Below are 54,277 nucleotides of genomic sequence, written 5' to 3'. Positions count from 1 at the left end.
GGTCGCCGCTGGCCGCCCCCGGCGTCGCGATCCGCCCCGGTGACGCGATCGTCGAGGTGGGCGGCCGGCCCGTCGACCCGGTCGCCGGCCCCGGACCGCTGCTCGTGGACACCGCGGGCAAGGCCGTCGAGCTGACCGTCTCGCCGTCCGGCGGCGGCGACCCGCGGCACGCCGTGGTGATCCCCGTGGACGACGAGGAGCCGCTGCGCTACCACGCCTGGGTCGCCGACCGGCGGGCCTACGTCCACGCGGCGTCCGACGGGCGCCTCGGCTACCTCCACGTGCCCGACATGCAGGCGCCCGGCTGGGCGCAGATCCACCGCGACCTGCGCGTCGAGGTCGCCCGCGAGGGCCTGGTCGTCGACGTCAGGGAGAACCGCGGCGGGCACACCTCGCAGCTCGTCGTGGAGAAGCTGGCCCGCCGCATCGTCGGCTGGGACATGCCCCGCGGCTCGCGGCCCTTCAGCTACCCCGTGGACGCGCCGCGCGGCCCCGTCGTCGCCGTCGCCAACGAGTTCTCCGGCTCCGACGGGGACATCGTCAACGCCGCGATCAGGGCGCTCGGCATCGGCCCCGTCGTCGGCACCCGCACCTGGGGCGGCGTCGTCGGCATCGACAGCCGCTACCGCCTGGTCGACGGGACGCTGGTGACCCAGCCCAAGTTCGCGTTCTGGCTGGAGGGCGCGGAGTGGGGCGTGGAGAACCACGGCGTCGACCCGGACGTGGAGGTCGTCACCACGCCCGACGACCACGCGGCGGGCCGCGACCCGCAGTTGGACGAGGCGGTGCGCATGGCGCTGGCCGCGCTCGCCGAGAATCCGGCGAAGACGGCGCCCACCGTGCCGGGACCCCGGTGACCTGCCCGCGTCCGCGGGCCACGGCGGCCGATAGCATGCCGAAGGTACTGATCTTTCCCCTCGTGCCCATGCTCAGCTAGGAGGCGGCCCATGGCGGGCGAAGCGCACACCGACTGCCTGTTCTGCAAGATCGTCGCGGGTGAGGTGCCGGCGACCGTCGTCCGGGAGACCGAGACGACCGTGGCCTTCCGCGACATCAACCCGCAGGCGCCCACCCACGTCCTGGTCATCCCCAAGGCGCACTACCCGGACGCCGCCTCGCTCGCCGCCGCCGAGCCGAAGGTCGCCGCCGACGTGCTGCGCGAGGCCGGCGAGGTCGCCGCCGAGGAGAAGGCGGACAGCTACCGCATCGTCTTCAACACCGGCGCGGGCGCGGGCCAGACCGTCTTCCACGCGCACGCGCACGTCCTGGGCGGCCGCGGCCTCCAGTGGCCGCCCGGATAGCGGGGACCGCCCTCCTTGTCCGTACGAGAACTGGTGGTGCTCGGCACCGCCAGCCAGGTCCCCACCCGGCACCGCAACCACAACGGCTACGTCCTGCTCTGGGACGGCCAGGGCATCATGTTCGACCCCGGCGAAGGCACGCAGCGCCAGATGCTGCGCGCCGGGGTCGCCGCCCACGACCTGCACCGGATCTGCGTCACGCACTTCCACGGCGACCACTCCCTGGGCCTGGCCGGAGTGATCCAGCGCATCAACCTCGACCGGGTCCCGCACCCGGTGACCGCCCACTACCCGGCGTCGGGCCGGCACTTCTTCGACCGGCTGCGGTACGCGACGGCCTACCGCGAGACCGTCCGCCTGACCGAGGCGCCGGTCGCCGCGGACGGCCCGCTCGCCACCACCCCCGCGTACACCCTGGGCGCGGCGAAGCTCTCCCACCCCGTCGAGTCCTACGGCTACCGCCTCACCGAGCCCGACGGGCGGCGGATGCTGCCGGAACTGCTCGCCGCGCACGGCATCGCCGGACCCGATGTCGGCCGGCTGCTGCAGGAGGGCGGCCTGGGCGGCGTGACCCTCGACCAGGTCAGCGAGGTGCGGCGCGGGCAGCGGTTCGCCTTCGTGATGGACACCCGGCTCTGCGACGGCGTGCACGCGCTCGCCGAGGGCTGCGACATGCTCGTCATCGAGTCGACCTTCCTCGACGAGGACGAACACCTCGCCACCGACCACGGCCACCTGACCGCCGGCCAGGCCGCCCGCGTCGCCGTCGAGGCCGGCGTGCGCCACCTCGTGCTGACCCACTTCAGCCAGCGCTACCCCGACCCGGCCGCCTACGAACGCCAGGCCCGCGCCGCCGGATACGACGGCGAACTCACCGTCGCCCGCGACCTGGCCCGCGTCCCCCTGCCCAAGCGCATCTGACCCCCCACCCCCGAACGACCCGAGCGAGACCGCACCATGCCGATCCCCAAGGCCGAACTCCACCTCCACATCGAAGGCACCCTCGAACCCGAGCTCGCCTTCGCCCTCGCCGCGCGCAACGGCGTCGACCTGCCCTACGCCGACACCGAGGAGCTCCGCAGGGCCTACGAGTTCGACGACCTGCAGACGTTCCTGAACCTCTACTACCGCCTCATGGCCGTGCTGCGCACCGAGGCCGACTTCGAGGACCTCGCCGACGCCTACCTCGCCCGCGCCGCCGCGCAGGGCGTGCGGCACGCGGAGATCTTCTTCGACCCGCAGGCGCACACCGCGCGCGGCATCCCGATCGCCACCGTCATCGAGGGCCTGGGCCGCGCCCTGGACCGCAGCGAGGAGCGGCACGGCGTCTCCACCCGGCTCATCATGTGCTTCCTGCGCGACCAGTCCGCCGACTCCGCCCTGGAGACGCTGACCGCCGCCGAGCCGCACCTGCACCGCATCATCGGCATCGGCCTGGACTCCGCCGAGGTCGGCCACCCGCCCGCCAAGTTCCGGAAGGTGTACGAGGCGGCCGCCGCCCGCGGCCTGCGCCGGGTCGCCCACGCCGGCGAGGAGGGGCCGCCCGCGTACATCACCGAGGCCCTCGACCTCCTGGGCGTCGAGCGCATCGACCACGGGCTGCGCTGCATGGAGGACCCGCACCTGGTGGAGCGCCTGGTCCGGGACCGCGTGCCGCTCACGCTCTGCCCGCTCTCCAACGTCCGGCTGCGCGCCGTCGACGTCCTCTCCGAGCACCCGCTGCCGCGGATGCTGGACGCCGGTCTGATGTGCACGGTCAACTCCGACGACCCGGCCTACTTCGGCGGGTACGCCGACGACAACTTCCGCGCGGTCCGGGAGGCGCTCGGCCTGGACGAGGAGCGGCTGCGCACCCTCGCGCGGAACTCCTTCGAGGCGGCCTTCCTCGACCGGGACGCGGCGGACGAGGCGCTGCGGGCGAAGTACCTGGCCGAGGTCGAGAGTTATTCGTTCGACTGACCACCGGAGCCCGGTTAGGGTCCCCGGCATGGACTCCATCGCGCAGATCTACGGCTGACACGGCCCCGTCGGGCCCCCGCCCCGCCCGCACCGGGCCGGGGCGGCGGGCCGCCGTGTCCTGATCACCCAGCCGCAGCTCTCCGCATCCGGAGGAAACCCCATGCCCCGACGGCTCTCCCGTCGCCCTGCCCACATCGCCATGGTCGGCGTCCCGATGGTCAGCCACGTGCTGCCCGGTCTGGAGGTCATCCGTGAGCTGGTGGCGCGCGGCCACCGCGTCACCTACGCCAACGACCCCGCCACCGCGGGCCTGATCGAACCCACCGGCGCCACGCTCGTCCCGTACGAGTCGACGCTCCCGCACCGCGACAACATCTGGCCCGAGGACCCGGTCGCGGCCGGCGGTCTCTTCCTCGACGACGCGATGGCGGTGCTCCCGCAGCTCCACGCGGCGTACGACGACGACCCCGCCGACCTGTACCTGTACGACATCGGCGCGTACGTGGCCCGCGCGCTCGCCGAGGCGCAGGGCCGCCCGCTCGTCCAGCTCTCGCCGACCTACGTGGCCTGGGGCAGTTACCAGGAGGACGTGGGCCGCCACCTCGCGCAACTGCCCGGCGCCGACGCCCTGGAGGCCCGCTTCGCGCGCTGGCTCGCCGGGTGCGGGGCCACCACGCTCGACGTGGCCGAGTTCTCCGGGCGGCCGCCGCGGGCCGTCGCCACCGTCACCCGGTCCATGCAGCCGCACGCCGACACCGTCGACGCCGACCGGATCGACTTCGTGGGGCCCTGCCTCGGCGACCGCGCCCGGCGCCAAAGCTGGCGGCGGCCCGCGGGCGCGGAGAAGGTCCTGCTGGTCTCGCTCGGCTCGTCGTACACCGTGCAGCCGGAGTTCTACCGAAGGTGCGTGGCCGCCTTCGGCGACCTGCCCGGCTGGCACGTCGTGCTGCAGATCGGCAGGCACGTCGACCCCGCCGAGCTGGGCGACGACCTGCCCGACAGCATCGAAGTGTGCTCCTGGGCACCGCAGTTGGCGATCCTGGAGCAGGCCGACGCGTTCGTCACGCACGCGGGCATGGGCAGCAGCGGCGAGGGGCTGCACGCCGGTGTCCCGATGATCGCGGTGCCCCAGGGCGCCGAGCAGCCGCTGAACGCCGACCGGCTGGTGGAACTCGGCGTGGCCCGGCGCGTCGACACCCCGGACGCGACGGCGGACGTGCTGCGCGCGGCGCTGCTCTCCCTCGTGGCGGACCCCGAAGTCGCCGGGCGCTCGGCCCGGTTGAAGGAGCTGGCCCGCTCCGAGGGCGGCGCCCGCCGGGCGGCGGACCTGATCGAGGCGGAGCTCTAGGGCGTGTTTCGAAAGTGGCGTCGTCCGCCCGCAGGGCAGACGGGACTTTCGAAACACGCCCTAGGGGGCCGCGACGGGCGGTTCCCGCGCCGTGCCGGGCCGATATCGCCGGGCCTCCGCGGGGATCGTCCGTTACGTTGCCTGCATGGTCGTACCCGTACAGCCCACTGTCGACCCGCTGAAGGCGGCCCGCAGAGCCGGTGATCCGGACTGCGACGTCTACCTCACCGGCACGGTCTTCCTGGACATCGTCTTCACCGGTCTCGACTCCGCGCCGGTGCGCGGCACCGAGTCCTGGGCCCGCGGCATGGGGTCGAGCCCCGGCGGGGTCGCCAACATGGCGACCGCCCTGGCCCGGCTCGGCCTGCACACGTCGCTGGCCGCTGCCTTCGGCGACGACCACTACGGGGAGTACTGCTGGGACGCCCTCGAACAGGGCGAGGGGATCGACCTGACCCCGTCACGCACCGTGCCCGGCTGGCACTCGCCGGTGACGGTCTCCATGGCCTACGAGGGCGAGCGGACCATGGTCAGCCACGGCCACGAGCCGCCGCCGGACGCCGCCGCGCCGGACGGCGGCGCCCCGGCCTGCCCGCCGCGCGCGCGGGCCGCCGTCGCCTCCCTGACGCCCGGCACGCGCGCGCCGTGGATCGCGCAGGCCGCGCGCAGCGGCACCCGGATCTTCGCCGACGTCGGCTGGGACGACACCGGGCGCTGGGACCTGGCCGGCCTCGCCGACCTGGAGCACTGCGAGGCGTTCCTGCCGAACGCGGAGGAGGCGATGCGCTACACCCGCACGTCCTGCCCGCGGGCCGCGGCGCGGGCGCTCACCGAGCACGTGCCGCTGGCCGTGGTGACGCTGGGCGCCGAGGGGGCGTACGCGGTGGACGGGCGGACCGGCGAGACCGCCGAGGTCCCCGCCATCGAGGTGGCGGCCCTGGACCCGACCGGGGCCGGGGACGTCTTCGTCGCGGGCTTCGTCACCGGCACCCTGGCGGACTGGCCGCTCGCCGACCGGCTCGCCTTCGCGGGCCTGACGGCGGCGCTCTCCGTCCAGGAGTTCGGCGGGTCCCTGTCGGCGCCCGGGTGGGCGGAGGTCGGGGCGTGGTGGCGCCGCGTCCGCGAGTTCGACGACCAGGACCCCCTGGCGCTGCGCCGGTACGCGTTCCTGCAGGAGCTGCTGCCCGCGGCGAGCCGCCCGTGGCCGCTGCGCCGCGCGGTGCCCACGATCGGCTTCCGCTCGGCCTAGTGCCCCCCGCCGCCCCGTCCTCGCGGGACCCGTGAGGAAAAGCCCTACGGCTGTGTCAGTGCCGCGTCGTACTCTTGGCAGTGCAAGGCTGTCGAGCGGCCACAAGCCCCGCACGAGGAGGATGAGCAGGCTTCATAGCCGGCCCATGACTCAGACACCCACCACTCCCACCGACGCGCAGGACCAGGCCCGAGCCCACTTCGCCGTCCCGGCGAATCATCCGATGGTGACGGTTCTCGGCTCCGGCGACGCTCTGCTGCGGGTGATCGAGAAGGCCTTCCCGGCGGCCGACATCCACGTCCGGGGCAATGAGATCAACGCCGTGGGCGATGCCCACGAAGTCGCCCTGATCCAGCGCTTGTTCGATCAGATGATGCTGGTGCTCCGCACCGGTCAGCCGATGACGGAGGACGCAGTGGAACGCTCGATCGCCATGCTGAGGGCGGACGAGAACGGCAGCGGCGCGGAGGAGACCCCCGCCGAGGTCCTCACGCAGAACATCCTCTCGTCCCGCGGCCGCACCATCCGCCCCAAGACGCTGAACCAGAAGCGGTACGTCGACGCGATCGACAAGCACACCATCGTCTTCGGGATCGGCCCCGCAGGCACCGGCAAGACCTACCTGGCCATGGCCAAGGCCGTGCAGGCCCTGCAGTCCAAGCAGGTCAACCGCATCATCCTGACCCGCCCCGCGGTCGAGGCCGGCGAGCGCCTCGGCTTCCTGCCCGGCACGCTGTACGAGAAGATCGACCCCTACCTGCGCCCGCTGTACGACGCGCTGCACGACATGCTCGACCCCGACTCCATCCCGCGCCTGATGGCCGCGGGCACCATCGAGGTCGCCCCGCTGGCGTACATGCGCGGCCGCACGCTGAACGACGCGTTCATCATCCTCGACGAGGCGCAGAACACCAGCGCCGAGCAGATGAAGATGTTCCTGACCCGCCTCGGCTTCGACTCGAAGATCGTCATCACCGGTGACATCACCCAGGTCGACCTGCCGGGCGGCACCAAGAGCGGCCTGCGCGAGGTGCAGCGGATCCTCGACGGCGTGGAGGACATCCACTTCTCGCGGCTCACGTCCCAGGACGTGGTCCGGCACAAGCTGGTCGGCCGTATCGTCGACGCGTACGAGCAGCACGACAGCCGCGACGGGAAGTAGACGAGCACCACCATGTCGATCGACGTCAACAACGAATCCGGAACCGAGGTCGACGAGCAGGCGATCCTCGACATCGCCCGCTACGCACTCGCGCGGATGCGCATCCACCCGCTCTCCGAGCTCTCGGTGATCGTCGTGGACGCCGACGCCATGGAGCAGCTGCACATCCAGTGGATGGACCTGCCGGGGCCCACGGACGTCATGTCCTTCCCCATGGACGAGCTGCGGCCGCCCATGAAGGACGACGACGAGCCCCCGCAGGGCCTCCTCGGCGACATCGTGCTCTGCCCCGAGGTCGCCACCCGGCAGGGCAAGGACGCCCCGACGCAGCACTCCATGGACGAGGAGCTGCAGCTCCTGACCGTCCACGGCGTGCTGCACCTGCTGGGGTACGACCACGAGGAGCCCGACGAGAAGGCCGAGATGTTCGGCCTGCAGGCCGCGATCGTCGACGGCTGGCGTGCCGAGAAGGGCCTGACCGGCCCGTCCCCGGCGCCGACGGTCTCGTAGCGCCATGAGTCCTCAGTTGATCGCCGGCGCGGTCGCCCTCGTCGTCGTGGCCTGGCTCGCGGCGTGCGCCGAGGCCGGCATCGCCCGGGTCTCCAGCTTCCGCGCCGACGAGGCGGTCCGCTCCGGCCGGCGCGGCAGCGCCAAGCTCGCGCAGGTCGCCGCCGACCCGACCCGCTATCTCAATGTGGCGCTGCTGGTCCGGGTGGCGTGCGAGATGGCCGCGGCGGCCCTCGTGACGTACGCCTGTCTGCAGGAGTTCGACGAGACCTGGCACGCCCTGGCGGTCGCCATCGGCGTGATGGTCCTCGTCAGCTATGTGGCCGTGGGCGTCTCCCCGCGCACCATCGGCCGCCAGCACCCGCTGAACACGGCGACGGCCGCGGCCTATGTGCTGCTGCCGCTGGCCCGTGTGATGGGCCCGATCCCGCCCCTGCTCATCCTCATCGGCAACGCGCTCACGCCCGGCAAGGGCTTCCGGCGCGGCCCCTTCGCCTCCGAGGCGGAGCTGCGCGCGATGGTCGACCTCGCCGAGAAGGAGTCCTTGATCGAGGACGACGAGCGGCGCATGGTCCACTCCGTCTTCGAGCTCGGCGACACCCTGGTGCGCGAAGTCATGGTGCCCCGCACCGACCTGATCGCCATCGAGCGCTTCAAGACGATCCGCCAGGCCCTCACCCTCGCGCTGCGCTCCGGCTTCTCGCGCATCCCGGTGACCGGGGAGAGCGAGGACGACGTGGTGGGGATGGTGTACCTGAAGGACCTGGCGCGCAAGACGCACATCAACCGCGACAGCGAGTCGGAGCTGGTGTCGACGGCGATGCGCCCGGCGACGTTCGTGCCCGACACGAAGAACGCGGGCGACCTGCTGCGCGAGATGCAGCAGGAGCGCAATCACGTCGCCGTCGTGATCGACGAGTACGGCGGCACGGCGGGCATCGTCACCATCGAGGACATCCTGGAGGAGATCGTCGGTGAGATCACCGACGAGTACGACCGGGAGCTGCCGCCCGTCGAGGAGCTCGCCGACGGCTGCTACCGCGTGACGGCGCGTCTGGACATCGGCGACCTCGGGGAGCTCTTCGGCTTCGACGAGTTCGACGACGAGGACGTCGAGACGGTCGGCGGGCTGCTGGCCAAGCAGCTGGGCCGGGTGCCGATCGCGGGGGCGAGCGCGGTCGTGCCGCTGCCGGACGGCCGGGAGCTGAAGCTCACCGCGGAGTCCGCCGCGGGCCGCCGCAACCGCATCATGACCGTCCTCGTCGAGCCCGTCACGCGTCAGGGCGAGGCGGCGGGGGAGCGGGGATGACCCCGGAGGGCCTGCGCGCGTTCTGCCTGTCGTTCAACGACGCGGTGGAGGAGTTCCCCTTCACGCCGGAGACGTCGGTCTTCAAGGTGGCCGGGAAGATGTTCGCGCTCGCGGCCCTCGACCGGCGTCCGCTCACGGTCAATCTGAAGTGCGAGCCGGACATCGCGGACCGGCTGCGGGCCGCCCACCCGGAGATCGTGCCGGGCTATCACATGAACAAGCGGCACTGGAACACGGTCTCGCTGGACGGCGCGCTGCCCGACCGGCAGATCAAGGAGCTCGTCGAGGACTCCTACGACCTGGTGGTGGCGGGGCTGCCCCGGGCGGAGCGGCTGCGGCTCGACCGTCCCTGAGGGGCGTGCGCCGCCCCGAGGGGCGTGCGCGGGCCGGGGTGCGTCGGGCAGCGTGTCCCAACAGCCCCTCGCCATCGGGCGGTCGGGGCGGCAGAATGGGAGGACGGGCGGACCTCGAACGCTCCCACTCCGGGCTGCCGGTCAAGGAACTCGGAGTGGAAACGTCGTGCGATGGCGTCCGCCGCAGCTGGCCCTGGCCTTGTCGGCCGGGGCCAGTCCCTTTTACACGTGGAGCACCCACCTGTCGATGATCTGCTGGATCACGTAGACGAGGCCGGCCGTCTGGGCCGAAACCGCGACCCAGTCGGTCCACGTGCGGATGGTGCGACGCCCGTCCGGCTTCTCGGCCATCGGGCTGTTCTCCTTCCTGGTTCCACGCGAGTCGTGGATACCGCGGCGAGCCACGAACGGGTGGCGCCAGGAAGAGGGAACTGACGGGAGGACGGCACTCGATCGAGTGGGTTCGTGCCGTCCTGGATCCGATCTCAACCTCCTTGCGGCGACGGTCAGTTGAGCAGGCTACCCTCTGCCATATCGTAGCCCGGACGTCGCGACATGGGTAGTGCTGTCGGATACCTCGCCGAAGTAAGGCTGCGAAGTGCGATATAGCTGTTCGTGAGCTGTCGGCCCGGCCGGCCCCGCGTGGTTGCCTGCCGCTTCGGGGCCGACCGGGTGCCCCGGCAGTGGCGTGAACTGTCGTCCCGGAAGGTCTCGATGAGTAAGCTGCTAGTCTGCTATGTTGCACCTCGCACGGTCCGGTTGGGGGTGGAGCCATCATGAGCGCGCCAAGTGCGGCACTTCAGCGGCTCCGGCTGCGCACCGAGCTCCGCAAGGCGCGCACCGCCGCCGAGCTCACCCAGCGGCAGGTCGCCGCGACCATGGAGTGGAGCCCCTCCAAGCTGATCCGCATCGAGGCCGGCGAGGTCGGCATCTCGGTCAACGACCTGCGGCCCCTCCTGGAGGCGTACGGGATCAGGGACCGCCGCCGCATCGAGTCGCTGCTCGATCTCGCGCGCGGCAGCAGGAAGATGCCGTACACCGAGTACCGGGACCTGTACAGCAAGGAGTTCCTGAACTTCCTCGCGCTGGAGGCGTCGACGTCGATCGTCCGCGCCTTCAACTCGCTCCAGGTCCCGGGCCCCTTGCAGACCGAGGAGTACGGGCGCGCCATCATCCGCTCCTACGACAAGGGCGCGGCCGACGACGTGATCGAACGGGCCGTCGAGGTCCGGCTCTCCCGCCAGGAGACCCTGACCTCGGGCGAGCGCGAGGTCTTCTACATCCTCGACGAGTCCGTGGTGCGGCGTCAGGTCGGCGGCCCGGGTGTCATGAAGGCCCAGTTGGAGCGCCTTGCGGAGATCGCCGCCCTGCCGAAGGTGAGCATCCAGATCCTGCCGTTCAGCGTCGGCGCGCACCCGGGCATCCAGGGCCCCTTCACGCTCTTCGAGTTCGAATCGGACGAGATGCCGGACTCGCTGTATCTGGAGAATCCGCGCGGCGACTCCTACAGCACCAACGCGCCGGAGGAGAGCGGGCTCTACCTGGAGCGATTCTGGGAGTTGGAGGATCTCGCCATCAAGGAGCGGAACGTGGAGCTGTTCCGGACGCTGGCGGCCCGGGTGGGCGAAGGCGTGGACAACCTGGACCGCCTCCTGCCGGCCGCCGACGCGGCCTGAGCTGCTCCACCGGTACCTGATGCAGGGTCAAATCGCCCTGTGTCAGGGGACCTTGGCGCGAAACCGCTCGTTCATATCGCGATGTCGCGCCATTATCCTGGAAGAGGTGCTACGTGCCTCTTTCCCAGCCATGTCGGCTGGCCTTCCGCACCCGGGTGGAGGAGAAGCGTGGGCAGCACATGGGCATGGCGCAAGAGCAGCGCGAGCGGGAAGCCGGAAGATGACTGCGTGGAGATCGCCTGGACCGGCACGACGGTCCTGATCCGCGACACCGCTCGCCGGCGGGGCCCCGTCGTCGTGGTCGGCCCCGACGCCTGGACCGCCTTCCTCTCCTCGGTCACCGGCCCCTCCGTGCACGTGGACGGCGACGTGACGCCGGTCCGCCCCTGATCGGGGGCGGACCGGAGCGGGACCGGCGGGCGCGGGCGCTACGCGCGTCGGCGTCCGCCGAGTCCCACCGCGACCGCGGCCGCCGCCGCGAGCACCACGGCCGCGTCGACCAGGAGGACCGTCCGCGTGCCCGCGAGCAGGTCGGTGCCGGTGGTGGCGAGGACACCGAGCAGCGGGATGCCGATGGTGATGCCCACCTGCTGGGTCGAGGTGACCAGGCCCGTCGCCAGCCCCTGCTCCTCGTCGGGGACGCCCGAGGTGACCGTCACGCCGTACGAGATGATCGCGCCCAGGTGGCACATGCTGGCCAGCGACACCCCGGCCGCCGCCAGCCACAGCGACCAGCCGCCGTCGCCGATGCCGAGCAGCGCGGCCACGAACAGGCCCTGGCCGAGCAGTGATCCGACCAGCGTGCGGCGGGCGCCGAAGCGGCCGATCACCCGTGACGCGTACATCCCCGCGGCCACCGAGAGGACGCCCTGCGCGCCGAAGACCAGGCCGGTCTCGAAGGCGGACAGGCGCAGCACCTCCTGGAGGTAGAGGGTCAGCACGAAGACGACCGTCGACATCATCGAGAAGGTGACCAGGCCGCCGAGGTTGCCCCACGCCACCGTGCGGCGGCGCAGCATGGGCAGCGAGACGAGCGGCGCCGCGGTGCGCGACTCGACGTAGCCGAACGCGGCGAACAGCAGGACGCCCGCGATCAGCGTGACGATGACGTCCGTGCCGCCGAAGCCGCGCTCGGCCGCCGTCGACAGGGCGTAGATCAGGGCGAGCAGGCCGCCGGTCACGGTGACGGCGCCGGGGACGTCCAGGCGCGGGCGGTCCGGGTTGCGGGACTCCGGCAGCAGGCCGGGCGCCAGCGGCAGCACGATCAGCGCGAACAGGGTCAGCAGGCCCATCGTCGAGCGCCAGCCGAGGGTGTCGGTCAGGACGCCGCCGAGCACCATGCCGACCGTGAAGCCGAGCGAGAGCAGCGTGCCGGAGATGCCGAGCGCCCGGTCGCGCTGCGGGCCCTCGGGGAACGTCGTCGTCAGGAGCGACATGCCCGTCGGCACGATGGCCGCCGCGCCCACGCCCTGCAGCGCGCGTCCGGCGAGGAAGGACGCCGGGTCCCACGCGAACGTGGCGAGCAGCGAGGCCAGGCCGAACAGGGCGAGGCCCGCCAGGAACAGCTTGCGGCGCCCGAAGAGGTCACCGGTCCTGCCGAAGAGCAGCAGGAACCCGCCGGAGGGGAGCGCGAAGGCGGTCACCGCCCACTGCAGCGCGGACTGGTTCATGCCGAGGTCGGCGCCCAGCACCGGCAGCGCCACGTTCAGCACGGAGAAGTCCAGCGCCACCATGAACTGCGCGGCGCAGAGCACGAACAGGACGAGCTTGTCGCGGGAGGAGAGCTTGGGGCCGTGCGTGCGCGGCGCCGGTAGGGCGGCCTGGGGGGACGGGGCAGGGGTGGTGTCTATCGCCATGGCCACGAGCTTGGGCCGTCCGGAATAGTCGTGGGGAGCGGGAACTTATGCTGGTGGTCGGAACACCAGTCAGGGCTTGGGGGAGCGCCACATGACAACAGCGTCGGTCTCGACGTCGGGCACGGACGCCTCGAAGGCGCGCCGCCTCGGCGAACTGCGGGAGTTCCTGATGAGCCGCCGGGCGCGGATCAGCCCCGCGGAGGCCGGGCTCCCGGACGGCGGGGCGCGGCGGCGCACGCCGGGGCTGCGCCGCGAGGAGGTCGCCGTGCTCGCCGGTGTCGGCGCCTCCTGGTACCAGTGGCTGGAGCAGGGCCGTGACATCTCCGTGTCGCCGCAGGTCCTGGACTCCGTGGCGCGCGTGCTGAAGCTGAACGGCGCCGAGCGGCGTCATCTGTACGTGCTGTCCGGGCTCAACCCGCCGCCGCCCGAGGTGGCCAGGGACGACCAGGACATGTGCGACGGGTTGCACCGGCTCATCGACACCTGGCTGCCGTATCCGGCGCACATCATGGACGCGTACTGGAACTGCGTGATGTACAACGACGCGGCCGCCGCGGTCCTCGGGATGCGTTCGGAGACGTCCGAGAACTGCCTGCTGACCTTCTTCACCGACCCCATCTACCGCGCCCGCGCGACGAGTTGGGAGCGCAACGCGCCGCAGGTCGTGGCGATGTACCGGGCCGCGTGCTCGGAGGCTCCCGCGGACGACGGGTTCGCCGCGGTGGTCGCCGAGGCGCGGGCGGTGAGCGAGGAGTTCGGGGAGCTGTGGGAGCGGCGGGACATCGTGCCCGGCGGGCAGATCGCCAAGGAGATCGAGCATCCCGTGGTGGGGGCGCTGTTCCTGGAGTCGACGCAGCTGAAGGTGCCGGCCAGGCCCGATCTCACGATCGTGCTGCACACGCCGCTGCCGCACGCGGAGGCCGACACGGCGGGGAAGCTGGCGTGGCTCGCCTCGCCCGAGGGGCGTCGTGGGTCGATCCATCCGGTGGCGGGCTAGCGGGGCGTGCTCCGTATGCTCGGGGCATGACTGAGAGCGCCGCGCTGGATCCCGAGGACCGCAAGATCGTCACCCTGGCCCGTTCCGCACGGGCCCGCAACGGGGTGCCCGAGGGGGCCGCGGTGCGGGACGAGACCGGGCGCACGTATGTGGCGGGGACGGTCGCGCTCGACTCGCTGCGGCTTTCCGCGCTGCGGACCGCGGTGGCGATGGCGGTGGCGTCCGGGGCGGAGTCGCTGGAGGCGGCGGCGGTCGTCTCCGGGGCGGAGGGGGTCTCCTCCGAGGACCTCGCCGCTGTGCGGGACCTTGGCGGGGCCGGGACGCCGGTGTTCCTCGCGGGGGCGGACGGGGAGGTCCGGGAACGGGTGGCAGCGACCTAGGCATCCGCCGGTGTCCTTTCCCCTTTCATCACCGGCTCCGCCGGGTTCGTCCTCAAGCGCCGGACGGGCTTGATCCCGCATCACCGGCTCCGCCGGGTTCGTCCTCAAACGCCGGACGGGCTTGATCCCGCATCACCGGCTTCGCCGGGTTCGTCCTCAAGCGCCGGACGGGCTTGATCGTGCGTCACCGGCTTCGCCGGGTTCGTCCTCAAGCGCCGGACGGGCTTGATCGTGCGTCACCGGCTTCGCCGGGTTCGTCCTCAAGCGCCGGACGGGCTGATTTACCCGGCCGGGCTGATTTACCCGGCGGGCTGGATTTTCCCGGCCGGGCTGGAGTTCCCGGGGCGGTGTGGAATCTCCGGGACGGGATGGGGTTCCCGGCTGAGGGGGGGCGAGGTTGGGGATTTTGAGCCTGTCCGGCGATTGAGGACGAACTCGGCGGAGCCGGTGATAGGGCGAGCCCCGTGGGACCGTTCACCCGACCGGAGGTCACACCGCGTCGGACCCCCGCTCCCCCGTCCGCACCCGGACCACCGTGTCGACGGGGACCGACCACACCTTTCCGTCGCCGATCTTTCCCGTGTGGGCCGCGCGGACGATCGCGTCGATGGCGGGGTCCGCGTCCAGGTCGGGGACGACCACCTCGATACGGACCTTGGGGACCAGGTCCACCCGGTACTCGGCGCCGCGGTACACCTCCGTGTGCCCGCGCTGGCGCCCGTAGCCGCTCGCCTCGGTGACCGTCAGGCCGTCGACGCCGATTTCCTGGAGCGCCGTCTTCACCTCGTCCAGGCGGAACGGCTTGATGATCGCGGTGATCAGCTTCATGCGGCGGGGCTCCCCTTCTTGGCCGAGGCCTTGACCGAGGCGGTACCCACCGGGCCCGCCAGGACGCCGTGATCGTAGGCGCTCTCCGCGTGCTGTGTCTGGTCCAGGCCCGTCACCTCGTCCTCCGCCGACGCCCGGAAGCCCATGAGCCGGTCGACGGCCTTCCCGATGCCGTACGTGACGGTGAACGTGTACGCGGCCACCGCCACGACCGCCACCGCCTGCTTGCCGAGCTGACCGGGCCCGCCCCCGTAGAACAGGCCCTCCTGACCGCCCGCCGTCATCGTGGCCGTCGCGAACAGGCCGATCAGGAGCGTGCCGACCACCCCGCCCACCAGGTGCACGCCCACGACGTCGAGGGAGTCGTCGTAGCCGAGGCGGAACTTCCAGGCGACCGCGTAGGAGCAGACGACGCCCGCCGCCAGGCCGATCACCGCCGCGCCCACCGGGCCCACGACCCCGCACGACGGGGTGATCGCGACGAGCCCGGCCACCGCGCCCGACGCCGCGCCGAACGTGGTGGGGTGGCCGTCCCTGCGCTGCTCCACGAAGAGCCAGCCGAGCAGGCCCGTGCAGCCCGCGACCAGGGTGTTCAGGAGCGAGGCCGCCGCCAGGCCGTTCGCGCCGAGGGCCGAGCCCCCGTTGAAGCCGAGCCAGCCGAACCACAGCAGACCGGCGCCCATCAGCACCATGGGCAGGTTGTGCGGGCGCATCGCCTCCTTCTTGAAGCCGATGCGCGGGCCGAGCACCAGGCACAGCGCGAGACCGGAGGCGCCGGACGCGATCTCCACGACCAGGCCGCCCGCGAAGTCCAGGGCGCCCAGCGCGTTCGCGATCCAGCCGTCCGGCCCCCACACCCAGTGCGCCACCGGAACGTATACGAGCAGCGTCCACACCGGTACGAACACCAGCCAGGCCGCGAACCGGGTGCGGTCCGCGATCGCGCCGCTGATCAGCGCCGCCGTGATGACCGCGAAGGTCAGCTGGAAGGTGGTGAAGAGGAGGGTGGGGACCGTGCCGGTGAGGGAGTCCGGGCCGATGCCCGCCATCCCGGCGTGGTCGAGGCCGCCGATCAGGCCCGCGAAGGTGTCGTCCCCGAAGGCCAGCGAGTAGCCGGCGACCAGCCAGACCACGGTGACCAGGGCGATCGCCACGAAGGACATCAGCAGCATGTTCAGGACGCTCTTGGTGCGGACCATGCCGCCGTAGAACAGGGCGAGGCCCGGCGTCATGAGGAGGACGAGCGCGGTGGCCGCGAGCAGCCAGGCGGTGTCGCCCGTGTCGAGGTGGGGGGCGGCGAAGGTCGTCATGGGGGGAGAGCGTCACCGGCCCGCGTTTCGGAACGGGCACCCGCGGGTTTCCGCCGTGTTTCGTGTTGCCGGGGGGTTTCCGGGGGCTCACGCGGGGCGCCGGTGGGGCGCCCGCGGGGCGTGCCCGGCCCGCCCGCGGTCCGGCCGGTGCGGCGGGGCTCCCGGGATCAGGGACAATGGGCGCCATGAGCGTTCGTACCCCGTCATCAGCCGAGCCGTCCGAGGCCGTCCACCGCGCCGGCTTCGCCTGCTTCGTCGGCCGCCCCAACGCGGGCAAGTCCACCCTGACGAACGCTCTGGTCGGCCAGAAGGTGGCGATCACCTCGAACCGGCCGCAGACCACGCGGCACACCGTGCGCGGCATCGTGCACCGCCCGGACGCGCAGCTGATCCTGGTGGACACCCCCGGCCTGCACAAGCCGCGCACGCTCCTGGGCGAGCGGCTCAACGACGTGGTGCGGACCACCTGGGCCGAGGTCGACGTGATCGGCTTCTGCCTGCCCGCGAACGAGAAGCTCGGCCCCGGCGACCGCTTCATCGCCAAGGAGCTCGCCTCCATCAAGAAGACGCCGAAGATCGCGATCGTCACCAAGACCGACCTCGTCGACGGCAAGACGCTCGCCGAGCAGCTCATCGCGATCGACCAGCTGGCCGTGGAGCTCGGCTTCGAGTGGTCCGAGATCGTGCCGGTGTCGGCCGTCGGCGACCAGCAGGTCGGCCTGCTCGCCGACCTCATCGTGCCGCTGCTGCCCGAGGGCCCCGCGCTCTACCCGGAGGGCGACCTCACCGACGAGCCCGAGCAGGTCATGGTCGCCGAGCTGATCCGCGAGGCCGCGCTGGAGGGCGTGCGGGACGAACTGCCGCACTCCATCGCCGTCGTCGTCGAGGAGATGCTGCCGCGCGAGGACCGGCCCGCGGACAAGCCGCTGCTCGACATCCACGCGTTCGTCTACATCGAGCGGCCCAGCCAGAAGGGCATCATCATCGGCCCGAAGGGCAAGCGGCTCAAGGACGTCGGCATCAAGTCCCGCAAGCAGATCGAGGCGCTGCTCGGCACGCCCGTCTTCCTGGACCTGCACGTGAAGGTCGCCAAGGACTGGCAGCGGGATCCTCGCCAGCTCCGCAAGCTCGGTTTCTGAGGGGGCCCGGCGGACGGGGCGCCTCACCGCCCCCCCTGATCATCGATGGTCACCGCACCCCCCTGATCCGGTTCACCAGCGCCGCCCCGGCCAGGCCGATCACCGCCGCCGTCAGGTAGAGGGTGCGGTAGCCGCCGAGGTGCGTCACGATCGGGGCCGCCAGGGCCGGGGCCGCGACCTGGGGGAGCGAGTTGGCGATGTTGATGACGCCGAGGTCCTTGCCGCGGTCCATGGCCGTCGGCAGGACGTCCGTCATCAGGGCGAAGTCCACCGACGTGAAGACGCCGAAGCCGACGCCGAGGACCGCCGCCGCGACGATCGCGCCCGGCCAGGTCTGCCACAGCGCGAGCAGCCCCGTCGCCGCCGCCATCAGCGCCCCCGACCAGACCACGAAGGGCTTGCGGCGCCCCACCCGGTCCGACCAGGCGCCGCCCACCACGACCGTGGCGAGCATCGTCACGCCGTTCACGGCCGTCAGGATCAGCACGCCCCGCTCCGGGTCCGGGTAGGCCAGGCGGTCCCGCAGGAAGTACAGCAGGTAGAGCAGGACCACCGAGTTGCTGACGTTGATCAGGAAGCGGGTCAGCCAGGCCCAGGCCAGGTCGGGGTGGCGGCGCGGGCTGAGCCGGAACCCGGCGAGGAAGGCCCGCCGGTCCCACGGCGGCCGGTCGGCGGCGGCCAGGCGCAGGTCCCGGTGGCGTACGACGTAGGGCAGCACGCCCGCCACGGTGAAGACCGCGCAGGCCGCGTACCCCGCGACCGTGCCGCCCGCCGCCGTCGCGAGCCCCGTGCCGACGACCACGCCGAGGAGCTGGGCCGCGCCGAGCCAGCCGCCCACCGAGCCGCGCTGCGCGCGCGGCACGCGGTCGGGGACGGCGGCGGTGACCGCGGCGAAGGCCGCGTTGAGGGTGAGCTGGACCAGGCACCAGCCGGCCGCCATCCACCACACCGAGCCCGCCGCCGAGAGCAGCAGCAGCGCGGCGGCGCCGCCCGCGGTGCCCGCCACGATCCACGGGGTGCGCCGTCCCCGGGACGACGTGGTGCGGTCCGAGAGCGCGCCGAAGAGGGGGTTGGCGGCGAGGGAGACGACCGCGCCGGCGCCCGTGACCCAGGCGAGGACGGTCTCCTTGGAGGTGCCCGCCGGGGCCAGGTCCTCCGCCTGGAGGGCGAGCAGGATCTGCAGCGGGCCGTACCAGCCCACCCAGATCGCGCCGTTGGCGACCGACAGCGAGGCCGTCCAGCCGCGGCCGACCCGTTCGGTCGGCTCCCGCAGCGCGGGGGCGGTCATGGGCGGCGCGCCCGCAGGACCTCGCGCAGCCAGTGGTAGGACGCCTTCGGGGTGCGCTCCTGGGTGGCGTAGTCGACGTGGACGAGGCCGAAGCGCTGGCGGTGGCCCTCCGCCCACTCGAAGTTGTCGATCAGCGACCAGACGAAGTAGCCGCGCACGTCCACGCCCGCCTCCACCGCCCGGTGCAGGGCGCGCAGATGGCCGTCGAGGTAGGTGATCCGGTCCTGGTCGTCGAGCCCTTCGTAGGAGCAGCCGTTCTCGGTGATGACCAGCGGCGGCAGGAGGTCGCCGTAGCGGTCGCGGAAGGCGGTGAGGAGTTCGGTGAGCGCGTCGGGCACGACCGGCCAGCCGAAGCCGGTGACCGGATGGCCCTCGATCTGCCGCGGGGAGAAGGGGAGTTCGGGCGGCAGGGTGACGCCGGAGAACTCGGCGGCGGTGCCGCCGGGGAGCGGGGCGCCCACCTTCGTCGGCTGGTAGAAGTTCACCCCGTACCAGTCCAGCGGCTCCGCGATGATCTTCAGGTCGGCGTCGAGGTCGGCCGCGGGCATCAGCTCCCCGAAGCCCTCCGGGTAGTGGCCGAGCAGCAGCGGGTCGGCGAAGAGGCGGTTGAGCAGGACGTCGTAGAGGTCCGCGGCGGCCGTGTCCTCGTCGGCGGGGGAGGCGGGCCAGGTCGGGCCGTGCGAGTTGGCGATGCCGATGTCACGGGCGCCGGCCGCGCGCAGCGCCCGTACGGCGAGGCCGTGCGCGAGGAGCTGGTGGTGGGCGGCGGGCAGCGCGTCGAACAGGAGCCGCTCGCCGGGGGCGTGCTGGCCGAGCGCGTGGCCGAGCAGGGTGTGCTCCGCGGGTTCGTTGAGGGTGATCCACTTGGTGACGCGGTCGCCGATGCGGGCGGCCACCACGGCCGCGTACTCGGCGAACCGTTCGGCGGTGCGCCGGTTCAGCCAGCCGCCGGTCTCCTGGAGGACGAGCGGGGTGTCCCAGTGGAAGAGCGTGGGGACGGGGCGGACGCCCGCCGCGCACAGCTCGTCGACGAGGCGGTCGTAGAAGTCGAGGCCCGCCGGGTTCACCGCGCCCGCCCCGGCCGGCAGCACGCGCGGCCAGGAGACGGAGAAGCGGTAGGCGTCCACGCCCAGGTCGCGCACGAGCGCGACGTCCTCGCGGTAGCGGTGGTAGTGGTCGCAGGCCACGGCGGCCGTGCTGCCGTCCTTCACGTTCCCCGGCACGGCCGTGAACGCGTCCCAGACCGAGGCGCCGCGCTCGTCGACGGCGCCCTCGATCTGGTGGGCCGATGTGGAGACGCCCCACAGGAAGTCGCGGGGGAACGGGGGAAGGGGTGATCGCGCCGGTGACGCCGCACTCGATGCCATGGGCGGGATCCTCCGTACCGGCCGGTACGGAAGTCAATGGGCGTGCGCGGAAAAGATGAACAAGGCTCAGGTTTTCCGTGCCGGGGCGGCCGCGGGCTAGGAACCCTCCTTCAGGACCCGTGAGATCAGCTTCCGCTGGGGCTCCGTGAGCCGCGGGTCCGCGCAGTACACCGTCCGCCCGTCCACCGTCAGCTGGTAGTGGAAACCGTCCGGCACTCCGAGGGGCGGGGCGCCCCGCCCCTCGGCCAGGGCCTTCTCGGCCAGGGCGTGCCATTCCGGGGCATCGGCCAGCTGCGAGGTGTCCACCTCGGCATGCCGGTCGATGCCCGCGAATCCTCCGGTCCGCTTCACCTGGATACGCATGGGTCCTGTCTACTCCACCGGAGGGGCGGCCGAAAGCGCGGCGTCAGCCGTCGGTGGCCGGCACCTTGACCGTGGACCACGCGTCGACGACGGCCTTGAGCTCGTCGCCGTCGCCGTACTTGGCGCGCGCGGCGGCGACCGTCAGCTTCGCGAAGTCCGTGAACGACGCGTCCTGCGCCAGCTCGCCGCCGGTCAGCACGGCGTACCAGATCTGTCCCGCGCGCTCCCACGAGTGACCGCCGAGGGCGTCGGCGACCAGGAAGAACGCGCGGTTGGGGATGCCGGAGTTGATGTGCACGCCGCCGTTGTCGCGGCCGGTGCGCACGAAGTGGTCCATGTCGGCGGGCTGCGGGTCCTTGCCGAGCACGTCGTCGTCGTACGCCGTGCCGGGCTCCTTCATGGAGCGCAGCGCCTTGCCCGTGACGCGCGGGGCGAGCAGGCCCGCGCCGATCAGCCAGTCGGCCTCGGCGGCGGTCTGGCCGAGCGTGTACTGCTTGATCATCGAGCCGAAGACGTCCGCGAGGGACTCGTTCAGGGCGCCCGGCTGGCCGAAGTACGTCAGGTTCGCCGTGTACTGCACGACGCCGTGGGTGAGCTCGTGGCCGATGACGTCCACCGGGATGGTGAAGTCGAGGAAGATCTCGCCGTCGCCGTCGCCGAAGACCATCTGCTCGCCGTTCCAGAAGGCGTTTCCGTAGTCCTCGCCGTAGTGGACCGTGGCGTTCAGCGGCAGGCCGCCGCCGTCGATGGAATTGCGCTCGTAGGACTTCTGGTACAGCTCGAAGGTCGCGCCGAGGCCCGCGTACGCGCGGTTGACGGTGGCGTCCTTGCCGGGCTTGTCGCCCTCGCCGCGCACCTTGCGGCCCGGGAGCTCCGTGCGGTGCTTGGCGTCGTGGATCGTGCGGTGCGGCTTGTCCGCGGCGGCCTCCTTGGGCGCCGCGACGGAGGGGGCGCCGACGACCGTGGTCAGGCGGCGCTGGGTGCGCTCGAAGGCGTCCCGCTGGAGGGTGCGGCGGGCGGGCGCGGAGAGCGCCGGGTCCTGGCTCCGGGCGAGGGTGTCCAGGACGTGGGGCGGCACGATCGTGCAGAAGACGGGCTCGAAGCCCGTCGGGTTGGCGGTCATGGCGGCAATGTGGCACTGGGTCATGCCGCTGTCACTACCTGCGACCATGATTAGTGAAATAGAGGTATTGATCACCTCTTGGCCGTAACCTGCCCCCGGTCCCGCATACTGATACGGGCCCGCGCATCCGGTGCGGCTCGGCTAGGCTGCGGTTCATCATGCGATTCGGGCTGCTTCTCCTTAGCTGCCGCGGCGAGGGCCTGTAGTCGAGGCCGACCCCCTCCCCGCGGAGTTCGGCGTTGCGCTAAGACCGTCGGCCGTCCTTCAGGACACTTCCGAGGAGCCCCGCACATGCCGAACTTCCAGCGCCCCACCTCCCTGCCCGTCCACAAGTACGGGCAGTACGAGCAGGTGGACATCCCCGACCGCACCTGGCCGGACCGGCGCATCACGGTCGCGCCGCGCTGGCTCTCCACCGACCTGCGCGACGGCAACCAGGCCCTGATCGACCCGATGTCCCCGGCCCGCAAGCGCGCCATGTTCGACCTGCTGGTACGCATGGGCTACAAGGAGATCGAGGTCGGCTTCCCCTCCTCGGGGCAGACCGACTTCGACTTCGTGCGGTCGATCATCGAGGACGAGGACGCGATCCCCGAGGACGTGACGATCTCCGTCCTGACCCAGGCGCGCGAGGAGCTCATCGAGCGCACGGTGGAGTCCCTGAAGGGCGCGCGGCGCGCGACGGTCCACCTGTACAACGCCACCGCACCCGTGTGGCGCGATGTCGTCTTCCGCGGCTCGCGCGACGCCGTCAAGCAGATCGCCGTCGACGGCACCCGCCTGGTCATGGAGTACGCGGACAAGCTGCTGGACGACCGTACGGCCTTCGGCTACCAGTACAGCCCCGAGATCTTCACCGACACCGAGCTGGACTTCGCCCTGGAGGTCTGTGAGGGCGTCATGGACGTCTGGCAGCCCGACGCCGAGCGCGAGATCATCCTGAACCTGCCCGCGACCGTGGAGCGTTCGACGCCCTCCACGCACGCGGACCGCTTCGAGTGGATGTCCCGCAACCTCTCCCGGCGCGAGTTCGTCTGCCTGTCCATCCACCCGCACAACGACCGCGGCACCGCCGTGGCCGCCGCCGAGCTGGCCGTCATGGCCGGCGGCGACCGCGTCGAGGGCTGCCTGTTCGGCCAGGGCGAGCGGACCGGCAACGTCGACCTGGTGACGCTGGGCATGAACCTCTTCTCGCAGGGCGTCGACCCGCAGATCGACTTCTCGGACATCGACGAGATCCGTCGCACCGCCGAGTACTGCAACCAGATGGAGATCCACCCGCGCCACCCCTACGCGGGCGACCTCGTCTACACCGCCTTCTCCGGCTCCCACCAGGACGCCATCAAGAAGGGCTTCGACGCGATGGAGACCCGCGCGGCGAGCCAGGGCAAGACGATCGACGACATCGAGTGGGCCGTGCCGTACCTGCCCATCGACCCCAAGGACGTCGGCCGCTCCTACGAGGCCGTCATCCGCGTCAACTCCCAGTCCGGCAAGGGCGGCATCGCCTACGTCCTGCAGAACGACCACAAGCTGGACCTGCCGCGCCGCATGCAGATCGAGTTCTCGCGGATCATCCAGGCGAAGACCGACGCCGAGGGCGGCGAGGTCACGCCGGGCGCGATCTGGAGCGTCTTCCAGGACGAGTACCTGCCGAACCCGGCGAACCCCTGGGGTCGGATTCAGGTCAAGAACGGCCAGACGACGACCGACACCGACGGCGTCGACACCCTCACCGTCGAGGCCACGCTGGACGGCGCGGACACCGTCCTGACCGGTTCGGGCAACGGCCCGATCTCCGCGTTCTTCGACGCGCTGCAGGGCATCGGCATCGACGTACGCCTGCTGGACTACCAGGAGCACACGATGAGCGAGGGCGCGTCCGCGCAGGCCGCCTCGTACATCGAGTGCGCGATCGGCGACAAGGTGCTCTGGGGCATCGGCATCGACGCCAACACGACCCGCGCCTCCCTGAAGGCCGCGGTCTCCGCCGTCAACCGCGCCGCACGCTAGTCCACCGGCGATTTCCTCCCGCCCCGTCCGCCCTTCCGGCGGGCGGGGCCGCGTCGTCTCCCGGCCACGTTCGGCTCGCTCTCCTGTGCGAGGTGCTGACGCCGCATCATCGATGTGGCTAACATCACGCCAACGCGGCAATGCAGCCGGGGAGTTACGGAGGTGCGTGGTGCTGCCAGATCGGGGACGAAACGGCCGGAATTCCCGCATCCCCGCCAAGCCGGTCTCACGCGGGCGGGCGCTGTACCGGCGCATGTTCGGCGTGCACACCGCCTGGGACACCGTGGGCGACGGGGAGTTCTTCTGCCCGGCCTGCGGCGGCGACCGCAACTACCAGCGGCTCACCGGCCGGCGCCGCTTCGTCCTGTGCGGCCTGCCCCTCGTGCCGCGCGGCACCCGCGGCCCCGTCGTCCAGTGCGCCGCCTGCCAGGACCTGTTCGACCCGGACGTCCTGGACCACCCCACCACCACCCGGCTCTCCGCGATGCTCCGCGACGCCGTCCACACGATCGTCCTCGCGGTCCTGTCCACCGGCGGCACCTGCGCCCGCGCCACCCTGGACACGGCCGTCGCCGCGCTGCACGGCGCGGGCTACGACGACTGCACCGAGGAACAGCTCGTCGCCCTCGTCGAGGCGCTCGCCACGGACGCGGGACGCGCCACCGAGCCCGACTGCGGCCCCGGCCTCGCCATCGAACTCCACGAGGCGCTCGGCCCGCTGGCCCCGCACCTGGCCCCCGCCGGCCGCGAGGCCCTGCTCCTGAAGGGCGCCCGCATCGCCCTCGCGGACGGCCCCTACACCACGCCCGAACGCGACGTGCTCACCACGGCGGGCTGCGCCCTGACGATCTGCGCGGAGGACGTCACCCGCCTCCTGGCGACGGCACGGACGCCGTCCTGAGCGGTCCGGCCGGGAACGCCCCGCGCGTACTCCGCGGGGAGTAGTCCCCGGCCCCGGCCTCCCCACGGCGTACCGCCGAACCAGCCCTCGCGCCCGACGGATTCGCCCCGCGCCACCGGGAGTGTTGACCCCGTACCTGTCATCACTCCGAAGGAGGCCGGCCATGGGGGCCGCTCAGAACACCGCCGTGCCGCGACGGCGACGGCGTGCCGTGCCCTGGGTGTTTCTGGGGCTGTGGATCGTCGTGCTCGCGCTCGCCTCGCCCTTCGCGGCGAAACTCGCCGACGTCCAGGAGGACCGGGCCGTCGACTACCTGCCGGCGAGCGCGGGTTCCACCGAAGTCGCGAGGATCCAGGAACAGCTGCCCGGGGGCGAGGCCACCGAGCTGGTGCTCGTGTACCACCGGGACGGCGGGCTCACCGCGGCCGACCGCACGACCGCGCGCGACCAGGTCGCCGAGGTGGCCGCGGCCCACCGGCTCGTCGCCGAGCCGCGGGGCGTGCCCGCCGAGGACGGCAGCACCCTCATGTACCCGGTCGCCAGCACCGGACCGGGCCAGGACGAGGACAAGCGGGACGCCCTCGTCGAGGACGTCCGGGACATCGCTAACGGCGGGGGCGGCCTGCGCGTCGACGTCGGCGGCGCGGGGGCGCTCGACACCGACGCGGGCGAGGTCTACGACTCGCTCGGCGGGCCGCTGCTCTACACCACCGCCGGCGTCGTCGCGCTGCTGCTCGTCCTCATCTACCGCAGCCCCTTCCTGTGGCTCGTGCCGCTCGCCGTCGCGGGCGCCGCGGACTACCTCGCGATGGGCGTCGCGTACGGACTGCACCAGGCCTTCGGGACGTCCGTCACCGGACAGAGCTCAGGCATCATGACCATCCTCGTCTTCGGCGCGGGCACCGACTACGCCCTGCTGCTCGTCTCCCGCTACCGGGAGGAGCTGCGCAGGCACGAACGCCCCCACGACGCCATGGCCGCCGCGCTGCGCGGCTGCGGACCCGCCGTGCTCGCCTCCTCCGCAACCGTCGCCGCCGGGCTGCTCTGCCTGCTCGCCGCCGACCTCAACAGCAGCCGCGGCATGGGCCCGCTCGGCACCGTCGGCGTGCTGTGCGCCCTCGCCACCATGCTGACGCTGCTGCCCGCCGTCCTCGTGCTGCTCGGCCGCCGCGTGTTCTGGCCGCTTGTGCCCGCCTTCGGGAGCACGCCCCGGCGCCGCCGCGGCCTCTTCACCGCCATGGGCGCGTCGGCCGGGCGCAGGCCCCTGGCCGTCCTCGCGGGCGGCGCGCTGCTCCTGGGCACCCTCGCGCTCGGCGTGCTGAACCTGCCCGGCGCGCTCAAGCAGGAGGACGCCTTCACCAGGACACCGGAGTCGGTGTCCGCCATGGAGACGCTCACCGCCGCCTACCCCGAGCAGGGCACCCAGCCCATCACCGTCATGACACCCGCCGACCGGGCCGACGCCGCCCTCGCGACGGTCCGCGCCACCCGGGGCGTCGGCGCCGCCGAGCGGGGGCGCACCGCGAAGGGCTGGACGGAGATCTCCGTGACCGCGCAGGCCCCGCCCGAGTCCGCCGGGGAGACCGCGACGATCAAGGCGCTGCGGGACCGCCTCGACGACTCCCACGTGGGCGGATCCAGCGCCCAGCAGCTCGACCTGAAGGACACCAGCGCCCGCGACCGGGGCATCGTCGTGCCGCTCGTCCTCGGCGCCGTCCTGCTGGTCCTCGTCGCCCTGCTGCGCAGCATCGTCGCGCCGCTGCTGCTGCTCCTCGCCGTCGTCGCCGTCTGGGGCGCCTCGCTGGGCATCGCGGGCCTCGTCCTCGAACCGCTCTTCGGCTTCGAGGGCACCGACCCGGGACTCGGGCTGCTCTCCTTCGTCTTCCTCGTCGCGCTCGGCGTGGACTACGGCATCTTCCTGATGCACCGCATGCGCGAGGAGTGCCTGAACGGGGCCGAGCCGGGGACGGCCGCGCTCACCGCGCTGCGCACCACCGGCGGCGTCGTCGCCTCGGCCGGCCTCGTCCTCGCCGCGACGTTCGCCGTGCTCACCAACATGCCGCTGGTCCAGCTCGTCGAGCTGGGCTTCGTCATCGCCGTCGGCGTGCTGCTCGACACCTTCCTGGTCCGCACCTACCTGGTGACGAGCGCGAGCGTGGCCCTCGGCCGCCGGGTGTGGTGGCCGGGCCCGCTCTCCCGGCGCCCCGCCCCGGCCGCGCCGCCACCGGCCCACGGCGCCGAGCCGGTCCGGGTCCCCTCGCCTTGAGCAGGCCCCCGCGGGCGTCCCTCCTCTCCTCAAGGGGCGCCCGCGTGCCCGAGGATGGGGCGGTGGAAGCCTCCCTCACCGCTCCCGGCGCCCGGCCGTGCCCGGCCCGCCGCAACCTCGTCGAGCGTGTCCTCGGACCCGCGGCCCCCGGCGAACGGCTGCGCACCGACGTGCTGTTCGCCCTGGCCATGGCGGTCAGCGCCGTGGTGATCGTGCGGGTCGTGCGGGACAACGGCAGCCCGCCGAACGCGCTCGGCTGGGCCCTGCTGGCCGTCGCGCACGTCGTCATCGTGTGGCGGCGCCGCGCGCCGGTGCGCGTCATGCTCGTCCTGATGGCGGTCCTGCTGACCTACCACTCGATGGACGTCAACCACACCGCGCCCATGGCGGTGTCGATGACCGGCCTGTTCACCGTGGCCTCCCGCTCCCGGCCCCTGCACAGCGCCCTCATCGGCGCCGGGGTCATGGCCATCATGCTGAGCCTGAAGTTCCACGAGGGCCTGTCCGAGGGCGCCGAGTCGCTGCGGATCTCCGGCTGGATCGTCTCCTTCCTGCTGCTCGGCGTGTACGTGCGCATCCACCGGCAGTACGTCGCCTCCGTCCTGGAACGGGCCGAGCGGGCCGAGCGCACCCGCGAGGAGGAGGCGCGCCGCCGCGTCGCCGAGGAACGGCTGCGGGTCGCCCGCGACCTGCACGACCTGCTCGCGCACAGCATCACGCTCGTCGGCGTCCAGACGTCCGTCGCCGCGCACGTGCTCGCCGCCGACCCGGAACGGCTCGACCGCGCGGCCGTCGCCAAGGCGCTCGACGAGGTCGCCGAGACCTGCCGCACCGCCCGCGGCGAACTCCGCGCCACGCTCCAGGTGCTGCGGTCCGGCGCCGACGACGAGGACACCGAGGCGCGCGGCCCGCTGCCCGGACTCGACGGGCTGCCCGACCTGGCCGCGGCGGCCCGCACCGCCGGAGCCCGCGTCGAGCTGACGGTGACGCCCTGCCAGGCGCCGCCCGCCGTGGGCGTCGCCACCTACCGCATCGTGCAGGAGGCGCTCACCAACGTCGTCCGGCACGCGGGGGCCGGGAGCACCGTCCGGGTGTCGGTGCACCCCCGGGACGCGGCGCTGCACGTGCGGGTGTCCGACAACGGCGCCGGCGCCGGGGCCGCGGCGACCGGCCGCGCGCCGGGGTTCGGGCTCGTCGGCATGCGGGAGCGGGCGCGTACGGTGGGCGGCACCCTGGACGCGGGACCGCGGCCCGGGGGAGGTTTCATGGTGTCGGCGGTGCTGCCCCTGGCACCCGTGCCCCTGGGAGGTCTCTCGTGACGGTCCGCTGCCCGGGAGGACCGCGATGACCATCCGCGTGCTGCTCGCCGACGACCAGACGCTGGTCCGCGCCGCGTTCGCCATGCTCGTCGAGTCGGCGCCCGACATGGAGGTCGTCGGGCAGGCCGGGAGCGGGCGTGCGGCGGTCGACCTGGCGCGCTCCGCGCGCGCCGACCTCGTCGTCATGGACATCCGCATGCCCGACCTCGACGGCATCGAGGCGACCCGGCTGCTCGCCGCCGACGAGGACCTGGCGGGCGTGAAGGTCCTGATGCTCACGACGTACGACACCGACGAGCACGTCGTCGAGGCGCTGCGCGCCGGGGCGTCCGGCTTCCTCGTCAAGGACACCAGGCCCGCCGAACTCCTGGACGCCATCCGCACGGTGGCCGCCGGCGACTCCCTCCTGTCGCCGGGCCCCACGGCCCGCCTGATCGCCCGGGTGCTGCGCGCCCCGGACGACACCGCGCTGTCCTGCGGCGGCGGACCCGACGGCCTGTCGGGGCGGGAGCGGCAGGTCCTGCGGCTCGTCGCGCGCGGCCTGAACAACCAGGAGATCGCCGACACGCTGGGCCTGAGCCCGCTGACCGCCAAGACGCACGTCAGCCGGATCATGGGCAAGCTCGGCGCCCGGGACCGGGCTCAACTGGTCATCGTGGCCTACGAGTCGGGTCTCGTCGCCCCCGGGCCGCCGGGTCCGGCCGGGTCTCCCTGAGGCGCGGCAGGACCCGGCGGGCGGACCTCAGAGCAGGCCCGCCGCCGCCAGGTGCTTGCCGACCCGTTCGGTCTCCGCCGGGGACAGCGGGATCTGGGGTTCCGCGGTCGCCGGGCAGGCGATCACGCCGCGCAGGTGCAGCGCCGCCTTGAACGCGCCGAGCGCGGACGAACCGGCGCCCATCCGGGCCGGATCACCGGCCGTCACCATGCCGAACAGGCCGCACAGCCGCTCCTGTTCGGTCCGCGCCCGCGCCCAGTCGCCGTCCCGGCAGGCCCGGTACAGGCGTGCGTACCCGGCGGGGTCCACGTTCCCGAGCCCCGGCACGACGCCGTCCGCGCCCATCGCGAGCGCCGAGTCGGCGGTCACCTCGGAGCCCGTCAGGACGCCGAAGCCCGCGAGCGCGGGTTCCGCGCGGCGGCCGAGGACGACGGCGCGCAGGCCCCCCTCGTCGCCGCTGGAGTCCTTCAGGCCGGCCAGGACGCCGTCCCCGGCCAGTTCCAGGACGAGGTCCGGGTCCAGCTTGGCGTGCACCGACACCGGGATGTCGTACGCGAGGACCGGCACCGGGCAGTCCCGTGCGACGAGCCGGAAGTGGCGGGCGATCTCGGCCGGGTGGGTCCGCGCGTAGAAGGGCGCGGTGACGACGACGGCGTCCGCGCCCGCCGCCGCGGCGGCCCGCGCGTGGTCCAGGACGCGGGGCGTCGTCATGTCGATGGCCCCGGCGAGGACCGGCAGCAGGCCGCCCACGTGCCGTACGACGGTGTCCACGACCAGGGTGCGCTGCCGGTCCGTCAGATAGGCGGCCTCCGAGGTCGAGCCGAGCACGAACAGGCCGTCGACGCCGCCCGCGACCAGGTGGTCGACGAGCCGGGCGAGGGAGGCGGTGTCCACCTCGCGGTCCGGTGTCAGGGGGGTGCAGACGGGCGGGACGACACCGGTCAGCGGGGCGCGGAGGGTCATGGCTGCTCCCTGGGGGGCGGGACGGGGGCCGTGGCGGCGGCCCGGGCGACGAGGTCGTGGGTCGACTGTCCCTCGTCGACGGGGTGGAAACACCGGAACCGGTGCCCCGCGCCCGCCATGCGCGCCTCCGGCATCGCGTCGGCGCACGTCTCGTCCGCCTTCCAGCAGCGGGTGCGGAAGGGGCAGCCGCTCGGCGGCCGGGTCGCCGAGGGGACGGGACCGGCCAGCGGGATCGGGTCGATGGGGTCGAGCAGGCCCGGCGTGGCGGAGAACAGGGCACGGGTGTACGGGTGCCGGGCGCGGTCGGGGATCTCGGCGGCGGGCGACTCCTCGACGATCCGGCCGAGGTACATCGTGACGACGCGGTCGCTCATGCGGCGCACGGTCTGGATGTCGTGGGAGACGAACACGAGGGCCAGGCCCAGGCGTTCCTTCAGGTCGAGGAGGAGGTTGAGGATCTGGGCGCGCACGGACACGTCGAGGGCGCTGGTGGGTTCGTCGGCGACGAGCAGGTCCGGTTCCAGGGCGAGGGCGCGGGCGATCGCGACGCGTTGGCGCTGTCCGCCGGACAGCTGGCCGGGGAGGCCGTCGGCGAGGGCGGCGGGCAGGCCGACCAGGGACATCAGCTCCCTGACGCGGTCCTCGCGCCGGGCCGGGGTACCGCGGTGGTGGACGTCCAGGGGGTCGCGCAGGATGCGGCGGACCGGGAGCCTGCGGTTCAGGGCGGTCGAGGGGTCCTGGAAGATCATGGCGGCGTGCGTGCCGATCGCCGTCCGGCGGGGGGCGGGTCTCATGGTCCACAGGTCGGTGCCGAGGAAGGTCACGGTGCCCCGGGTGGGGCGCTGTACGCCCAGCAGGACCCTGGCCAGGGTGGATTTGCCGCAGCCCGATTCGCCTACGACGCCGACGGTTTCGCCGCGGGCGACCGTCAGGGATGCGGCGGTGAGGGCGTACACGTGGTCCCGGGAGAACAGGCCTCCCGAGCGGGCCCTGTGCACCACGTGCACGTCGTCCAGTTCCACGAGTGCTGTGGTCATGTCTGCTCGCGCCTCGTCGTGGTTGCTCGCGCCGTTCCCCGCGCCCCCGGGGGTGGGCTCGTGTCCGCGGGTGCCGGGTGGTGGCAGGCCGTGGTGTGGGCGGGGGTGCCGCGGGGGGCCGGGGGGTCGCGGCGGCAGACGTCGGTCGCCGCGGGGCAGCGGTCCGCGAAGCGGCAGCCCGGGGGGAAGTCCGCGGGGGACGGGACCACGCCCCGGATCTGGGTGAGGCGTTGCTCGGCCGACTCCAGGGAGAGGACCGAGCCGAGCAGCCCGCGCGTGTAGTGGTGGGCGGGGGCCCCGACCAGGTCGGCGGTCACGCCGGTCTCGACGATCTGTCCGCCGTACATCACCGCCACCCGGTCGGTGACGTCGGCCACGAGTGCCAGGTCGTGGGAGACGAGGACGAGGGCGAAGCCCAGTTCCGCGCGCAGGCGCAGCAGGAGCTGGATGATCTGCGCCTGGACGGTGACGTCGAGTGCGGTCGTCGGCTCGTCGGCGATGATCAGTTTCGGGTCGCGGGAGAGGGCGAGGGCGATCAGGACGCGCTGGCGCTGGCCGCCGGACAGCTCGTGCGGGTAGCTGCGCAGGGTGCGGGCGGGGTCGAGGCCGACCAGGTCCAGGAGCGCGGCGGGGCTGCGCCGGCCGCCCCTGCGGACGACCTGTGCGAGCTGGGCGCGGACGGTCATCGCGGGGTTCAGGGAGGACAGCGCGTCCTGGTAGATCATCGCCATGTCGTGGCCGAGCAGGCGGCGCCGGGCGCGCATCGGCAGGCCGGTGAGCTCCCGGCCGTCGAAGGTGACGCGGCCGCCGACCCGCGCGCCCTTGGGCTCCAGGCCCATCACCGTCAGCGCGGTGAGCGACTTGCCGCAGCCCGACTCGCCGACCAGGCCGAGGACTTCGCCGGGGCGTACGGCGAAACCGATGCCGTCGACGATGTCCACACCGCCGTGGCGGCCGGGGAAGGAGACGGTCAGGTCCGCCACGTCCAGGACCGGGGCGCCGGTCGGCAGGGGCCGGGCGCGGGCGCGCAGGCGCCGGGCGGCCTCGGTGAGGCCGGGCAGGTCGAGGACGCGGCCGCTGCCGGGTTCGGGGGCCTCCAGGCGGTCCTGGGTGCGGGCCGCCCCCGTGACGTCGCGTCCGGAGGGCGCCGCCCAGGCGTCGGACACGCCCTCGGAGAGGATGTTCAGGGCGAGGACGGTGAGCAGCATGAGGAGCCCGGGGAAGACCGTCGCCCACCAGCCGCCGATCAGGACCATGTTCTTGCCGTCGGCGATGACGCTGCCCCAGGAGGGGTCGGGCGGCCGGACCCCGGCGCCGATGAAGGAGAGCGAGGCCTCGAAGACGATGGCCTCGGCGACCTGCACGGTGCAGAAGACCAGGACGGGCGCCGCGCAGTTCACGGCGACGTGGCGGATCAGGATGTGCGGGGTGCGGGCGCCGATGACGCGTTCTGCGGTGACGTAGTCCTCGCCGTACTGGTCCAGGACGTTGGCGCGCACGACGCGGGCGACGGGCGGCGTGAACAGGAAGGCGATGGCGCAGATCAGGACGGTGATGCCGCCGCCGAAGACGGCGACGAGCACGGCGGCGAGCGCGATGCCGGGGAAGGCCATGACGACGTCCAGGCAGCGCATCAGCGTCTCGTCGACGGCCTTGCGGGAGGTCGCGGCGACCGCGCCGATGACGGCGCCGACGACGAGGGCGAGCAGGGTGGCGCCGAGCCCGATGGCCAGCGACCAGCGGGCCCCGTACATCAGGCGGCTGAGGATGTCGCGGCCCAGGCTGTCCTGCCCCATCCAGTGGTCGCCGGAGGGGTGGCCCGTGCCGTCGGCCTGCGGCTGCTGGTCGAGCGGGTCGTGCGGGGCGATGAGCGGGGCGAACAGGGCGACCAGGGCGACCAGGGCGACGACGCCGACCGCGATCCGGGACAGCACGGGGAGCCTGCCGAGCGGGCGCGGTCCGGGCACGGACAGCCGCGCGGCCAGCTCCTTGCGTGAGGGGAACATCAGCCCGACCCCCTCAGGCGCGGGTTGACCAGGAGGTGCAGGACGTCGATGACGAGGTTGACGACGACGAAGCCGACGGCGGTGGTGAGGACGACGCCCTGCACCACGGCCGGGTCGCCGTTCTTCACGGCGTCGATCATCAGCTTCCCCATGCCGGGCAGCGAGAAGATCGTCTCGATGACGACCGCGCCGCCCAGCAGGTAGCCGACGCGCAGGCCGAGCACGGTGAGGGGGTTGATCAGGGCGTTGCGCAGGACGTTGCGGCCGACGACGACCACCGGCGGCAGCCCGCAGCCGATCGCGGTGCGGACGTAGTCCTTGTCGAGCTCCTCGACGACGGCCGTGCGGATGATCCGGGTGAGCCCGGCCGCGACCGGCAGGGAGAGCGCGAGGGCGGGCAGCGTCATGGTCCTGAGCCACCCGGTGAAGGAGTCGGCGGGGTTGATGTAGCCGCCGGTCGGGAACCAGCCGAGGTCGACCGCCAGGTACTGGATCATCAGCAGCGCCAGCCAGAACCCGGGCGCCGCGACGCCGGTCAGCGACAGCACGCGGATGAGCTGGTCCGGCAGCCGGTCGCGGTGGATGGCGGCGGTGACGCCGAGCGTGAGGGAGAGCACCACGGCGATGCCCAGGCCCAGGAAGGTCAGCTGCACGGTGAGCGGCAGGGCGGTGGTGACCTGGTCGATGACGGGGGAGCGGTTGAGGACGCTGATGCCCAGGTCGCCGTGGAGGAGGTCCCCTACAAAGGCGATGTAGCGGACGGGCAGCGGATCGAGGAGCCCGTTCTCCTCGCGGAACCGGTGCAGTTGTTCCGGCGTGGGGTTGGCGCCCTGGAAGAAGGCGGAGGCCGGGTCGACGTCCGAGAACCGCATCACGAGGAAGACGAAGAGCACGATGCCGAGCAGCAGCGGGACGAGCAGGGCGATGCGGCGGGCCAGGATCCTGAGGACGGCGGTCACGGCGCGCGCCTCCCGGACCGGGCGGGGGTCACGTCCATCGGGCCTGCAGCAGGTTGATGCCGGGATACGGCTGGGCCTTGACGCCGGTGACCTTCTTCGGGTCCCAGGCGGTCATGAGTTCGTTGTGCACGACCGGGTAGAGCACGGCCTGTTCGGCGACGACGTCGATGTAGTCCTGGACCATGGCCTTCTTGCGGCCCGCCTCGGGTTCGCGGGTGGCCCGGTCCATGTCGCGGAAGAGCTTCTTGGCGACGGCGGCGTCGGCCCAGCGCGCGTAGCCCATCCACAGGTTCTCGGGGCCGTAGTTGTAGTGCATGATCAGGTCGGCGTCGAGCCCGAACTGGTTGGGGTTGGAGGCGGCCGCGACGACCTGGAAGTCCTTCTTCTGGTCCAGCTTGGTGAAGACGGCGGTGGTCTCCTGCGGGTCCAGGGTGACGTCGACGCCGAGCTTCTCCCAGCCCTCCTGGATGGTGGGCAGGCAGTCCACGATCCAGCTGACGTTGACGGCCATCAGACGGACGCTGAGCTTGCCGACCCCGGCCTCCCGGAGCAGCTTCTCGGCCTTCGCCGGGTCGTACGCGTACACGGTCCTCGCGGGCCGGTAGGAGGGGTTGGCCTCGTCGAGGAACGACGTCGAGGCCTTGCCGTGGCCCTTGAGGGCGGCCTCGATCATCTTGTCGCGGTCGATGGCGTAGTGCAGGGCCTGGCGGACGCGGATGTCGTCGAAGGGCCGGTGCGCGGTGTTGAAGAGCAGGAACAGGTTGTTCATCCCGGCGCCGCCCTCGACGCTCATGCCGCTCTGCTTGAGCCTGCCGATGTTGGCGTACGGGATGTTGTCGGCGATCTCCGCGTCCGCGCCCGCGCCGGAGATCTTCGCGACGCGGGGCGCGGCGTCCACGATGGTCAGCCAGTTCATCTTCGCGAAGGCGGCCTTGCGCGGGCCGTTGTAGTCGTCGAAGGCCTCGAAGGTGGTGTTGGACTTCGGGTGGTGGGCGGTCTGCCGGTACGGTCCCGAGCCGACCGCCTTGCCCCGGGTGGCCTCGTCCCAGGCGCCCGGCTTCGAGAAGACGTGCTTCGGCATGATCTTGGCGAGGGAGAGGCGGGCGGCGCCGTCGGGGAAGGGGAACTTCAGTTCCAGCTCGACGGAGGTCGCGCCGGTCTTCCTGACCTCTTTGAGCCAGCTCGCGAAGAAGCCCTTGGCCAGGGTCTGGGTCTTCGGGTCGAGGATGCGGTCGAAGACGAACACGACGTCGTCGGCGGTGACCGGCCTGCCGTCGTGCCACTTCGCGCCCGGGCGCAGGGTGAACGCCCACGTGGTGGCCCTGGGGTCGGCCGGGAGCCCGGTGGCGAGCGCGGCGTAGGGCTCGCGGGTGATCGGGTCGGTGCCGAGCAGGCCCTCGTAGATGTGTTCGTTGCCGGCCATCGCGAAGGCGGACGCGGTCTGGGTCGGGTCCCAGCTGCCGTCGTTGCCGTAGCCGATCACGGCGGTGAGCGTCGCGCCGCCGCCGGTGCCGCCGTCCCCGGTGTCGTTGGTGGACTCGGGGCCGGACGAGCAGGCGGAGAGGGTGGTGGTGACGGCGGCGGCCGCGCCCAGCGCGCCCGTGTACCGGAGGAAGGACCTGCGGTCCGGGCCGGCCGCGCGGTGCACGGTCCGAGAGGTCAGATCGCTCACTGTGTCGTTGCCTCCCTGAGAGGTCCCACGTCCTACGTCGTGGGTGGCGTGGCGACCATAGGAGGGGCACGAGGGCCGGTCAAGGCCCCCGGCAAGGGCTTTCCCGGGTGGTGGGCCGGGTGGGGTCCGAGGAGCCGAACTCGCTTTCCGGGTCCGTGCGTTCGCCGTCCGGCGGTGGCCCGCGGGGCGGCGCCCGGCGGTGAAAGGTCGGAGGACGTGCGGCGGGGGCGCGGGCGGTGGGCGGACCCCGCGGACCGCTCCCGCCCCCTGGGACCGGCGGTCTCGCGGTGCGGTCGCCCGGGGCGCGGGGGCCGCCCGGCTTTGTATTCTCGGCAGGCTCCACCCACCCGAGCGGCACCTGCGAGAGGCAACACGATGACCACCGAGCTGAGCCCCGACACCCAGGCCCAGGCCCCGGCCGGGCTGCTTGAGCGGGCACGGAAGGACTACGACGAGCTGGCCGGACGGGGGCTCTCCCTCGACCTGACCCGCGGCAAGCCCGCCCCGGAGCAGCTCGACCTCTCCGAGGAGCTGCTCAGCCTGCCCGGCGGCCGCTTCACCGCGGCCGACGGCACCGACGTACGCAACTACGGCGGGCTCCAGGGCCTGCCCGAGCTCCGGGAGATCTTCGCCGGGGTGCTCCAGGTGCCCGCGGCCCAGCTCCTCGCGCTCGGCAACTCCAGCCTGGAGCTGATGCACGACTGTCTCGTGCACGCCCTCCTGGGCCGCCTGCCCGGCGCCGAGTCGCGCTGGGTGGACCAGGAGCGCGTCGCGTTCCTGTGCCCGGTGCCCGGCTACGACCGGCACTTCGGCCTGTGCGAGCGGTTCGGCATCGACATGATCCCCGTGCCGATGACCGACCAGGGACCCGACATGGACGCCGTGGAGCGCCTCGTCGCCGAGAACCCGGCGGTCAAGGGCATCTGGTGCGTGCCGAAGTACAGCAACCCCGACGGCGTCGTCTACAGCGACGAGACCGTGGCGCGGCTGGCCGCGATGCCCACCGCCGCCCCGGACTTCCGGATCTTCTGGGACAACGCGTACGCCGCCCACCACCTCACCGACGAGCCGGCCGAGCTCGCCGACCTGCTCGCCGCCTGCGCCGAGGCGGGCAACGAGGACCGCGCGTTCGTCTTCGGCTCCACCTCGAAGATCACCGCGGCCGGTGCGGGCGTCGCCTTCTTCGGCTCGTCGCCCGCCAACGTGAAGTGGCTGCTCGCGGCCAACCAGAAGCGGTCGATCGGCCCCGACAAGATCAACCAGCTGCGGCACGTGATGTTCCTGAAGGACGCGGCGGGCGTGCGCGCGCACATGGAGCGCCAGCGCGCGCTGCTGCAGCCCAAGTTCGAGGCGGTCGCCCGGATCCTGGACGCCGAGCTCGGCGGCACCGGCCTCGCCACGTGGACCGCGCCCCGGGGCGGCTACTTCGTGACCCTCCAGGTCCCGGACGGCTGCGCCAAGGAGGTCGTGCGCCGTGCCGCCGACGCGGGCATCGTGCTGACCCCGGCGGGTGCCACGCACCCCTACGGCGACGACCCGCGCGACGCCGTCATCCGCATCGCGCCCAGCTACCCGGGCCTCGCCGAGCTGGAGGAGGCGATCAAGGGCCTGACCACCTGCGTCCGCCTGGTCGGCCTCGAGCGCAAGGCCGCGAGCTAGCCGAGACGGACCGACGTTGGGCGGAGCGGGCGGTCTCCGGCGCCCCGGCCCGCTCCAGGAACGGGCCGAGCAGGCCCGGTACCGCCCGCTCCGCGAACGCGAGGCCCTCCGCCTCGGCCACGTCGTACGCCGCGTACGCCTGGGCCCCCGCGGCCGTCGTGGCGCTCAGCGTCACCAGGCCCGCCCTGCGCTGCAGCACGGACTGCTTCACGGTCCAGCCGATCACCCCGGCCCGCCGCAGCGCCACCGTGGACCGCCGCAGCGTCCCCGAGCGCACCACGAGGTAGTCCCCGGCGAGCGCATGCCCCAGGCCGCGGTACGCGTCACGGGCCAGCGCCACCGCGACCGGCACCAGGACGGCCGTCGTGCCCGCGGCCAGATACGCCAGCACCGGCACCCCGGTCAGCGCCCCGAGCGGCAGCAGCACCGGCGCCGGGGCGAGCGCCGCCGACACCGCCCAGCGGACCCGGCGGGTCCGGGCGGCCCGCGGGTGGGGCGTGAGCGGTGCCGCGGTGGGCGTCACCGGCTCCCGCAGCACCCGCGCCGCCACCTCGTCCGCGCGCCGCCGCGGCGCGGCGGGCAGCAGCGTGCCGGGCCCCGCCTGGTCCTCCTCGTCCCGGCGCGACAGCCCCGTGGCGACCGCGTCCACCCGGGCCGCGCCCGACAGCCGCAGGCCCAGCGGCTCCACCACGTCGACCCCGCGCAGCCGGGCCTCCTCCAGCGAGACGGACCGGGTGGTGAGCAGTCCGCGCCGCACCCGCAGCGTCCCGCCGGGTTCGCGCTCCAGGCGGTAGCCCCACCACATCTCCACCCACAGGCCGAGCGCCCCCACCGAACCGGCCGCCAGCGCCCCCGCGACCAGCGCGAGGACCATGCCCGCCACGGACATCCCGCGAAAGGCGTCGCCGACCCGCTCGATGACCTCTTCCTGCACCCCGAACCACTCGCTGACCTGCATCACCGCGCCGCCCACCGCGGCCGCGAGCGCCGACGTGACGAAGGACAGCGGGGCGTAGCGGATCCAGCGGACGTCGAGGGAGGCGAGCGTGCCCTCCGCGTCCGGGGCGGTGCCCGGTGCCGCCCGGCTCAGCAGTTCGCGCCGCAGCCGCTCGCCCTCGGCCCGCCGCACCGGGCGCAGCTCCAGCGTCGCCTCCTGCGCGGAGCTCTGCTCGCCGGTGCCGATGCGCACCTCGACCAGGCCGAGCAGGCGCAGCAGCGGGTGGGCGACGAGGTCGACGGAGCGGATGCGCTCGCGGCTCAGCGAGCGGTGCTTGGCGAACAGGATGCCGCTGCGCAGCTCGGCGCGGTCGGGCCCGATGCGGTAGCGGCTGTGCCGCAGCCGCAGCGCGTCCAGGCCGACCCCGCCCGCGATCAGGAGCAGGCTCAGGCCCACCGCCCAGGCGATCACCGGCCCCATCGGCACCCAGCCCTGGAAGCTGAGGGTGACGGGCAGGCCGACGGCGGTCACCACCCCGCCGGTCATCTGGACGGTGATCAGCAGCGAGCGCCGGTCGAGGCGCCGCCAGCCGGTGTCCGGACCGCCCGGCACCGCGTCCCCGGGCCCCGCGGGACCCGGCGCGGCCCGCCCGACGGACTCCGCGAGGCCGCTCATGTGGCGTCCCCGGGCGTCGCCTGGGTGACCAGCGCGAGCCGCTCGGCCAGCTCGGCGGCCGTCGCGTGGTCCAGGCCCTTGACCTGGAGGGCGCCCCGGGCGGACGCCGTGGTGACCGTGACGGTGGTCAGCCCGAAGACCCGCTGGAGGGGCCCGCGCACCGTGTCGACGGTCTGCAGCCGCGACATCGGCGCGATCCGGCCCTCCATCCAGAAGAACCCGGTCCGCACGTACACCGCGTGGTCGGTGACCTCCCAGCGGTGCACCCGGTACCACCACGGGGGCAGCAGCGCCGCCGCGAGCAGCCCCGGCACCGCGATGAGCACGGCGGGCAGCAGCAGCCAAAAGCGGGCCGGGGCGATCAGCGCGCCGAGCAGGCCCAGGAGCGCCACCGGGGCGGCCACGGTCAGCAGCACCTGCGTGCGCCACCAGCCGACGGCACGGCGGTCCAGGGGGTGGCGGGGCGCCCGCAGCCGTACGCCCGAACCCGCCACCTCCCCCTCGTCCCCTTGGTCAACAAGCATGAGACGAAAGGTACTTGCTCCCTCAAGTTGCCTGCTCACCGGCTGTAGCGGGGCTCGGCCGAATATCGACCACGGCCGTGCCCCGCCCGCTCAGTGCTGCTGCGGCTTCTGCGGCGTCGCCTCGCTGGGCCGCACGATGACGTACCCCTCGCCCTCCAGCTTCAGCTGGACCGCCTCGCCCGAACCGCCGCGGATCATCGAGCCGATGGACTGCGAGCGGTGCAGCGAGGTGCTCAGCTGCGCGGTCCAGCCGACGATCGCGTCCGTGTCGACGTACACGGGCTGCTGCGGCGACACCGGGATCACCAGCGGGCTGCCCTCGCAGATCAGGCCGAGCCGCCCGCCGCCGGTGAACACGCTGTTGAACAGCCCGCCCCCGGCGATGCCCGACCCCTTCACGGTCTTGATCTCGTACGAGAGGGTCGCGTCGAAGCAGAGGATGTTGCGGCCGTTGACGGTGAGGACGTCACCGGGCTCCACGTCGACGATGAAGCAGTTCTGCGCCTCGTGCGCGAACCACGCCTCGCCCTGGCCGCGCACGGCCATCAGCGGCAGCCCCTCGCCCGTCACGGCGCGCTTGAGCATGCCGCCGACGCCCTGGCCCTTGCGCTCGAAGTGCAGGTCGCCCCGGTACGCGATCATCGCGCCCTGGCGAGCCAGCATCTCGCCGTTCACCGCGTACTTGATCGATTTCGCGTTCTGCAGGGTCATCCCGGGGGCGTGCGCGGGCTGCGCCATGTGCTCGCTGGAGAACAGATCACTCTTCATACCGGCATCCTGCCCGAGGAGCGCCGGTCCGCCCAGATCCGAAGGGATGCGCCGCCCCCTCCTTCGGTCTACGGCGGGCTACGGCTTGTACGCCCGGAAGCGCAGGCCGCCGCGGCCCGGATGCAGGTCCACCGCGACGTCGGTGAAGCCCGCGGCCTTCAGGCGGCCCGGGAACTCCTCGGGGGACACCGTGTTCATGGTGTCCCGGACGTGCAGCAGCCGGAAGGCGAACCCCGGCCGGCCGTCGCTGCCCGCGAAGACCCCGCCGGGCCGCAGCACGCGGAACGCCTCGGCGAAGATGCGGTCCTGGTGCGCGGCCGTCGGCACGTGGTGGAGCATCGTGAAGCAGACGACGGACGAGTGCGTGTCGTCCGGCAGCGGCATCGCGGCGCCGTCCGCGTGCAGGATGGTGGCCCGGCCGCCCCAGCGGCGGGCCAGGAGCCGGGCGGTGTCCTCGTCGATCTCGACCGCGGTCAGGCGGGGGGTCAGGTCGATCAGGGCGCGCAGGTTCGCGCCGTAGCCGGGCCCGATCTCGACGACGTCGTCGCCGAGTTCGATGTCCTCCAGGGCCCAGGGCAGCAGTTGTTCCCGCACGGTCCGCGCCCACTTCTCGGAGCTGCAGAACTTTCGGTGCACCCAGTTCATCGGCATACGGCGATGCTCGCCCCGGCCCGGCCGGGCCCGCCACGGGCTAGGCTGCCGACCCATGTCGCGCACCGGACAGCCGACGCCCGCCGACGCCGCCCGCGGCCCCGCGGGACCGATCGTCACCGCGCTCTTCATCGGCGACTTCCCCATGCCGCGCGGCAGCGCGCTCGGCGTCCACCGCCACCCCGAACACCAACTCGCCTGGCCGTCGCGGGGGTTGCTGCGGTTCTGGACCGCCCGCGGCTCCTGGCTGCTGCCCCCGACGCTCGCCCTGTGGATCCCCGCGGGCCTGCCGCACGCGCCGGAGTCGGAGGGCGACGCCGTCCTCGGCAGTCTCTACCTCGCACCCGGCCACGGCCCCGCCGCCCCCTGGCCCGCCCCCACCGTGCTGGCCCTGAACCCACTGGCCCGCGCGCTCCTGGACCACCTGGTCCGCACCGACCTGGCCCCGGCCGCCCGCGCCCGCGCCGAGGCCGTCCTCTTCGACGTGCTGCGGCCGGTGCCGGTGACGGACGTGTCCGTGCCGGAGCCGGCCGACCCGCGCGCCCGCACGGTGGCCCGCGCGCTGGCCGCCGACCCGGCCGACGGCCGGACCCTGGGGGAGTGGGGCGCCGGGGTCGGCGCCTCGGAGCGGACGCTGGCCCGGCTCTTCGCCACGGAGACGGGCCTCGCCTTCGGCCGGTGGCGGCAACGGCTGCGGATGCGGGCCGCGATGCCGGTGCTGGCCGAGGGCCTGCCGCTGGACGCGGTGGCCCGCCGCGTCGGCTACGCCTCCGCCAGCTCCTTCGCCGCGGCCTTCCACCGCACCGTGGGCCTCACGCCCCGGCAGTACTTTCCCCTCCGGGACGGGTGACGCGGTCGTACGTTTCGGCCCCGGCCGAAACGGCACGCCCTTACCTTCATGCCATGACACTTCGGTACGAGGAGTTCCGCGACCTGCACCGCCCGGGCGCGCCCCTGCTCCTTCCCAACGCCTGGGACCACGCCTCGGCCGCCGCGTTCGCCGCCGCGGGGTTCCGGGCCCTCGGCACGACGAGCCTCGGCGTGGCCGCCGCGGCGGGCCTTCCCGACGGGACGGGCGCGGCCCGCGCGGAGACCGTGCGGCTCGCCCTGGGTCTCGCCCGCCTCGACGCGCTCGTCAGCGTCGACATCGAGGGCGGCTTCAGCGACCGCCCCGAGGAAGTCGCCGACCTGGTGGCCGAGTTGGCCGAGGCGGGCGTCGTCGGCGTCAACATCGAGGACGGCCGCGCCGACGGCACCCTGCGGGACGTCACCCATCAGTGCGAGATCCTCCGGGCGGTGTGCGACGCGGTGTCCGGGCGGCTCTTCGTCAACGCCCGCACCGACACGTACTGGTTGCGGGGCGCGGGGGAGGCCGGGCGGACCGCGGCCCGCCTGGAGGCGTACCGGCGGGCCGGGGCGGACGGCCTCTTCGTCCCCGGTCTGCGCGACCTGACCGTCGTCGCCGAGCTCGCCACCGGGTTCGACGCGCCGCTCAATGTGCTCCACGCGCCGGACGGGCCCGCTCTCGCGGAGCTCGCGGACGCGGGCGCGGGGCGCGTCAGCTGCGGTTCGCTGCCGTTCCGCGCGGCGCTGCGGGGCGCGGTGGCGGCGGTCGAGGCGGTGGCCCGCGGGGCCGCCGCCGGTTCGGATGTCCCCTCGTACGACGAGGTGCAGGCGCTGTCCGACCACTTCGCCTAGCGGCGGGCGGGGCCGGTCCGGCCCTCCCGGCCGGACCGCCCGCGGTCGATGAACGCGGTCAACACCTCGACCAGCGCGGCGGGTTGCTCGTCGGGGATGAAGTGCCCGGCGTCGGGGACGAGGGCGCCGGTCACGTTCTTCGCCCACGGGCGGAGGGAGGCGGCCATGTCCGGGATCGAGCCGTGGGAGCCGGAGACTCCCAGGACCGGGACGGTCACGGGCCCCCGGCCGAGGGCCTCATGGTTCCCGCGCGCCGATTCCGCGGCCTCCCGGTAGTAGGCGAGCGACGCGGCGAGTCCGCCCTCGGCCGCGACGGCGGCGGCGTAGTGGTCGATCTCGGCCTCGTCGAAGGCGTCCGGGGACAGCGCCTTGGCCCGCAGGAACCAGCCGACGTAGTCGCGCTCCCGCCCCGCGAGCAGGGTCTCGGGCAGGTCCGGCACCAGGTGGAAGGCGAAGTGCCAGGTCTTCCAGGCCCGTTCGGGGTCCGTCGGGACGGAGTCCGGGAGGGTGATCCCGGGAATGCCGGCGTCCAGCAGGGCGACACCGTGCAGGCGCTCCTCGTGCCCCAGGGCCAGCGAGAAGGCGACCCAGGCCCCGATGTCGTGGGCGACGAGCCAGTACGTCGGCACGTCGAGCGCGGTCAGCGCGGCCCGGACGTGCGCGGCGACCGTGTGCGTGTCGTAGCCCCCGTGCGGGCGGGCGGAGTGGCCCTGCCCCGGCAGGTCGACCGCGAGCACGCGGAACCGCTCGGCCAGGCCCGGCATCACCTTGCGCCAGGCCCACCAGGTCTGCGGGAAACCGGCGAGCAGGACGACGGCGGGCCGGTCCGGCCGGCCGCCTTCCACGGCGTGCAGGCGGATTCCCTCCGCGTCGACCCAGCGGTGGGTGAATCCCGCGAGGTCGTGCAGCGGCAGTCCGGGCACCGGGTTCTCGTCGCCGGAACGGTTCTGGGGCAGGGCGTCGTCGGGCATGCCCCGACCCTACTGCATCTTGAACTGAATGGTTCAAGATAGGGTGGGCGGGGCCGCGCAAGCCGGTCCGGGAACGAACGAGGTGCGTGCGTGATGGCGGGAAAGAAGCAGTTCGACGTGGGCGTCGCGCTCGACGCGGCGATGGTCCAGTTCTGGCGGGCCGGCCACGCCGCCACGTCCGTCGACGACCTCTCCAGGGCTACCGGCCTGAATCGCAGTTCCCTGTACTCCTCCTTCGGCGACAAGGACGCGCTGTACCTGCGGTGCCTGGACCGCTACGCCGAGCGCTACGGACACCGGTACGACCTGGCGCTCTCCCGCGCGGCGGAGGAGCCGCTCCCCGCGGTACGGGCGTTCTTCGACGTCACCCTGGAACGCATCGCCGACCCCGACGTCCCCGACGGGTGCCTGGTCGCGCAGACCGCGATGGCTGCCCCCGTGCTGAGCCCCGCCATCGCCGCCCGCGCGGCCGAGGCCCTGGGCTTCCAGCGCGCGCGGCTGCGGACCGCCTTGACCGCGGCGCGGCTCGCCGAGGACACCGCCGACGACTTCGCGGTCCACCTGGCGGCGGTCAACCAGTCGCTGGCGGTGCTGAGCAGGGCCGGGGCGAGCGGGCGGCACCTGCGCACGGTGGTCGACGTCAGCGTGACCGCGCTTGCGCACGCGGTGCGGGCGGGAGCCTGAGGGCTAGGCGCGGCCCGCGTACGCCACGAAGGCGGCCCAGGCGGCCGCGCCGACGACCAGGGCGGGGCCCCGGACCACCTTGCTGTCCCGTACGGGGACGACTCCGGGCACCCCGTCGGCGACCTCGACGCACGACTCTCCGCCGTCGCCGCCGCTGTACGTGCTCTTGCGCCAGCGGGCGGCGCCGGGGAAGTCGTACGCGACCTCGACGCAGTCGCCGCCCTCGCCGTTGCTGTAGCTGCTCTTGCGCCAGCGGGCGTTGCTCAGGTCGTACTCGTGCATCGTCTGTAGTCCTCAGCCGCCGATTCGACCAGGGCGAGGGACGCCTCCGGCGACAGCGCGGCGCCCCTGAGCAGATCGTATGCGCGCTGTGTCCTCATCACCACCGCCGGTTCGTCCACGAGCGTCCCCGAAAACGACGTCTCTGTATAGGCGGTTGGGGGCGCATCGTCGAAGTCCATCAGCTTCAGGGAACCGACCATGGCGGCGTGCGCTCCTGCCGCGTACGGAAGCACCAACACCAGCGCGTGCCGCTTCCGCATCAGCGTCGCCACGTGATCCAGCTGCGCGGCCATGGCGGCGTGGCCGCCCACCGGAATGTAGAGCGCGTTTTCGTGCAGCACCACCCAGTACTCGGGCCGGGTCGCGTCCTTGAGAATGCCCGCCCGTTCCAGTCGCGCGGCGACGATGTCGTCGACGTACGCGTCGGTGACGAAGGGGTTCGCCGCCAGCGTCACCGCTCGCGCGTACGCGGCCGTCTGCAGGAGGCCCGGGACCAGCGTGGGCGCGAACTCGCAGATACGCGTCGCCAGCCCCTCCAGCTCCACCACCGCCGCGAAGTAATCCGCATAGCGCTTGTCGTCGATCAGCTTGCGGCACATTCGCTCGAAAAAGCCGTCCGTCCGCAGGACTTCGTCGATGCGCTCCGCCACGTCCAACTGCGGTTTGCGAATTGCCTGTTCGAATTGGCCGATGTATCCGCCGGAAACGAAAACCCGTACCCCCAGCGCCGACTGGCTGAGCCCCGCGTCCTCGCGGCGCCGTTTCAGCTCGGCGCCGAAGAACTCCCAGGCCGCCTGCCTCGAACCATTGGCCATGGCCAACCGCCTTCCACTGCCTCGCAGTTGTAGAGGACAGACTGCTGTCGAGTCTAGGCGGCTGCCGTCACCGTAGGGGTGTGAAGAGTGAAATCCGGCAGCAAAGGGGAACCACGTGACGGCGGACGGAAAGCGCCACGCAGTGGTGTGCATCGAACAGGCGGAGGAAACCGTGAAGGAATTGCGCGACGCGCTCACGCAGGCGGGAATTACGCTGCCCTCGCTGGGGATCGACCCGGCGTCACTCGCGCGGGAGGCACCCTGTCCGCGGATCGAATTGGGCGGGTGCCGCGTCGACACCGCCGCGCGGCTCGCCGCGGCCCTGCGGAGGCCCGCGTGAGCGGCCACCTGCCGGTCGGCTCGTACGTGGTGGACACCCGCAACGGACTGGTCGGCCGGGTGATGGGCCACGAGGGCCCGTACGTGCAGCTGCGCCCCTACGGCGGAGGCCGGGAGTGGGACTGCGCGCCGGAGGCCGTGCGGTCCGCGACGACCGCGGAGCGGCTGCGCGCGGCGACCGCGTACGCGAACGCCCGGAGCCGGGGCGAGCGCCCCTGAGGCACCGGTCGGGGAGACCCGGGCCCGGGGACCCGGCGGCGTACGCGAGAATGGGCCCATGAGTCTGTTCCGCGACGACGGCATCGTGCTGCGCACCCAGAAGCTGGGTGAGGCGGACCGGATCATCACGCTGCTCACGCGCGGTCACGGGCGGGTACGCGCGGTGGCCCGCGGGGTGCGCCGCACGAAGTCGAAGTTCGGGGCGCGCCTGGAGCCCTTCTCCCACGTCGACGTGCAGTTCTTCGCGCGCGGCAGCGAGCTGGTCGGGCGCGGCCTGCCGCTCTGCACGCAGAGCGAGACGATCGCTCCGTACGGTGGCGGGATCGTCACCGACTACGCGCGGTACACGGCCGGGACGGCCATGCTGGAGACCGCCGAGCGCTTCACGGACCACGAGGGCGAGCCCGCGGTGCAGCAGTACCTGCTGCTCGTCGGGGCACTGCGGGTGCTCGCGCGCGGCGAGCACGCGCCGCACCTGGTCCTCGACGCGTTCCTGCTGCGCTCGCTCGCCGTGAACGGCTACGCGCCGAGTTTCACCGACTGCGCCAAGTGCGGGATGCCGGGCCCCAACCGCTTCTTCTCGGTCGCGGCGGGCGGCTCGATTTGCGTCGACTGCCGGGTGCCCGGCAGCGTCGTGCCGTCGGCGGAGACGCTCACGCTGCTCGGCGCGCTGCTCACCGGCGACTGGGAGACGGCGGACGCCTGCGAGGCGCGGCACGCCAGGGAGGGCAGCGGGCTTGTTTCCGCCTATCTGAGCTGGCACCTGGAGCGCGGACTGCGCTCCTTGCGGTACGTAGAGAAAAGCACGTGAGCACCTCGCGTGCGCACCACAGCTAGGTAGGAGAGAGCCCCCCATGGCACGACGCGGAATCCTCGGACGGTCCCGCCGCGAGTACGCGCTTCCCGAGCCGCACCCCTCGGGCGCGCGACCGCCGAAGATCCCCGGCGAGCTGGTGCCGCGGCACGTCGCGATCGTCATGGACGGCAACGGCCGCTGGGCCAAGGACCGCGGCCTGCCGCGCACCGAGGGGCACAAGGTCGGCGCCGAGCGCGTCCTGGACGTGCTGCAGGGCTCCATCGAGATGGGCGTCGGGGCCATCTCGCTGTACGCCTTCTCCACCGAGAACTGGAAGCGCTCGCCGGACGAGGTGAAGTTCCTGATGAACTTCAACCGCGACTTCATCCGCAAGACCCGCGACCAGCTCGACGAGCTCGGGGTGCGGGTGCGCTGGGTGGGCCGGATGCCCAAGCTGTGGAAGTCGGTCGCCAGGGAGCTGGAGATCTCCCAGGAGCAGACCAAGGACAACGACAAGCTCACCCTGTACTTCTGCATGAACTACGGCGGCCGCGCCGAGATCGCGGACGCGGCGATGGCCCTCGCCGAGGACGTGAAGGCGGGCCGGCTCAACCCGTCGAAGATCAACGAGAAGACGTTCGCGAAGTACCTGTACTACCCGGACATGCCGGACGTCGACCTGTTCCTGCGCCCCAGCGGCGAGCAGCGCACGTCCAACTACCTGCTCTGGCAGAGCGCCTACGCCGAGATGGTCTTCCAGGACGTCCTGTGGCCGGACTTCGACCGCCGTGACCTGTGGCGGGCCTGCCTGGAGTACGCCTCCCGCGACCGCCGCTTCGGCGGCGCGATCCCGAACGAGCAGCAGATCGCGGAGAGCTAGCCGCACACGCGAAGGGCCCCCGCCGTCCGACGGCGGGGGCCCTTCGCGTACCGCTGCTCGGCTGCTCGCCGTGCCTACTTGGCGCACTCCGCGCACGTGCCGAAGATCTCGACGGTGTGCGCCACGTTCACGAAGCCGTGCTCGGTGGCGATGGCCTCGGCCCACTTCTCGACGGCGGGGCCCTCCACCTCGACGGCCTTGCCGCAGACGCGGCAGACCAGGTGGTGGTGGTGCTCGCCGGTCGAGCAGCGGCGGTAGACCGTCTCGCCCTCGTTGGTGCGCAGGGCGTCGACCTCGCCGGCGTCGGCGAGGGACTGGAGGGTGCGGTAGACCGTGGTCAGACCGACCGAGTCGCCCTTGTGCTTGAGCATGTCGTGCAGCTCCTGGGCACTGCGGAACTCGTCCACGTCGTCGAGTGCCGCGGCCACCGCCGCACGCTGGCGGGTCGACCTGCCTCGAACCGGGGCTCCCACGGTTGCCTCCTCGAATCTGCGCTCTGGTCTGGGCCTGCCGGGCCATTGTGCCAGGTCGCCCCCGGCGCAGGTCAGGTCTTGGCCACCGGCTGGGCCGGGACCGTGCATTCCGCGGGATCGCCCGCCGCCTCCGCGGCGGCCACGGCCCGCGCCCTGCGCCTGGCCAGCGGTGTCGCGAGCACGGTCAGGGCGATGAAGACGCCGATGGTGAGCAGCACGATCGTCGCGCCGGGCGGCACGTCCTGGTAGTACGACGTGACGGTGCCGCCGAGCGTCACGGCCACGCCGATCGCCACCGAGACGGCGAAGGTCGCCGCGAAGCTCCGGGTGAGCTGCTGGGCGGCCGCGACCGGCACGACCATCAGCGCGGAGACCAGGAGCAGGCCCACCACGCGCATGGCGACGGTGACGGTGACCGCGGCGGTGACGGCGGTGAGCAGGTTCAGGGCGCGCACCGGCAGACCGGTGACGCGGGCGAACTCCTCGTCCTGGCTGACCGCGAAGAGCTGGCGGCGCAGGCCGAGGGTGACGACGACCACGAAGGCGGCGAGCAGGCAGATCGCCGAGACGTCCTCCTCGGAGACCGTCGAGAGCGAACCGAACAGGTACGACTGGAGGTTCGCGTTGGAGCCGCCGGGGGCGAGGTTGATGAACATGACGCCGCCCGCCATGCCGCCGTAGAACAGCATGGCCAGGGCGATGTCGCCGCGGGTCTTGCCGTACCAGCGGATCAGCTCCATGACGACGGCGCCGACGATGGCGACGGCCGTCGCCATCCACACCGGGGACGTCGAGAGCAGGAAGCCGAGGCCGACGCCGGTCATCGCCACATGGCCGATGCCGTCGCCCATCAGGGCCTGGCGGCGCTGGACGAGGTAGATGCCGACGGCGGGCGCGGTGACGCCGACCAGGACGGCGGCGAGCAGGGCCCGCTGCATGAAGGCGTAGTCGAGGATTTCCATCGTGCGTGCTCGCCCTCAGGTCAGCAGGCCGGTACGGACCGGCTCCGCGTCGGCGGTGTGCGGGTGGACGTGGTCGTGGCCGGGCAGCGCGTGCTGGCCGACGGCCTTCGGCGGCGGCCCGTCGTGCAGGACGCAGCCGTCGCGCAGCACCACGGCGCGGTCGATCAGCGGCTCCAGCGGGCCCAGTTCGTGCAGGACGAGCAGCACGGAGGCGCCGGCCGCGACCTGCCCGCGCAGGGTGGCGGCGAGCACTTCCTGGCTGGCCAGGTCGACGCCCGCCATCGGCTCGTCCATGATCAGCAGCTCGGGTTCGGCGGCCAGGGCACGGGCGATCAGGACCCGCTGGTGCTGGCCGCCGGAGAGGGCGTTCACGGAGTCCTTGGCGCGGTCGGTGAGGCCCACCAGGTCGATGGCGCGGGCCACGGCCTCGCGGTCGGCCCTGCGCAGCACGCCGAAGCGGGCCCGGGACAGCCGCCCGGAGGCGACGACCTCGCTGATCGTGGCGGGCACGCCGCCCGCTGCGGTGGTGCGCTGCGGGACGTATCCGACGCGGGCCCAGTCGCGGAAGCGGCGGCGCGGGGTGCCGAAGATCTCGACCTCGCCGCCGGTGACGGGGACCTGCCCGATGACGGTGCGCACGGCCGTGGACTTGCCCGAGCCGTTCGCGCCGAGCAGGGCGACGACCTCGCCGCGGCGCACGGTGAGATCGATGCCGCGCAGCACGGGGCGCGAGCCGAGCTCGGCCGTCACCTTGCGCAGGGATATGACGGCTTCGCCTTCGCCGGAACCGGCTGTCTCGCTCATGGCTCGTGCCTCCGTAGCCGCGGAAGTGGGGGTCACTTGGCGCCCAGGGCCTTCTGCAGCGCCGTGAGGTTGGCCTCCATGACCTGGATGTAGTCGTCGCCCCTGGACTTCTCGGTGATGCCCTCGATGGGGTCGAGGACGTCGGTCTTCAGGCCGGCGTCCTTGGCGAGGGTCTTCGCCGTCTTGTCGCTGACGAGCGTCTCGTAGAAGACGGTGGTGACCCCGTCGGCCTTCGCCATCTTCTGGAGGTCCTTGACGCGCTTGGCGCTGGGCTCGGCCTCGGGGTCGAGGCCGCTGATGGCCTCCTCGGTGAGGCCGTAGCGCTCGGCGAGGTAGCCGAAGGCGGCGTGGGTGGTGATGAAGACCTTGGAGTCGGTGTTCTTCAGGCCGTCCTTGAAGGACGAGTCCAGGCCATCGAGCTTCTTGACGAGCTTCGCGGTGTTCTTCCTGTACGCCGCCGCGTTGTCCGGGTCGGCCTTCTCCAGGGCCTTGCCGACGCCCTCGGCGACCTCGGCGTACTTCACCGGGTCCAGCCAGATGTGCGGGTCGGCGCCCTCGTGGGAGTGGCCGTGGTCGTGGCCCTCGTGGCCCTCTTCCTCGTGCTCCTCGGCGTGCCCGCCGACCTCGTTGCCGTGCTTCTCCATGCTGGTCAGGGAGGCGGCGTCGACCTTGTTCTTGATCCCGGACTGGTCGATCGCGTCGTCCACGGCGGGCTGCAGGCCCTTGAGGTAGAGCGCGACGTCCGACTCCTCGAGCCGCCCGCGCTGCTGGGCGGAGACGTCGAGGTCGTGCGGCTCCTGGCCGGGCTCGGTGAGGTTGGTGACGGAGACGTGGTCGCCGCCGATCTGCTCGGCGAGGTACTGCATCGGGTAGAACGACGCCACCACGTCCAGCTTGCCGTCCTTGTCGCTCGCGGCCGATGTGGAGCAGGCGGTCAGGGCCGTGAGGCCGAGGACCGTGGCGGAGGCAAGGGCGGCGGTGGGTATGAGGCGTCGTACGTTCATGACACTCATTTTCAACAAATGTGGAAACGATTGTCAACAAGGGGTCCCCGGGAGCGCTCACGGGGAACCGATTTGATTAGGGGGGTAAGGCCGCCGGTAACCTGAAGCATTCGCTCCCGGAGCGCGTATTCCCGCTTCGCCCGCCGTCGTCTGAAGAGAGCACCGTGGCCGCCGACAAGATCGACACCATCGTCAGCCTGAGCAAGCGCCGTGGCTTTGTTTTCCCCTGCAGTGAGATCTACGGCGGACAGCGTGCCGCCTGGGACTACGGTCCGCTCGGCGTCGAGCTGAAGGAGAACCTGAAGCGCCAGTGGTGGCGCTACATGGTCACCTCGCGCGAGGACGTCGTCGGCATCGACTCCTCGGTGATCCTGGCGAGCGAGGTCTGGCAGGCCTCCGGCCACGTCGCGACCTTCTCCGACCCGCTCACCGAGTGCCTCTCCTGTCACAAGCGCCACCGCGCCGACCACCTGGAAGAGGCCTACGAGGCCAAGCACAACCGCCCGCCGGCCAACGGCCTCGCGGACATCAACTGCCCGAACTGCGGCACCAAGGGCCAGTTCACCGAGCCCAAGCAGTTCTCCGGCATGCTCGCCACGCACCTCGGCCCGACCCAGGACAGCGGCTCCGTCGCCTACCTGCGCCCCGAGACCGCGCAGGGCATCTTCACCAACTTCGCCCAGGTCCAGCAGACCTCGCGCCGCAAGCCGCCGTTCGGCATCGCGCAGATGGGCAAGTCCTTCCGCAACGAGATCACGCCCGGCAACTTCATCTTCCGGACCCGCGAGTTCGAGCAGATGGAGATGGAGTTCTTCGTCAAGCCGGGCGAGGACGAGAAGTGGCAGGAGTACTGGATGGAGCAGCGCTGGAACTGGTACACCGGCCTGGGCCTGCGCGAGGAGAACATGCGGTGGTACGAGCACCCGAAGGAGAAGCTCTCCCACTACTCCAAGCGCACCGCTGACATCGAGTACCGCTTCCAGTTCGGCGGCAGCGAGTGGGGCGAGCTGGAGGGCGTCGCCAACCGCACCGACTACGACCTGTCCGCGCACTCCAAGGCGTCGGGCCAGGACCTGTCCTACTTCGACCAGGAGGCCGGCGAGCGCTGGACTCCCTACGTCATCGAGCCCGCGGCCGGTGTCGGCCGCACCATGCTCGCCTTCCTCCTCGACTCCTACATCGAGGACGAGGCCCCCAACGCCAAGGGCAAGCTGGAGAAGCGCACGGTCATGCGCTTCGACCACCGCCTCGCCCCGGTGAAGGTCGCGGTCCTGCCGCTGTCCCGCAACCCGGAGCTGTCGCCGAAGGCGAAGGGCCTGGCCACCGCCCTGCGGCAGAACTGGAACATCGAGTTCGACGACGCGGGCGCCATCGGCCGCCGCTACCGCCGCCAGGACGAGATCGGCACGCCGTACTGCGTCACCGTCGACTTCGACACCCTCGACGACAACGCGGTCACGGTGCGCGAGCGCGACACCATGAAGCAGGAGCGGGTCTCCCTCGACCAGATCGAGGGCTACCTCGCGACGCGTCTCGTGGGCTGCTGACCACGGACGACCGCTGAGTGACATCGGGCAGCCCCCGGTTCCGGGTGACGGAGCCGGGGGCTTTCCGTGCACACCGAGGGCACACTGGGGCGCATGCTTCCCATGACCACGAGCAAGGTCAGACGGTGGGACCAGCACGGGCGCGAGCACGTGGTCCAGGTCCAGAAGGCGGGCATGCAGCGGCAGTTGAGCTGCGGGACCTGCGACTGGCGCAGGAAGGCGCAGTTCCTGCCGTGGCTCAAGGCCGAGGAGCACCTGGAGGTGGCGCACCAGGCGACGGTCGACCCGTCGGCCTCCGCCCGCTAGTGGGGCGGGGCGTCTGGACGAGCAGGGCCGCGTCCGGTGCCTGCGGGGCGAGCAGCAGCGTCATGTCGTACGCCCGGGGGAGGCGCTCGCCCGGCACGGTGATCCCGACCGTGCGCGGCGCGAAGTCGCCCACCGAGCGGCAGGCCCACCAGTGCGCCAGGTCCGGCCGCGCGGCGTGCAGGCGCGGGGCGAGACGGCCGAGCGCCGAGGAGCCCGGACTGCGGTCGGCGCGGGTGCGGAAGTGCCGGTACAGGTCCATGGCGACCGGCTCCCAGCCGGGCAGCAGCCGCTGGTGCCGCGCGTCGGTGACGAGCAGGAGCAGCAGATTGCGCCGGTCCTCGGCAAGCTCCGCCGGATCGGGCCACAGCGCCGCGTGGGCGCGGTTCCAGGCGAGGACGTCCAGGCCGGGTCCCAGGAGCAGGGCGGGGCTGTCCGGCCAGCTGTCGAGGAGGGCGCGCAGGCCGCTGTCGCACCCGGGGTCCCGGTCCGGCGGGCCCTGCGGCACGGGCGCGAAACCGGCGAGGGCCAGGGCGTGCCGGTGGGAGACGGCGTCCAGGCGCAGGGCGCGCGCGACGGCGTCGAGCACCTGGCGCGAGGTGTCGACGCGGCCCTGTTCCAGCCAGGTGTACCAGGCCACGGAGACGCCCGAGAGCGCGGCGACCTCCTCCCGGCGCAGCCCCGACGTGCGGCGCCGGGAGGTGCGCGGCAGCCCCACCTCCTCCGGGGCGAGCCGCTCGCGGTGGGCCCGCAGGAACCCGCCCAACTCCCGCCGGACCGACGTCTCGTGCTCCGCAGCCGCTGTCGCCATGCCCTCAGCCTATGACCCGTACTCACCCCTACACATGCCCTGCTGGCAGCCCGGGCCCGGGCGGCGCAGGCTGACTCCCATGACCGACACGCCAGTTGAGACCCCCGGACCCGCCGCCGGCACCCCCGCCCGCGAGACCCCCACGATGTGGCGCCGCCGCAACGACTCCACGGACCTGGCCGAGCCCCGCCCCTTCCTCCGCGTCTACACGGGGCCGGGCACGCTGGACGCCGTCGCCGCGTCCTACGAGCGGCTGCTCGGCACCGAGCGGGACATGTGGTTCGCGTACCCGGAGAAGCACCTCGCCCTCGCCGTGGTCGGCGCCTTCCTGCTGATCGAGGGCACCCCCGAGACCCTGGAGCCCTTCCGCGCGACCCACGGCACGCTGCTCGTCGACTCGGCGCAGGCGTACCTGGACCGGCTGGTGGCCGAGGGCGCGGAGATCACCGACCCGCTGATCGAGGTGCCCACCGGCTCGGGCTTCACGGCCCGGCACCGGGACGGCACGGTGATCGAATACGTGGAGCACCGGCCGACCGCGGAGGGGCTGTAGCGGGGGCGCGGCCGGGCGGATGTCAGAGGCGGCCTCTAGGGTCCGCCTGTGACTGAATCCTCCACCCACCTCGGCACGACCGCGAACGCCTACGACTCCGTCGCCGTGCGGTACGCCGCGATCCCGCGCGACGACCTCGAAGCCCCCTCCCTGGACCGCTCGTTCCTCGCCGCGTTCGCCGACCACGTGCGGGCGGACGGCCCGGGACCCGTCGCCGAACTGGGCTGCGGCCCCGGCCCCGTGACCGCCCTGCTGCACGAACTGGGCCTGGACGTGCACGGCGTGGACCTCTCCCCGGTGATGATCGACCTCGCCCGCGAGGCCTACCCGGACCTGCGGTTCGAGGTCGGCTCCATGGACGCCCTCGACCTGCCCGACGGGACGCTGCGCGGCATCGTCGCCTGGTACTCCGTCATCCACGCACCCGCCGGGCACCTGCCCGCCTACTTCGCCGAGTTCCGCCGGGTGCTGGCCCCCGGCGGGCGTCTGCTGCTCGCCTTCTTCGAGTCGGAGGGCGGCCCGCTCACCGCCTTCGACCACAAGGTGACGACGGCGT

The 54,277-nt window shown here is 72.8% G+C and carries 57 protein-coding genes (2 of these 57 running past the window's edge); 32 read left to right on the top strand and 25 right to left on the bottom strand.

Annotated elements, in window-relative coordinates:
* The 10 genes from ACFYXE_RS14330 to ACFYXE_RS14285 all read left to right on the top strand — a co-directional run.
* On the top strand, positions 1 to 857 hold the 3' portion of the coding sequence (locus tag ACFYXE_RS14330) for a S41 family peptidase (protein ID WP_389312283.1). It extends 2,377 nt beyond the left edge of the window; the window shows 857 of its 3,234 coding nt (coding positions 2,378-3,234); its start codon lies beyond the left edge, outside the window; its stop codon occupies positions 855 to 857.
* Between the two features lie 90 nt (positions 858 to 947).
* A complete protein-coding gene (locus tag ACFYXE_RS14325) occupies positions 948 to 1,301 on the top strand; it encodes a histidine triad nucleotide-binding protein (RefSeq protein WP_389312281.1) in 354 nt (117 codons plus the stop codon).
* Positions 1,302 to 1,316: 15 nt separating this feature from the next.
* A complete protein-coding gene (locus ACFYXE_RS14320; RefSeq protein ID WP_389312279.1) occupies positions 1,317 to 2,222 on the top strand; it encodes a ribonuclease Z in 906 nt (301 codons plus the stop codon).
* A 36-nt stretch (positions 2,223 to 2,258) separates the two neighbouring features.
* Positions 2,259 to 3,260: an adenosine deaminase gene (locus ACFYXE_RS14315; protein ID WP_389312277.1), complete on the top strand. Its 1,002-nt coding sequence runs from the start codon at positions 2,259 to 2,261 to the stop codon at positions 3,258 to 3,260.
* Between the two features lie 160 nt (positions 3,261 to 3,420).
* Entirely contained in the window at positions 3,421 to 4,608 is a 1,188-nt protein-coding gene (locus ACFYXE_RS14310; protein ID WP_389312275.1) for a macrolide family glycosyltransferase, read from the top strand.
* Positions 4,609 to 4,753: 145 nt separating this feature from the next.
* On the top strand, positions 4,754 to 5,857 hold the full coding sequence (locus tag ACFYXE_RS14305) for a carbohydrate kinase family protein (protein ID WP_389312273.1): 1,104 nt from the start codon (positions 4,754 to 4,756) through the stop codon (positions 5,855 to 5,857).
* A gap of 145 nt (positions 5,858 to 6,002) precedes the next feature.
* On the top strand, positions 6,003 to 7,019 hold the full coding sequence (locus ACFYXE_RS14300) for a PhoH family protein (protein ID WP_361176458.1): 1,017 nt from the start codon (positions 6,003 to 6,005) through the stop codon (positions 7,017 to 7,019).
* A 12-nt stretch (positions 7,020 to 7,031) separates the two neighbouring features.
* Positions 7,032 to 7,529 (top strand): rRNA maturation RNase YbeY, encoded by a 498-nt coding sequence (gene ybeY / locus ACFYXE_RS14295; RefSeq protein ID WP_361176456.1) that lies wholly within the window; start codon positions 7,032 to 7,034, stop codon positions 7,527 to 7,529.
* Positions 7,530 to 7,533: 4 nt separating this feature from the next.
* A complete protein-coding gene (locus ACFYXE_RS14290) occupies positions 7,534 to 8,835 on the top strand; it encodes a hemolysin family protein (protein ID WP_389312270.1) in 1,302 nt (433 codons plus the stop codon).
* Positions 8,832 to 9,188: an MmcQ/YjbR family DNA-binding protein gene (locus tag ACFYXE_RS14285; protein WP_389312268.1), complete on the top strand. Its 357-nt coding sequence runs from the start codon at positions 8,832 to 8,834 to the stop codon at positions 9,186 to 9,188. The genes ACFYXE_RS14290 and ACFYXE_RS14285 overlap by 4 nt, the downstream gene beginning before the upstream one ends.
* 222 nt (positions 9,189 to 9,410) lie before the next feature.
* Here the strand turns inward: ACFYXE_RS14285 and ACFYXE_RS14280 are convergent, their stop codons facing one another.
* Complete coding sequence (locus ACFYXE_RS14280) at positions 9,411 to 9,539, bottom strand: hypothetical protein (protein ID WP_361176450.1); 129 nt, start codon at positions 9,537 to 9,539, stop codon at positions 9,411 to 9,413.
* 425 nt (positions 9,540 to 9,964) lie between these two features.
* On the opposite strand from ACFYXE_RS14280, the gene ACFYXE_RS14275 reads away from it, so the two are divergent.
* Entirely contained in the window at positions 9,965 to 10,864 is a 900-nt protein-coding gene (locus tag ACFYXE_RS14275) for a helix-turn-helix domain-containing protein (RefSeq protein ID WP_389312266.1), read from the top strand.
* A gap of 168 nt (positions 10,865 to 11,032) precedes the next feature.
* Positions 11,033 to 11,254: a DUF397 domain-containing protein gene (locus tag ACFYXE_RS14270; protein ID WP_389312264.1), complete on the top strand. Its 222-nt coding sequence runs from the start codon at positions 11,033 to 11,035 to the stop codon at positions 11,252 to 11,254.
* A 38-nt stretch (positions 11,255 to 11,292) separates the two neighbouring features.
* Here the strand turns inward: ACFYXE_RS14270 and ACFYXE_RS14265 are convergent, their stop codons facing one another.
* Positions 11,293 to 12,720: an MFS transporter gene (locus tag ACFYXE_RS14265; RefSeq protein WP_389312262.1), complete on the bottom strand. Its 1,428-nt coding sequence runs from the start codon at positions 12,718 to 12,720 to the stop codon at positions 11,293 to 11,295.
* Between the two features lie 91 nt (positions 12,721 to 12,811).
* On the opposite strand from ACFYXE_RS14265, the gene ACFYXE_RS14260 reads away from it, so the two are divergent.
* Together ACFYXE_RS14260 and ACFYXE_RS14255 are read left to right on the top strand one after the other, a co-directional pair.
* Positions 12,812 to 13,717, top strand: a complete 906-nt coding sequence (locus ACFYXE_RS14260) for a helix-turn-helix transcriptional regulator (protein ID WP_361176442.1) — start codon at positions 12,812 to 12,814, stop codon at positions 13,715 to 13,717.
* A gap of 26 nt (positions 13,718 to 13,743) precedes the next feature.
* A complete protein-coding gene (locus ACFYXE_RS14255) occupies positions 13,744 to 14,097 on the top strand; it encodes a cytidine deaminase (protein ID WP_389312260.1) in 354 nt (117 codons plus the stop codon).
* A 489-nt stretch (positions 14,098 to 14,586) separates the two neighbouring features.
* Here ACFYXE_RS14255 and ACFYXE_RS14250 read toward each other — a convergent pair whose 3' ends face one another.
* Positions 14,587 to 14,925, bottom strand: a complete 339-nt coding sequence (locus ACFYXE_RS14250; protein WP_389312258.1) for a P-II family nitrogen regulator — start codon at positions 14,923 to 14,925, stop codon at positions 14,587 to 14,589.
* Positions 14,922 to 16,235 (bottom strand): ammonium transporter, encoded by a 1,314-nt coding sequence (locus ACFYXE_RS14245; RefSeq protein WP_389312256.1) that lies wholly within the window; start codon positions 16,233 to 16,235, stop codon positions 14,922 to 14,924. The genes ACFYXE_RS14250 and ACFYXE_RS14245 overlap by 4 nt, the downstream gene beginning before the upstream one ends.
* 176 nt (positions 16,236 to 16,411) lie before the next feature.
* On the opposite strand from ACFYXE_RS14245, the gene era reads away from it, so the two are divergent.
* Complete coding sequence (gene era / locus ACFYXE_RS14240) at positions 16,412 to 17,374, top strand: GTPase Era (RefSeq protein ID WP_361176434.1); 963 nt, start codon at positions 16,412 to 16,414, stop codon at positions 17,372 to 17,374.
* Positions 17,375 to 17,423: 49 nt separating this feature from the next.
* On the opposite strand, the gene ACFYXE_RS14235 is transcribed toward era, so the two are convergent.
* The 4 genes from ACFYXE_RS14235 to ACFYXE_RS14220 form a co-directional block, all read right to left on the bottom strand.
* Complete coding sequence (locus ACFYXE_RS14235; protein ID WP_389312254.1) at positions 17,424 to 18,662, bottom strand: MFS transporter; 1,239 nt, start codon at positions 18,660 to 18,662, stop codon at positions 17,424 to 17,426.
* Entirely contained in the window at positions 18,659 to 20,029 is a 1,371-nt protein-coding gene (locus ACFYXE_RS14230) for a GH1 family beta-glucosidase (RefSeq protein WP_361176430.1), read from the bottom strand. The genes ACFYXE_RS14235 and ACFYXE_RS14230 overlap by 4 nt, the downstream gene beginning before the upstream one ends.
* A gap of 96 nt (positions 20,030 to 20,125) precedes the next feature.
* The gene (locus ACFYXE_RS14225) at positions 20,126 to 20,392 is read right to left on the bottom strand and encodes a protealysin inhibitor emfourin (protein WP_389312252.1); all 267 of its coding nucleotides are present in this window, start codon (positions 20,390 to 20,392) and stop codon (positions 20,126 to 20,128) included.
* A gap of 43 nt (positions 20,393 to 20,435) precedes the next feature.
* Positions 20,436 to 21,515, bottom strand: a complete 1,080-nt coding sequence (locus ACFYXE_RS14220) for a M4 family metallopeptidase (protein ID WP_389312250.1) — start codon at positions 21,513 to 21,515, stop codon at positions 20,436 to 20,438.
* 291 nt (positions 21,516 to 21,806) lie between these two features.
* On the opposite strand from ACFYXE_RS14220, the gene leuA reads away from it, so the two are divergent.
* The 5 genes from leuA (at position 21,807) to ACFYXE_RS14195 (ending at position 28,729) form a co-directional block, all read left to right on the top strand.
* Complete coding sequence (gene leuA, locus ACFYXE_RS14215; protein WP_361176424.1) at positions 21,807 to 23,528, top strand: 2-isopropylmalate synthase; 1,722 nt, start codon at positions 21,807 to 21,809, stop codon at positions 23,526 to 23,528.
* Positions 23,529 to 23,697: 169 nt separating this feature from the next.
* Positions 23,698 to 24,429, top strand: coding sequence for a TerB family tellurite resistance protein (locus tag ACFYXE_RS14210; protein ID WP_389312248.1), 732 nt, complete (start codon positions 23,698 to 23,700; stop codon positions 24,427 to 24,429).
* Positions 24,430 to 24,592: 163 nt separating this feature from the next.
* A complete protein-coding gene (locus ACFYXE_RS14205; protein WP_389312246.1) occupies positions 24,593 to 26,695 on the top strand; it encodes an MMPL family transporter in 2,103 nt (700 codons plus the stop codon).
* Between the two features lie 62 nt (positions 26,696 to 26,757).
* Complete coding sequence (locus ACFYXE_RS14200; protein WP_389312244.1) at positions 26,758 to 28,014, top strand: sensor histidine kinase; 1,257 nt, start codon at positions 26,758 to 26,760, stop codon at positions 28,012 to 28,014.
* A gap of 25 nt (positions 28,015 to 28,039) precedes the next feature.
* Positions 28,040 to 28,729, top strand: a complete 690-nt coding sequence (locus tag ACFYXE_RS14195) for a response regulator (protein WP_389312242.1) — start codon at positions 28,040 to 28,042, stop codon at positions 28,727 to 28,729.
* Between the two features lie 27 nt (positions 28,730 to 28,756).
* Here ACFYXE_RS14195 and ACFYXE_RS14190 read toward each other — a convergent pair whose 3' ends face one another.
* The 5 genes from ACFYXE_RS14190 to ACFYXE_RS14170 are packed head-to-tail and all read right to left on the bottom strand — an operon-like array spanning position 28,757 to position 35,366.
* Positions 28,757 to 29,692: a dihydrodipicolinate synthase family protein gene (locus ACFYXE_RS14190; protein WP_389312240.1), complete on the bottom strand. Its 936-nt coding sequence runs from the start codon at positions 29,690 to 29,692 to the stop codon at positions 28,757 to 28,759.
* Positions 29,689 to 30,729, bottom strand: a complete 1,041-nt coding sequence (locus ACFYXE_RS14185; protein ID WP_389312238.1) for an oligopeptide/dipeptide ABC transporter ATP-binding protein — start codon at positions 30,727 to 30,729, stop codon at positions 29,689 to 29,691. Before ACFYXE_RS14185 ends, ACFYXE_RS14190 begins: the two co-directional genes overlap by 4 nt.
* The gene (locus tag ACFYXE_RS14180; protein WP_389312236.1) at positions 30,726 to 32,735 is read right to left on the bottom strand and encodes a dipeptide/oligopeptide/nickel ABC transporter permease/ATP-binding protein; all 2,010 of its coding nucleotides are present in this window, start codon (positions 32,733 to 32,735) and stop codon (positions 30,726 to 30,728) included. Before ACFYXE_RS14180 ends, ACFYXE_RS14185 begins: the two co-directional genes overlap by 4 nt.
* Positions 32,735 to 33,694, bottom strand: a complete 960-nt coding sequence (locus tag ACFYXE_RS14175) for an ABC transporter permease (protein WP_389312234.1) — start codon at positions 33,692 to 33,694, stop codon at positions 32,735 to 32,737. Before ACFYXE_RS14175 ends, ACFYXE_RS14180 begins: the two co-directional genes overlap by 1 nt.
* Positions 33,695 to 33,722: 28 nt before the next feature.
* Entirely contained in the window at positions 33,723 to 35,366 is a 1,644-nt protein-coding gene (locus ACFYXE_RS14170; protein ID WP_389312232.1) for an ABC transporter substrate-binding protein, read from the bottom strand.
* 375 nt (positions 35,367 to 35,741) lie between these two features.
* Between ACFYXE_RS14170 and ACFYXE_RS14165 the strand changes: the two genes are divergently transcribed.
* Positions 35,742 to 37,025, top strand: coding sequence for an aminotransferase class I/II-fold pyridoxal phosphate-dependent enzyme (locus ACFYXE_RS14165; RefSeq protein WP_389312230.1), 1,284 nt, complete (start codon positions 35,742 to 35,744; stop codon positions 37,023 to 37,025).
* On the opposite strand, the gene ACFYXE_RS14160 is transcribed toward ACFYXE_RS14165, so the two are convergent.
* The 4 genes from ACFYXE_RS14160 to ACFYXE_RS14145 form a co-directional block, all read right to left on the bottom strand.
* On the bottom strand, positions 36,967 to 38,637 hold the full coding sequence (locus tag ACFYXE_RS14160; RefSeq protein ID WP_389312228.1) for a PH domain-containing protein: 1,671 nt from the start codon (positions 38,635 to 38,637) through the stop codon (positions 36,967 to 36,969). The genes ACFYXE_RS14165 and ACFYXE_RS14160 overlap by 59 nt on opposite strands.
* A complete protein-coding gene (locus tag ACFYXE_RS14155) occupies positions 38,634 to 39,161 on the bottom strand; it encodes a PH domain-containing protein (RefSeq protein ID WP_389312226.1) in 528 nt (175 codons plus the stop codon). Before ACFYXE_RS14155 ends, ACFYXE_RS14160 begins: the two co-directional genes overlap by 4 nt.
* Positions 39,162 to 39,251: 90 nt before the next feature.
* The gene (locus ACFYXE_RS14150; protein WP_389312224.1) at positions 39,252 to 39,929 is read right to left on the bottom strand and encodes an AIM24 family protein; all 678 of its coding nucleotides are present in this window, start codon (positions 39,927 to 39,929) and stop codon (positions 39,252 to 39,254) included.
* A gap of 78 nt (positions 39,930 to 40,007) precedes the next feature.
* A complete protein-coding gene (locus ACFYXE_RS14145; protein WP_389312222.1) occupies positions 40,008 to 40,580 on the bottom strand; it encodes a class I SAM-dependent methyltransferase in 573 nt (190 codons plus the stop codon).
* Positions 40,581 to 40,635: 55 nt separating this feature from the next.
* Between ACFYXE_RS14145 and ACFYXE_RS14140 the strand changes: the two genes are divergently transcribed.
* Together ACFYXE_RS14140 and ACFYXE_RS14135 are read left to right on the top strand one after the other, a co-directional pair.
* The gene (locus ACFYXE_RS14140) at positions 40,636 to 41,430 is read left to right on the top strand and encodes a helix-turn-helix domain-containing protein (protein WP_389312220.1); all 795 of its coding nucleotides are present in this window, start codon (positions 40,636 to 40,638) and stop codon (positions 41,428 to 41,430) included.
* A gap of 53 nt (positions 41,431 to 41,483) precedes the next feature.
* On the top strand, positions 41,484 to 42,278 hold the full coding sequence (locus ACFYXE_RS14135; protein WP_389312218.1) for an isocitrate lyase/phosphoenolpyruvate mutase family protein: 795 nt from the start codon (positions 41,484 to 41,486) through the stop codon (positions 42,276 to 42,278).
* On the opposite strand, the gene ACFYXE_RS14130 is transcribed toward ACFYXE_RS14135, so the two are convergent.
* A complete protein-coding gene (locus ACFYXE_RS14130) occupies positions 42,275 to 43,249 on the bottom strand; it encodes an alpha/beta fold hydrolase (RefSeq protein ID WP_389312216.1) in 975 nt (324 codons plus the stop codon). The two genes, ACFYXE_RS14135 and ACFYXE_RS14130, sit on opposite strands and share 4 nt — an antisense overlap.
* 93 nt (positions 43,250 to 43,342) lie before the next feature.
* Between ACFYXE_RS14130 and ACFYXE_RS14125 the strand changes: the two genes are divergently transcribed.
* On the top strand, positions 43,343 to 43,933 hold the full coding sequence (locus tag ACFYXE_RS14125) for a TetR/AcrR family transcriptional regulator (RefSeq protein ID WP_389312214.1): 591 nt from the start codon (positions 43,343 to 43,345) through the stop codon (positions 43,931 to 43,933).
* 3 nt (positions 43,934 to 43,936) lie between these two features.
* On the opposite strand, the gene ACFYXE_RS14120 is transcribed toward ACFYXE_RS14125, so the two are convergent.
* Together ACFYXE_RS14120 and ACFYXE_RS14115 are read right to left on the bottom strand one after the other, a co-directional pair.
* Positions 43,937 to 44,215, bottom strand: a complete 279-nt coding sequence (locus ACFYXE_RS14120; protein ID WP_389312212.1) for a DUF397 domain-containing protein — start codon at positions 44,213 to 44,215, stop codon at positions 43,937 to 43,939.
* Positions 44,197 to 45,030 carry a helix-turn-helix domain-containing protein gene (locus ACFYXE_RS14115; protein WP_389312210.1) on the bottom strand — a complete coding sequence of 278 codons (834 nt, stop codon included), beginning with the start codon at positions 45,028 to 45,030 and terminating at the stop codon, positions 44,197 to 44,199. The genes ACFYXE_RS14120 and ACFYXE_RS14115 overlap by 19 nt, the downstream gene beginning before the upstream one ends.
* Positions 45,031 to 45,145: 115 nt before the next feature.
* Between ACFYXE_RS14115 and ACFYXE_RS14110 the strand changes: the two genes are divergently transcribed.
* From ACFYXE_RS14110 to ACFYXE_RS14095, 4 genes are read left to right on the top strand one after another with little or no spacing between them, the layout of a single operon-like run.
* Positions 45,146 to 45,370, top strand: a complete 225-nt coding sequence (locus ACFYXE_RS14110; protein WP_389312208.1) for a hypothetical protein — start codon at positions 45,146 to 45,148, stop codon at positions 45,368 to 45,370.
* Positions 45,367 to 45,588 (top strand): hypothetical protein, encoded by a 222-nt coding sequence (locus tag ACFYXE_RS14105; protein WP_389312206.1) that lies wholly within the window; start codon positions 45,367 to 45,369, stop codon positions 45,586 to 45,588. The genes ACFYXE_RS14110 and ACFYXE_RS14105 overlap by 4 nt, the downstream gene beginning before the upstream one ends.
* A gap of 58 nt (positions 45,589 to 45,646) precedes the next feature.
* Complete coding sequence (gene recO / locus ACFYXE_RS14100) at positions 45,647 to 46,399, top strand: DNA repair protein RecO (protein ID WP_361169316.1); 753 nt, start codon at positions 45,647 to 45,649, stop codon at positions 46,397 to 46,399.
* Between the two features lie 43 nt (positions 46,400 to 46,442).
* Positions 46,443 to 47,264: an isoprenyl transferase gene (locus tag ACFYXE_RS14095; protein ID WP_389312204.1), complete on the top strand. Its 822-nt coding sequence runs from the start codon at positions 46,443 to 46,445 to the stop codon at positions 47,262 to 47,264.
* Between the two features lie 74 nt (positions 47,265 to 47,338).
* On the opposite strand, the gene ACFYXE_RS14090 is transcribed toward ACFYXE_RS14095, so the two are convergent.
* Genes ACFYXE_RS14090 through ACFYXE_RS14075 form a run of 4 tightly spaced genes read right to left on the bottom strand, consistent with a single transcriptional unit; the run spans position 47,339 to position 50,507 of the window.
* A complete protein-coding gene (locus ACFYXE_RS14090) occupies positions 47,339 to 47,791 on the bottom strand; it encodes a Fur family transcriptional regulator (RefSeq protein WP_389312569.1) in 453 nt (150 codons plus the stop codon).
* A gap of 17 nt (positions 47,792 to 47,808) precedes the next feature.
* Positions 47,809 to 48,699, bottom strand: coding sequence for a metal ABC transporter permease (locus ACFYXE_RS14085; RefSeq protein ID WP_389312202.1), 891 nt, complete (start codon positions 48,697 to 48,699; stop codon positions 47,809 to 47,811).
* A 15-nt stretch (positions 48,700 to 48,714) separates the two neighbouring features.
* The gene (locus tag ACFYXE_RS14080) at positions 48,715 to 49,503 is read right to left on the bottom strand and encodes a metal ABC transporter ATP-binding protein (protein ID WP_389312201.1); all 789 of its coding nucleotides are present in this window, start codon (positions 49,501 to 49,503) and stop codon (positions 48,715 to 48,717) included.
* Positions 49,504 to 49,535: 32 nt separating this feature from the next.
* Positions 49,536 to 50,507 (bottom strand): metal ABC transporter substrate-binding protein, encoded by a 972-nt coding sequence (locus ACFYXE_RS14075; RefSeq protein WP_389312199.1) that lies wholly within the window; start codon positions 50,505 to 50,507, stop codon positions 49,536 to 49,538.
* A 164-nt stretch (positions 50,508 to 50,671) separates the two neighbouring features.
* On the opposite strand from ACFYXE_RS14075, the gene ACFYXE_RS14070 reads away from it, so the two are divergent.
* Entirely contained in the window at positions 50,672 to 52,054 is a 1,383-nt protein-coding gene (locus tag ACFYXE_RS14070; RefSeq protein WP_361169299.1) for a glycine--tRNA ligase, read from the top strand.
* Between the two features lie 93 nt (positions 52,055 to 52,147).
* Positions 52,148 to 52,360 (top strand): hypothetical protein, encoded by a 213-nt coding sequence (locus ACFYXE_RS14065; protein WP_389312197.1) that lies wholly within the window; start codon positions 52,148 to 52,150, stop codon positions 52,358 to 52,360.
* Here the strand turns inward: ACFYXE_RS14065 and ACFYXE_RS14060 are convergent.
* Complete coding sequence (locus tag ACFYXE_RS14060) at positions 52,293 to 53,168, bottom strand: helix-turn-helix domain-containing protein (protein WP_389312195.1); 876 nt, start codon at positions 53,166 to 53,168, stop codon at positions 52,293 to 52,295. The two genes, ACFYXE_RS14065 and ACFYXE_RS14060, sit on opposite strands and share 68 nt — an antisense overlap.
* Positions 53,169 to 53,247: 79 nt before the next feature.
* Between ACFYXE_RS14060 and ACFYXE_RS14055 the strand changes: the two genes are divergently transcribed.
* Both ACFYXE_RS14055 and ACFYXE_RS14050 read left to right on the top strand, forming a co-directional pair.
* Positions 53,248 to 53,721: a VOC family protein gene (locus tag ACFYXE_RS14055; protein ID WP_389312193.1), complete on the top strand. Its 474-nt coding sequence runs from the start codon at positions 53,248 to 53,250 to the stop codon at positions 53,719 to 53,721.
* A 48-nt stretch (positions 53,722 to 53,769) separates the two neighbouring features.
* Positions 53,770 to 54,277, top strand: the 5' portion of a protein-coding gene (locus tag ACFYXE_RS14050; RefSeq protein ID WP_389312191.1) for a class I SAM-dependent DNA methyltransferase. Its footprint extends 134 nt past the window's final position; the window shows 508 of its 642 coding nt (coding positions 1-508); its start codon is at positions 53,770 to 53,772; the stop codon falls past the right edge of the window.

The sequence above is a fragment of the Streptomyces sp. NPDC002564 genome (assembly GCF_042889645.1).
Taxonomy (GTDB): Bacteria; Actinomycetota; Actinomycetes; order Streptomycetales; family Streptomycetaceae; genus Streptomyces.
This window is presented reverse-complemented; position numbering and strand designations above follow the sequence as displayed.

Excerpts from the sequence above, each read along its gene's own strand:
- ACFYXE_RS14325 (WP_389312281.1), top strand. The coding sequence starts at position 948 with ATGGCGGGCGAAGCGCACACCGACTGCCTGTTCTGCAAGATCGTCGCG.
- ACFYXE_RS14315 (WP_389312277.1), top strand. The coding sequence starts at position 2,259 with ATGCCGATCCCCAAGGCCGAACTCCACCTCCACATCGAAGGCACCCTC.
- ACFYXE_RS14310 (WP_389312275.1), top strand. The coding sequence starts at position 3,421 with ATGCCCCGACGGCTCTCCCGTCGCCCTGCCCACATCGCCATGGTCGGC.
- ACFYXE_RS14305 (WP_389312273.1), top strand. The coding sequence starts at position 4,754 with ATGGTCGTACCCGTACAGCCCACTGTCGACCCGCTGAAGGCGGCCCGC.
- ACFYXE_RS14300 (WP_361176458.1), top strand. The coding sequence starts at position 6,003 with ATGACTCAGACACCCACCACTCCCACCGACGCGCAGGACCAGGCCCGA.
- ybeY (WP_361176456.1), top strand. The coding sequence starts at position 7,032 with ATGTCGATCGACGTCAACAACGAATCCGGAACCGAGGTCGACGAGCAG.
- ACFYXE_RS14290 (WP_389312270.1), top strand. The coding sequence starts at position 7,534 with ATGAGTCCTCAGTTGATCGCCGGCGCGGTCGCCCTCGTCGTCGTGGCC.
- ACFYXE_RS14285 (WP_389312268.1), top strand. The coding sequence starts at position 8,832 with ATGACCCCGGAGGGCCTGCGCGCGTTCTGCCTGTCGTTCAACGACGCG.
- ACFYXE_RS14280 (WP_361176450.1), bottom strand. The coding sequence starts at position 9,539 with ATGGCCGAGAAGCCGGACGGGCGTCGCACCATCCGCACGTGGACCGAC.
- ACFYXE_RS14275 (WP_389312266.1), top strand. The coding sequence starts at position 9,965 with ATGAGCGCGCCAAGTGCGGCACTTCAGCGGCTCCGGCTGCGCACCGAG.
- ACFYXE_RS14265 (WP_389312262.1), bottom strand. The coding sequence starts at position 12,720 with ATGGCGATAGACACCACCCCTGCCCCGTCCCCCCAGGCCGCCCTACCG.
- ACFYXE_RS14260 (WP_361176442.1), top strand. The coding sequence starts at position 12,812 with ATGACAACAGCGTCGGTCTCGACGTCGGGCACGGACGCCTCGAAGGCG.
- ACFYXE_RS14255 (WP_389312260.1), top strand. The coding sequence starts at position 13,744 with ATGACTGAGAGCGCCGCGCTGGATCCCGAGGACCGCAAGATCGTCACC.
- ACFYXE_RS14250 (WP_389312258.1), bottom strand. The coding sequence starts at position 14,925 with ATGAAGCTGATCACCGCGATCATCAAGCCGTTCCGCCTGGACGAGGTG.
- ACFYXE_RS14245 (WP_389312256.1), bottom strand. The coding sequence starts at position 16,235 with ATGACGACCTTCGCCGCCCCCCACCTCGACACGGGCGACACCGCCTGG.
- era (WP_361176434.1), top strand. The coding sequence starts at position 16,412 with ATGGGCGCCATGAGCGTTCGTACCCCGTCATCAGCCGAGCCGTCCGAG.
- ACFYXE_RS14235 (WP_389312254.1), bottom strand. The coding sequence starts at position 18,662 with ATGACCGCCCCCGCGCTGCGGGAGCCGACCGAACGGGTCGGCCGCGGC.
- ACFYXE_RS14230 (WP_361176430.1), bottom strand. The coding sequence starts at position 20,029 with ATGGCATCGAGTGCGGCGTCACCGGCGCGATCACCCCTTCCCCCGTTC.
- ACFYXE_RS14225 (WP_389312252.1), bottom strand. The coding sequence starts at position 20,392 with ATGCGTATCCAGGTGAAGCGGACCGGAGGATTCGCGGGCATCGACCGG.
- ACFYXE_RS14220 (WP_389312250.1), bottom strand. The coding sequence starts at position 21,515 with ATGACCGCCAACCCGACGGGCTTCGAGCCCGTCTTCTGCACGATCGTG.
- leuA (WP_361176424.1), top strand. The coding sequence starts at position 21,807 with ATGCCGAACTTCCAGCGCCCCACCTCCCTGCCCGTCCACAAGTACGGG.
- ACFYXE_RS14205 (WP_389312246.1), top strand. The coding sequence starts at position 24,593 with ATGGGGGCCGCTCAGAACACCGCCGTGCCGCGACGGCGACGGCGTGCC.
- ACFYXE_RS14195 (WP_389312242.1), top strand. The coding sequence starts at position 28,040 with ATGACCATCCGCGTGCTGCTCGCCGACGACCAGACGCTGGTCCGCGCC.
- ACFYXE_RS14190 (WP_389312240.1), bottom strand. The coding sequence starts at position 29,692 with ATGACCCTCCGCGCCCCGCTGACCGGTGTCGTCCCGCCCGTCTGCACC.
- ACFYXE_RS14185 (WP_389312238.1), bottom strand. The coding sequence starts at position 30,729 with ATGACCACAGCACTCGTGGAACTGGACGACGTGCACGTGGTGCACAGG.
- ACFYXE_RS14180 (WP_389312236.1), bottom strand. The coding sequence starts at position 32,735 with ATGTTCCCCTCACGCAAGGAGCTGGCCGCGCGGCTGTCCGTGCCCGGA.
- ACFYXE_RS14165 (WP_389312230.1), top strand. The coding sequence starts at position 35,742 with ATGACCACCGAGCTGAGCCCCGACACCCAGGCCCAGGCCCCGGCCGGG.
- ACFYXE_RS14160 (WP_389312228.1), bottom strand. The coding sequence starts at position 38,637 with ATGAGCGGCCTCGCGGAGTCCGTCGGGCGGGCCGCGCCGGGTCCCGCG.
- ACFYXE_RS14155 (WP_389312226.1), bottom strand. The coding sequence starts at position 39,161 with ATGCTTGTTGACCAAGGGGACGAGGGGGAGGTGGCGGGTTCGGGCGTA.
- ACFYXE_RS14150 (WP_389312224.1), bottom strand. The coding sequence starts at position 39,929 with ATGAAGAGTGATCTGTTCTCCAGCGAGCACATGGCGCAGCCCGCGCAC.
- ACFYXE_RS14145 (WP_389312222.1), bottom strand. The coding sequence starts at position 40,580 with ATGCCGATGAACTGGGTGCACCGAAAGTTCTGCAGCTCCGAGAAGTGG.
- ACFYXE_RS14140 (WP_389312220.1), top strand. The coding sequence starts at position 40,636 with ATGTCGCGCACCGGACAGCCGACGCCCGCCGACGCCGCCCGCGGCCCC.
- ACFYXE_RS14135 (WP_389312218.1), top strand. The coding sequence starts at position 41,484 with ATGACACTTCGGTACGAGGAGTTCCGCGACCTGCACCGCCCGGGCGCG.
- ACFYXE_RS14130 (WP_389312216.1), bottom strand. The coding sequence starts at position 43,249 with ATGCCCGACGACGCCCTGCCCCAGAACCGTTCCGGCGACGAGAACCCG.
- ACFYXE_RS14125 (WP_389312214.1), top strand. The coding sequence starts at position 43,343 with ATGGCGGGAAAGAAGCAGTTCGACGTGGGCGTCGCGCTCGACGCGGCG.
- ACFYXE_RS14120 (WP_389312212.1), bottom strand. The coding sequence starts at position 44,215 with ATGCACGAGTACGACCTGAGCAACGCCCGCTGGCGCAAGAGCAGCTAC.
- ACFYXE_RS14115 (WP_389312210.1), bottom strand. The coding sequence starts at position 45,030 with ATGGCCAATGGTTCGAGGCAGGCGGCCTGGGAGTTCTTCGGCGCCGAG.
- recO (WP_361169316.1), top strand. The coding sequence starts at position 45,647 with ATGAGTCTGTTCCGCGACGACGGCATCGTGCTGCGCACCCAGAAGCTG.
- ACFYXE_RS14095 (WP_389312204.1), top strand. The coding sequence starts at position 46,443 with ATGGCACGACGCGGAATCCTCGGACGGTCCCGCCGCGAGTACGCGCTT.
- ACFYXE_RS14085 (WP_389312202.1), bottom strand. The coding sequence starts at position 48,699 with ATGGAAATCCTCGACTACGCCTTCATGCAGCGGGCCCTGCTCGCCGCC.
- ACFYXE_RS14080 (WP_389312201.1), bottom strand. The coding sequence starts at position 49,503 with ATGAGCGAGACAGCCGGTTCCGGCGAAGGCGAAGCCGTCATATCCCTG.
- ACFYXE_RS14075 (WP_389312199.1), bottom strand. The coding sequence starts at position 50,507 with ATGAACGTACGACGCCTCATACCCACCGCCGCCCTTGCCTCCGCCACG.
- ACFYXE_RS14065 (WP_389312197.1), top strand. The coding sequence starts at position 52,148 with ATGCTTCCCATGACCACGAGCAAGGTCAGACGGTGGGACCAGCACGGG.
- ACFYXE_RS14060 (WP_389312195.1), bottom strand. The coding sequence starts at position 53,168 with ATGGCGACAGCGGCTGCGGAGCACGAGACGTCGGTCCGGCGGGAGTTG.
- ACFYXE_RS14055 (WP_389312193.1), top strand. The coding sequence starts at position 53,248 with ATGACCGACACGCCAGTTGAGACCCCCGGACCCGCCGCCGGCACCCCC.